Origin of the sequence: Kribbella sp. NPDC004536 (assembly GCF_042873835.1) — a bacterium.
Taxonomy (GTDB): domain Bacteria; phylum Actinomycetota; class Actinomycetes; order Propionibacteriales; family Kribbellaceae; genus Kribbella.
In genome coordinates this window covers 1510679-1567172 of sequence record NZ_JBIALY010000001.1, presented here as the reverse complement: position 1 = coordinate 1567172, position 56494 = coordinate 1510679, and the positions used below count along the sequence as shown (strand labels likewise).

General features: G+C 68.4%; 54 protein-coding genes (1 of these 54 only partly in view). 30 read left to right on the top strand and 24 right to left on the bottom strand.

Translation table 11 applies throughout. From position 1 onward, the window contains the following. Positions 1-262 precede the first annotated feature (262 nt). The gene (locus tag ACFYRU_RS07745; RefSeq protein WP_387654341.1) at positions 263-916 is read right to left on the bottom strand and encodes a DUF5946 family protein; all 654 of its coding nucleotides are present in this window, start codon (positions 914-916) and stop codon (positions 263-265) included. 12 nt (positions 917-928) lie between these two features. Here ACFYRU_RS07745 and ACFYRU_RS07740 point away from each other — a divergent pair, with 12 nt between their 5' ends. Continuing rightward, positions 929-1492: a DNA-binding response regulator gene (locus ACFYRU_RS07740; protein ID WP_387658043.1), complete on the top strand. Its 564-nt coding sequence runs from the start codon at positions 929-931 to the stop codon at positions 1490-1492. Here the strand turns inward: ACFYRU_RS07740 and ACFYRU_RS07735 are convergent. From ACFYRU_RS07735 to ACFYRU_RS07695, 9 genes are all read right to left on the bottom strand, one after another. After that, the gene (locus tag ACFYRU_RS07735; protein WP_387654339.1) at positions 1489-3147 is read right to left on the bottom strand and encodes an ATP-binding cassette domain-containing protein; all 1659 of its coding nucleotides are present in this window, start codon (positions 3145-3147) and stop codon (positions 1489-1491) included. The two genes, ACFYRU_RS07740 and ACFYRU_RS07735, sit on opposite strands and share 4 nt — an antisense overlap. Continuing rightward, positions 3144-4796, bottom strand: coding sequence for an ABC transporter ATP-binding protein (locus ACFYRU_RS07730; RefSeq protein ID WP_387654336.1), 1653 nt, complete (start codon positions 4794-4796; stop codon positions 3144-3146). Before ACFYRU_RS07730 ends, ACFYRU_RS07735 begins: the two co-directional genes overlap by 4 nt. Further along, positions 4793-6586, bottom strand: a complete 1794-nt coding sequence (locus ACFYRU_RS07725) for a prolyl oligopeptidase family serine peptidase (RefSeq protein ID WP_387654333.1) — start codon at positions 6584-6586, stop codon at positions 4793-4795. The genes ACFYRU_RS07730 and ACFYRU_RS07725 overlap by 4 nt, the downstream gene beginning before the upstream one ends. A gap of 137 nt (positions 6587-6723) precedes the next feature. Beyond that, the gene (locus ACFYRU_RS07720; RefSeq protein ID WP_387654330.1) at positions 6724-6861 is read right to left on the bottom strand and encodes a SapB/AmfS family lanthipeptide; all 138 of its coding nucleotides are present in this window, start codon (positions 6859-6861) and stop codon (positions 6724-6726) included. 4 nt (positions 6862-6865) lie between these two features. Beyond that, a complete protein-coding gene (gene lanKC / locus ACFYRU_RS07715) occupies positions 6866-9421 on the bottom strand; it encodes a class III lanthionine synthetase LanKC (RefSeq protein ID WP_387654327.1) in 2556 nt (851 codons plus the stop codon). A gap of 231 nt (positions 9422-9652) precedes the next feature. Next, a complete protein-coding gene (locus ACFYRU_RS07710) occupies positions 9653-10714 on the bottom strand; it encodes an ABC transporter ATP-binding protein (RefSeq protein ID WP_387654324.1) in 1062 nt (353 codons plus the stop codon). Further along, entirely contained in the window at positions 10711-11517 is an 807-nt protein-coding gene (modB, locus tag ACFYRU_RS07705) for a molybdate ABC transporter permease subunit (RefSeq protein WP_387654321.1), read from the bottom strand. The genes ACFYRU_RS07710 and modB overlap by 4 nt, the downstream gene beginning before the upstream one ends. Beyond that, complete coding sequence (modA, locus tag ACFYRU_RS07700) at positions 11514-12311, bottom strand: molybdate ABC transporter substrate-binding protein (RefSeq protein ID WP_387654318.1); 798 nt, start codon at positions 12309-12311, stop codon at positions 11514-11516. Before modA ends, modB begins: the two co-directional genes overlap by 4 nt. After that, positions 12311-12706: a molybdopterin-binding protein gene (locus tag ACFYRU_RS07695; protein ID WP_387654315.1), complete on the bottom strand. Its 396-nt coding sequence runs from the start codon at positions 12704-12706 to the stop codon at positions 12311-12313. Before ACFYRU_RS07695 ends, modA begins: the two co-directional genes overlap by 1 nt. Before the next feature lie 100 nt (positions 12707-12806). Between ACFYRU_RS07695 and ACFYRU_RS07690 the strand changes: the two genes are divergently transcribed. After that, positions 12807-14738: an acyl-CoA dehydrogenase gene (locus ACFYRU_RS07690; protein WP_387654313.1), complete on the top strand. Its 1932-nt coding sequence runs from the start codon at positions 12807-12809 to the stop codon at positions 14736-14738. Next, a complete protein-coding gene (locus ACFYRU_RS07685; protein WP_387654311.1) occupies positions 14735-15361 on the top strand; it encodes a hypothetical protein in 627 nt (208 codons plus the stop codon). Before ACFYRU_RS07690 ends, ACFYRU_RS07685 begins: the two co-directional genes overlap by 4 nt. 434 nt (positions 15362-15795) lie before the next feature. On the opposite strand, the gene ACFYRU_RS07680 is transcribed toward ACFYRU_RS07685, so the two are convergent. Together ACFYRU_RS07680 and ACFYRU_RS07675 are read right to left on the bottom strand one after the other, a co-directional pair. After that, positions 15796-16416, bottom strand: a complete 621-nt coding sequence (locus ACFYRU_RS07680) for a LuxR C-terminal-related transcriptional regulator (protein WP_387654309.1) — start codon at positions 16414-16416, stop codon at positions 15796-15798. Positions 16417-16490: 74 nt separating this feature from the next. Further along, positions 16491-19007, bottom strand: a complete 2517-nt coding sequence (locus tag ACFYRU_RS07675; RefSeq protein ID WP_387654306.1) for a bifunctional FO biosynthesis protein CofGH — start codon at positions 19005-19007, stop codon at positions 16491-16493. 91 nt (positions 19008-19098) lie between these two features. Between ACFYRU_RS07675 and ACFYRU_RS07670 the strand changes: the two genes are divergently transcribed. The 4 genes from ACFYRU_RS07670 to ACFYRU_RS07655 all read left to right on the top strand — a co-directional run bounded on the left by ACFYRU_RS07670 (position 19099) and on the right by ACFYRU_RS07655 (position 24303). Beyond that, positions 19099-19653, top strand: a complete 555-nt coding sequence (locus ACFYRU_RS07670; RefSeq protein WP_387654305.1) for a TetR/AcrR family transcriptional regulator — start codon at positions 19099-19101, stop codon at positions 19651-19653. A 49-nt stretch (positions 19654-19702) separates the two neighbouring features. Beyond that, on the top strand, positions 19703-22009 hold the full coding sequence (locus ACFYRU_RS07665) for a CehA/McbA family metallohydrolase (protein WP_387654302.1): 2307 nt from the start codon (positions 19703-19705) through the stop codon (positions 22007-22009). Then, the gene (locus ACFYRU_RS07660) at positions 22009-22407 is read left to right on the top strand and encodes a hypothetical protein (protein WP_387654300.1); all 399 of its coding nucleotides are present in this window, start codon (positions 22009-22011) and stop codon (positions 22405-22407) included. Before ACFYRU_RS07665 ends, ACFYRU_RS07660 begins: the two co-directional genes overlap by 1 nt. A gap of 69 nt (positions 22408-22476) precedes the next feature. Then, positions 22477-24303 carry an ABC transporter permease gene (locus ACFYRU_RS07655; protein ID WP_387654298.1) on the top strand — a complete coding sequence of 609 codons (1827 nt, stop codon included), beginning with the start codon at positions 22477-22479 and terminating at the stop codon, positions 24301-24303. Here ACFYRU_RS07655 and ACFYRU_RS07650 read toward each other — a convergent pair. The 8 genes from ACFYRU_RS07650 to ACFYRU_RS07615 all read right to left on the bottom strand — a co-directional run bounded on the left by ACFYRU_RS07650 (position 24260) and on the right by ACFYRU_RS07615 (position 30575). Next, entirely contained in the window at positions 24260-24757 is a 498-nt protein-coding gene (locus ACFYRU_RS07650) for a DUF2867 domain-containing protein (protein ID WP_387654295.1), read from the bottom strand. The genes ACFYRU_RS07655 and ACFYRU_RS07650 overlap by 44 nt on opposite strands. Positions 24758-24767: 10 nt before the next feature. Next, the gene (locus ACFYRU_RS07645; RefSeq protein ID WP_387654293.1) at positions 24768-25295 is read right to left on the bottom strand and encodes a TetR/AcrR family transcriptional regulator; all 528 of its coding nucleotides are present in this window, start codon (positions 25293-25295) and stop codon (positions 24768-24770) included. A gap of 89 nt (positions 25296-25384) precedes the next feature. Continuing rightward, on the bottom strand, positions 25385-26599 hold the full coding sequence (locus tag ACFYRU_RS07640) for an MFS transporter (RefSeq protein ID WP_387654290.1): 1215 nt from the start codon (positions 26597-26599) through the stop codon (positions 25385-25387). Beyond that, complete coding sequence (locus ACFYRU_RS07635) at positions 26596-27042, bottom strand: MarR family winged helix-turn-helix transcriptional regulator (protein WP_387654287.1); 447 nt, start codon at positions 27040-27042, stop codon at positions 26596-26598. The genes ACFYRU_RS07640 and ACFYRU_RS07635 overlap by 4 nt, the downstream gene beginning before the upstream one ends. Before the next feature lie 275 nt (positions 27043-27317). Then, positions 27318-28271, bottom strand: a complete 954-nt coding sequence (locus ACFYRU_RS07630) for a sigma-70 family RNA polymerase sigma factor (RefSeq protein WP_387654284.1) — start codon at positions 28269-28271, stop codon at positions 27318-27320. 43 nt (positions 28272-28314) lie between these two features. Then, positions 28315-29016: an NAD(P)-dependent oxidoreductase gene (locus ACFYRU_RS07625; RefSeq protein ID WP_387654282.1), complete on the bottom strand. Its 702-nt coding sequence runs from the start codon at positions 29014-29016 to the stop codon at positions 28315-28317. Positions 29017-29045: 29 nt separating this feature from the next. Beyond that, entirely contained in the window at positions 29046-29753 is a 708-nt protein-coding gene (locus tag ACFYRU_RS07620) for a hypothetical protein (RefSeq protein WP_387654279.1), read from the bottom strand. A 30-nt stretch (positions 29754-29783) separates the two neighbouring features. Beyond that, a complete protein-coding gene (locus tag ACFYRU_RS07615; RefSeq protein ID WP_387654277.1) occupies positions 29784-30575 on the bottom strand; it encodes an SDR family NAD(P)-dependent oxidoreductase in 792 nt (263 codons plus the stop codon). Between the two features lie 118 nt (positions 30576-30693). On the opposite strand from ACFYRU_RS07615, the gene ACFYRU_RS07610 reads away from it, so the two are divergent. The 4 genes from ACFYRU_RS07610 to ACFYRU_RS07595 are packed head-to-tail and all read left to right on the top strand — an operon-like array spanning position 30694 to position 34003. Beyond that, a complete protein-coding gene (locus ACFYRU_RS07610; protein WP_387654275.1) occupies positions 30694-31908 on the top strand; it encodes an MFS transporter in 1215 nt (404 codons plus the stop codon). A gap of 53 nt (positions 31909-31961) precedes the next feature. Next, the gene (locus tag ACFYRU_RS07605) at positions 31962-32636 is read left to right on the top strand and encodes a GntR family transcriptional regulator (protein WP_387654272.1); all 675 of its coding nucleotides are present in this window, start codon (positions 31962-31964) and stop codon (positions 32634-32636) included. A gap of 10 nt (positions 32637-32646) precedes the next feature. Next, positions 32647-33048, top strand: coding sequence for a hypothetical protein (locus ACFYRU_RS07600; protein WP_387654269.1), 402 nt, complete (start codon positions 32647-32649; stop codon positions 33046-33048). A gap of 1 nt (position 33049) precedes the next feature. Beyond that, a complete protein-coding gene (locus ACFYRU_RS07595; protein WP_387654268.1) occupies positions 33050-34003 on the top strand; it encodes a hypothetical protein in 954 nt (317 codons plus the stop codon). Here the strand turns inward: ACFYRU_RS07595 and ACFYRU_RS07590 are convergent. After that, positions 33972-34517: a hypothetical protein gene (locus tag ACFYRU_RS07590; RefSeq protein ID WP_387654265.1), complete on the bottom strand. Its 546-nt coding sequence runs from the start codon at positions 34515-34517 to the stop codon at positions 33972-33974. The two genes, ACFYRU_RS07595 and ACFYRU_RS07590, sit on opposite strands and share 32 nt — an antisense overlap. 54 nt (positions 34518-34571) lie before the next feature. Between ACFYRU_RS07590 and ACFYRU_RS07585 the strand changes: the two genes are divergently transcribed. Next, positions 34572-35042 (top strand): methyltransferase family protein, encoded by a 471-nt coding sequence (locus tag ACFYRU_RS07585; protein WP_387654263.1) that lies wholly within the window; start codon positions 34572-34574, stop codon positions 35040-35042. On the opposite strand, the gene ACFYRU_RS07580 is transcribed toward ACFYRU_RS07585, so the two are convergent. Together ACFYRU_RS07580 and ACFYRU_RS07575 are read right to left on the bottom strand one after the other, a co-directional pair. Continuing rightward, on the bottom strand, positions 35025-35990 hold the full coding sequence (locus tag ACFYRU_RS07580; RefSeq protein WP_387654260.1) for an adenosine deaminase: 966 nt from the start codon (positions 35988-35990) through the stop codon (positions 35025-35027). The two genes, ACFYRU_RS07585 and ACFYRU_RS07580, sit on opposite strands and share 18 nt — an antisense overlap. After that, positions 35987-36934 (bottom strand): nucleoside hydrolase, encoded by a 948-nt coding sequence (locus ACFYRU_RS07575; protein WP_387654258.1) that lies wholly within the window; start codon positions 36932-36934, stop codon positions 35987-35989. The genes ACFYRU_RS07580 and ACFYRU_RS07575 overlap by 4 nt, the downstream gene beginning before the upstream one ends. A gap of 47 nt (positions 36935-36981) precedes the next feature. On the opposite strand from ACFYRU_RS07575, the gene ACFYRU_RS07570 reads away from it, so the two are divergent. The 13 genes from ACFYRU_RS07570 to ACFYRU_RS07510 all read left to right on the top strand — a co-directional run bounded on the left by ACFYRU_RS07570 (position 36982) and on the right by ACFYRU_RS07510 (position 49927). Then, positions 36982-37854 (top strand): carbohydrate kinase family protein, encoded by an 873-nt coding sequence (locus ACFYRU_RS07570; protein ID WP_387654256.1) that lies wholly within the window; start codon positions 36982-36984, stop codon positions 37852-37854. 10 nt (positions 37855-37864) lie between these two features. Next, positions 37865-38758, top strand: a complete 894-nt coding sequence (locus ACFYRU_RS07565; protein WP_387654254.1) for a nucleoside phosphorylase — start codon at positions 37865-37867, stop codon at positions 38756-38758. Between the two features lie 65 nt (positions 38759-38823). Next, positions 38824-40182, top strand: coding sequence for an ABC transporter substrate-binding protein (locus tag ACFYRU_RS07560; RefSeq protein ID WP_387654252.1), 1359 nt, complete (start codon positions 38824-38826; stop codon positions 40180-40182). 26 nt (positions 40183-40208) lie between these two features. Next, positions 40209-41129, top strand: a complete 921-nt coding sequence (locus ACFYRU_RS07555; protein WP_387654249.1) for a carbohydrate ABC transporter permease — start codon at positions 40209-40211, stop codon at positions 41127-41129. Then, the gene (locus ACFYRU_RS07550) at positions 41126-41950 is read left to right on the top strand and encodes a carbohydrate ABC transporter permease (protein WP_387654246.1); all 825 of its coding nucleotides are present in this window, start codon (positions 41126-41128) and stop codon (positions 41948-41950) included. Before ACFYRU_RS07555 ends, ACFYRU_RS07550 begins: the two co-directional genes overlap by 4 nt. Before the next feature lies 1 nt (position 41951). Next, entirely contained in the window at positions 41952-44195 is a 2244-nt protein-coding gene (locus ACFYRU_RS07545; RefSeq protein WP_387654244.1) for an ADP-ribosylglycohydrolase family protein, read from the top strand. Next, positions 44179-44616, top strand: coding sequence for a secondary thiamine-phosphate synthase enzyme YjbQ (locus ACFYRU_RS07540; protein WP_387654242.1), 438 nt, complete (start codon positions 44179-44181; stop codon positions 44614-44616). Before ACFYRU_RS07545 ends, ACFYRU_RS07540 begins: the two co-directional genes overlap by 17 nt. Beyond that, positions 44616-45536, top strand: coding sequence for a PfkB family carbohydrate kinase (locus ACFYRU_RS07535; protein WP_387654239.1), 921 nt, complete (start codon positions 44616-44618; stop codon positions 45534-45536). Before ACFYRU_RS07540 ends, ACFYRU_RS07535 begins: the two co-directional genes overlap by 1 nt. Continuing rightward, entirely contained in the window at positions 45533-46480 is a 948-nt protein-coding gene (locus tag ACFYRU_RS07530; RefSeq protein WP_387654237.1) for an SIS domain-containing protein, read from the top strand. Before ACFYRU_RS07535 ends, ACFYRU_RS07530 begins: the two co-directional genes overlap by 4 nt. Positions 46481-46554: 74 nt before the next feature. After that, positions 46555-47346, top strand: a complete 792-nt coding sequence (locus ACFYRU_RS07525; protein ID WP_387654234.1) for a GntR family transcriptional regulator — start codon at positions 46555-46557, stop codon at positions 47344-47346. A 102-nt stretch (positions 47347-47448) separates the two neighbouring features. After that, positions 47449-48069 (top strand): TetR family transcriptional regulator, encoded by a 621-nt coding sequence (locus tag ACFYRU_RS07520; RefSeq protein ID WP_387654232.1) that lies wholly within the window; start codon positions 47449-47451, stop codon positions 48067-48069. Further along, positions 48066-49631, top strand: coding sequence for an MDR family MFS transporter (locus ACFYRU_RS07515; RefSeq protein ID WP_387654230.1), 1566 nt, complete (start codon positions 48066-48068; stop codon positions 49629-49631). The genes ACFYRU_RS07520 and ACFYRU_RS07515 overlap by 4 nt, the downstream gene beginning before the upstream one ends. After that, positions 49628-49927, top strand: a complete 300-nt coding sequence (locus ACFYRU_RS07510; protein WP_387654228.1) for an MTH1187 family thiamine-binding protein — start codon at positions 49628-49630, stop codon at positions 49925-49927. The genes ACFYRU_RS07515 and ACFYRU_RS07510 overlap by 4 nt, the downstream gene beginning before the upstream one ends. A gap of 115 nt (positions 49928-50042) precedes the next feature. On the opposite strand, the gene ACFYRU_RS07505 is transcribed toward ACFYRU_RS07510, so the two are convergent. After that, on the bottom strand, positions 50043-50774 hold the full coding sequence (locus tag ACFYRU_RS07505; RefSeq protein WP_387654226.1) for an SDR family oxidoreductase: 732 nt from the start codon (positions 50772-50774) through the stop codon (positions 50043-50045). 99 nt (positions 50775-50873) lie between these two features. Between ACFYRU_RS07505 and ACFYRU_RS07500 the strand changes: the two genes are divergently transcribed. From ACFYRU_RS07500 to ACFYRU_RS07480, 5 genes are all read left to right on the top strand, one after another. Further along, positions 50874-51740, top strand: a complete 867-nt coding sequence (locus ACFYRU_RS07500; protein WP_387654223.1) for a helix-turn-helix transcriptional regulator — start codon at positions 50874-50876, stop codon at positions 51738-51740. A 42-nt stretch (positions 51741-51782) separates the two neighbouring features. Next, on the top strand, positions 51783-53063 hold the full coding sequence (locus ACFYRU_RS07495; protein ID WP_387654221.1) for an RICIN domain-containing protein: 1281 nt from the start codon (positions 51783-51785) through the stop codon (positions 53061-53063). A gap of 10 nt (positions 53064-53073) precedes the next feature. Next, positions 53074-54144: a WD40/YVTN/BNR-like repeat-containing protein gene (locus ACFYRU_RS07490; RefSeq protein ID WP_387654218.1), complete on the top strand. Its 1071-nt coding sequence runs from the start codon at positions 53074-53076 to the stop codon at positions 54142-54144. Between the two features lie 87 nt (positions 54145-54231). After that, positions 54232-55044 (top strand): endonuclease/exonuclease/phosphatase family protein, encoded by an 813-nt coding sequence (locus tag ACFYRU_RS07485; RefSeq protein WP_387654215.1) that lies wholly within the window; start codon positions 54232-54234, stop codon positions 55042-55044. Between the two features lie 246 nt (positions 55045-55290). Beyond that, positions 55291-56494 carry the 5' portion of an NlpC/P60 family protein gene (locus ACFYRU_RS07480; protein WP_387654213.1) on the top strand. Its footprint extends 212 nt past the window's final position, so the window shows 1204 of its 1416 coding nt (coding positions 1-1204); it begins with the start codon at positions 55291-55293; its stop codon lies off the right edge, out of view.

Here is a 56494-nt window from a genome sequence, read left to right as displayed (position 1 = left end):
ATGGTGGAGCACACCAGGCCCCCCGTACAGGGGTGGGGGCACTCGGGGCAGGTCTCGTCAGAGGTAACGGGACAGCTTCCGAATGGTCACGCCACGGTAACGGCGCGACCTGAGTCATCCTCGGCGAGGAACCGCGGAAACGCAACCCCAGATCGCGATCTGCCCCGAACTTTTTCCAGGCCCTGACATTCCGAAAGCCCAACAACTGAACGGTTTCCGGGTTCGACACGCCGACGTCCGCCGCCAGGAACCGATCGGTTTTTCAGCGCCGGAAACACCGTTCCGGGACCAGTTCCACGGTCAGCTTCCGGACAGTTTCACGCTCGGCGTCCGGCCACGACTCCCACACCTGGGCGGCCCACCTGAGCAGGGTCGACTCAACCTCGTCGACCCCGCCGGCGATGAGTACGTCGTACGCCGTCAGCTCGCCGACCCGGGCCGGCGGGACGAGCCGCGGCCAGTCGCCGTACGAGTTCGCCATGATGCCGTGCGCCGTACGTACGTCGAGGTTCCCGGAGCCGCGTTCGAGGTACATGTAGAGGCCGTTGAGCGCGAACACCGGGCCGATCCGCGGGGCGTCGGGGTTGACGTGCTGAGCGCCGTACGCGTCGATCCGGAGCTGGTGGAGGTATCCGAGCCGGGCGGCGTGCTCGACCTCGAAGCCGAGCAGTTCGCCGGCCACCTCCGCACACTCGGGTGTGGCGTTGTACTTCGGCGTCTCCGGCCACTCGGATCGGGGCAGTTCGGCGCGGCAACCTGGACAAACTGTTGACGACTGCGTGCCATCCGGCGGGTTCACTCGTTGATCGAAGCACGGGTACCGCCACCCGGCACGTGCTTTTTCATCACTGGGGGCGGATGAGGCAGCGAATTGTGATGGGGGCGGGAAGCGGTGATCCGAGTGGCTCTCGGCCATCGTGGCACGTTGGTGCGTGGTGCACTGGCCGCGGTGCTGGCAAGGGAGAACGACCTGGACGTGGTGGCGGACGTGGACCGCGCCGACGACGTCCTCCAGGTCGCGGGGCGGCGGCCGGACGTGTTCCTGCTGGACCCGCAGCTGCCGGGCCGGATCCGGATCGAGGAGCTGTGCCGCAAGCTGGCCGGCCGCGGCGTCCTCGTACTGATCGACCACGAGGCGATCCCGGCGACGAGCCTCGCGCTGGTGAAGCAGGCGCCGCGGATCGGGTTGATCGCGACCGACGCGACGACCGACCAGCTGGTCCAGGCGGTCCGGGACGTCGCGAAGGGGCTGCCCGTGGTCGACGTGCGACTGGCTGTGGCCGCGCTGAAGGCGGGGGACAATCCGCTGACGGACCGCGAGTGCGAGGTGCTGCGACAGGTCACCACCGGGGCGACGGCGCAGGAGGTCGCTCGTACGTTGAGCCTGAGCGTCGGAACGGTCCGCAACTACCTGTCCCGCATCCTCGCGAAAACCGGCGCCCGCAGCCGCATCGAAGCGATCCGCAAAGCCCAAGACGCCGGGTGGATCTAGGCCCAGTTCCCGTGCAGGTCGCGGTACATGCGTGAGGTGCGCATCAGGCTCGCGTGGGTGCCGAGGGCGGCCTTGTTGCCGTCGAGGACCAGGATGCGTTTGGCCCGCAGGGCCGAGCTGATCCGGTGTGCGATCACGATCAGCGTGCCGGGCCGTCTCGCGAACGCCTCCTCGGCCTGGCGTTCGGCCTCGGCGTCGAGGAAGCAGGTCGCCTCGTCGAGGACGACGAGCGGCGCGGGGGACAGGTACGCGCGGACCAGCGCGAGCAGCTGCTTCTCGCCGGCCGACAGTTCGGCCGGCCTGACCTCGGCACCGAGGCCGCCGAGGCGTTCGACGAGCTGGTCGGCGCCGACCGTCTTAGCGGCGAGTTCGAGCTGGTGATCTGCTGCGTCGGGCAACAAGTACGCGAGGTTGTCGCGGACCGTACCGGTGAAGACGTACGCCTCCTGCGGGATCAGCACCCGGGTCCGTGCGAGCCGTTCGCCGATCACCTCGGTCGGCGCGGTACCGCCGAGCAAGAGCCGGCCCTGGGTCGGCGCCAGCATCCCGCACACCAGTCCGGCCAGTGTCGACTTGCCGATGCCGCTGGGGCCGACGACAGCCAGGTGGTCGCCTTCGCCGATCGTCAGGTCGAGGTTGTTCAGCACCGGCTCGGCCTTCGGCCCGTACGCGAAGGTCAGTCCACGCAGCCGGACCTGGTAACCGTTCGGCTCGCCGGCCGGCCGCGGCTTCGCTGCGGGCGGCGATGTGTCGAGGATCCGGCCGAGCGTGATGACGTACCGCAGACCGCTGTCTCCGAGCGCGTTCATGACTGTGTTCAGCGTGGGCTGCATTCCGATCAGTACGTAGGTCAGCCCGCCGAGCAGCGTGCCCGTACTCACCCCACGCCCGACCAGCCACGGCCCGGTCGCCAGCAGGATCAGCAACGGCAACCAGCCGCCGACCGCGAAGCACAACGTACGCAGCGCCGACACCTTCGCCAGCGCGCGTTCCGCCGCCGCGTGCGCCTGGATCGGCCGATCGGCCAGCCATTCGGCGTACTCCTCCGCACCGGTCGCGGTGATATCACGCACGCCGGCGAACACCATGCCGGCCGTGGCCGCGAGCTCCTCGTCCGCCGTCAGCGACGCCCGGACCCGATCCGCCGCCATCCCGAGCACCGCCAACGACAACCCGAACCCGAGCAGGAACGGCGGTACGACGAACACCGCGACCATCGGGGCCAGCGACAACAATCCGGTGAGTACGCCGAACAACGTGACGGCGAAGCTCCGCAGCACCAGGACGAGGCCCGCGAACGTGTCCCGGACGATCTCGACCTGCCGGTTCAATCGGGCGACCGCGCCGTCGTCGCCGGTCCGGAGCGCGCCGCTGACCACCCGGCGGACCAGATCGTCGCGCAACGGCTCGACCAGCTCGCCGAGCCGCCCGTATACCTGCCGCGCCCCCGCCGCACCGAGCGCCGTGGTCGCGACCAGCCCGCCGAGCCAGGCAATTCCCTGCCACGCATGCCCACCGAGGAAACTGTCGGTCGCCCGCGCCACCGCGATCCCGTACACCGCCGTCGGCAGAATCTCCGGCACCGACCACCCGACCAACTTGAGGGTGGCCTTGCTGCGGAGCGCCGCGGCGCCGTACGAGAGTTCGCGCTTCATCCGAACACGGCTCGGTACGACGTGTTGTGCCAGAGGTCGGCGTGCGGGGCGATGGCTCGGACCTGGCCGTGGTCGAGCCAGATGACCAGGTCGGCGCGGGCCGCGGTCGCGGGGCGGTGGGTGACGATCAGCCGGGTCCGGCGTTGGCGGTCCTCGGTCAGGGTGCGGCTGATCTGGCGTTCGGTCGCGGTGTCCAGGCTCGACGTGGCGTCGTCGAGGACCAGGAGCCGACGGGCCGACCAGGCGCGGGCAAGGCCCAGGCGTTGCCGTTCACCGCCGGACATCGGTGCCTTGCGCAACGACGTGAAGTACCCGTCGGGGAGCCGGCTGACGAAGTCGTGGGCGTGCGTCGCGCGGGCGGCGGCGAGGGTACGTACCGGGCTGACCGCGTGCGGGTCGATCGCTTCGCCGACGGTCCGGCCGACCAGGTGCGGACGCTCGAACGCGCACCCGACAGCGTGCCGGAGCGCCCGGCGGCTGACGGCCTGCAGCGGTACGCCGTCCAGCGAGACCTGCCCGGTCGACGGATCACGCAGCCGCGCCGCGACCGCCGCGAGCACGGACTTGCCCGCGCCGCTCGGGCCGACGACGGCGACCGTCACGCCGCCTGGCAGGTCGAGATTGACGTTGTCCAGCAGGATCTTCTCACCGGCGAACACGCTGACGCCGTCGAACGTCAACTGGCCGGTCCCAGCGGGCAGCGTCAGCGAACCGTGCGCGACGGACTCGATCGCGATCACCTCGGCGGACCGCCGGACGCCGGCCTTGGCGCGGGCGAGCTCGCCGAGGACGCCGGTCAGGTTGCCGAGCCCGGCGCCGAGGACGGCGTACTGCGAGGCGGCGAACAGCTCGCCCGCGCTGACGTTGCCGGCCACGAGTTGGAGTCCCCCGACAGCCAGGACTGCGACGAGTACGAGTGGACCGACCACGGCGGCCTGTGCGCCGGAGCGGGCGAGGATCCGCCAGGTGACGACGCCGTGCCGGTGCAGCTCGGGGAGGAGGCCGAGGATGCGGCGCTCCTCGCGTTCGGCCGTACCGGCGGAGTGGATGGTGCGGATGCCGGTCAGCGACTCGGACAGCAGGGCGGCGATCCGGCCTTGGGTCTCCTGATAGGAGAGGCTGACGTCGGCGGTGCGTTTCGCGAACGTCCAGAGGACCAGGATCACCAGTAGTACGCCGCCGAAGAACGCGGCCGCGAGCCACGGGTCGATGACGGCCAGCAGGACCAGACTGCCGAGCGGCGGAGCGATCGCGGCGATCGCGGTCACCGCGGCCGGTCCGGCCTGGGCGGCGTCGGTCGCGTTCGCCGAGACGCGGGTGACCAGGTCGCCGGTCTCGAAGTCGCGAGTACCGTCCGGGCCGCCGCGGACGACGTGCCGGACCAGCCGGTTCCGCAGCCAGGCGGTGGTCTCGGCGACGCAGGCGGCGCCGGCGAACGCGTCGATGATGCTGGCCGCGATCCCGAGCCCGATCAGCGCGGCCGTGACGATCAGCCAGCGGGTGTACCCGTCACCGGCCACGATCGAGTCGACCGAGCGACCGAGGATCGTCGGCAGCGCGAGCGTGACCCCGCTGCCGATCAGCGCGTTGACCCCGATCAACGGGAGCCAGCCACGCCCGTGCTTGGCCACCTCCTGGAAAGTGGTCATGCGCCGAGGCCCGTCTGGTCGGCCAGGAACGCGAGCATGTCGGCGGCAAGGTTGACGCCTCCGGTGGTGTGCCCGGCGTCCTGTTCGAAGCGCAGCAGTACTGGCCGCGGACCGGCCGTGGCGTGCTGCAGCGCGGCGCAGAACTTCCTTGCGTGCAAGGGATCCACGCGCGTGTCGTTCCCGAACGCGGTGAGCAGCACTGCCGGGTACTTCACGCCGTCGACGACGCGGTGGTACGGCGAGTACGAGAGCAGGTTCTGGAAGTCGTCCGGGTCGTCGACCGATCCGAACTCGGCGGTCCAGCGCTCGCCGAGGCCGGATCGCTCGTAGCGGATCATGTCCGTGAGTGGCGCCGAGCAGACCGCGGCGGCGAACAGCGCGGGGCGCTGGGTCAGCGCGGCGGCGGTGAGCAGGCCACCGTTGGATTCGCCACAGATCGCGAGCTGGTCCGCAGTGGTCCAGCCTTCGTCGATCAGGTACTCGGCGGCGGCGATGAAGTCGTCGAAGACGTGCTGCTTGTCGTGGCCGGTGCCGGCGTCGTGCTGCGCCCCGTCGCCACGGACGGTCGCTGTCACGAAGGCGCCGCCGGCTTCGACCCAGGCCAGCGCGAACGCGGAGTACGTCGGCGTCAACGCCTGCCCGAAACCGCCGTACCCGTAGAGGATGGTCGGACCGGGCTTCCCGATGATCCGCAGCTCAACGCCTTTGGTGTGGTGCGTTTCCACCGGTGTGGACTGTGCTTCTTCGTGAGTGGTGTGTCCCGTGCTCGCGTCGTAGCAGCAGACCATCGGCGGCGTCACGCTGTCGGTGTAGCTGAACCAAGCGCGGTTGCCGTCCGCTGTGAGTGACCCGACGGACCCGTGGCCGGGCAGCTCCACTGTGCTGGTTTGTGCGCCGGTCAGCCGGTCGTGTACGGCGATGGCGGTCGCGGTGGCGACCAGCACGACGTCGTCGAGGATCGCGAGACCGGTCAGCGGCTCAGCCGGTTTGATGTACTCGCGCCGAACAGTCGGTGCGGCTGGATCGCCGACGCTGATCCCGTCGGCAGTGACGACATACAGCCGCTCGTCCGGCCCCACCGACATCAGCGTGGTGCTCGTGGTGGGAATGTGCTCCGGTGGCGCATCGGCGGTCAGATCCGCGAACCACAGGTCGTCCCTGGTGCAGACCGTCAGCCAGCGACCGTCTGCGCTGAGCTCCAGTCCGTACGACGCCTCGTCCGCGAGGATCGTCGTATCCGCCTCGCCCAGCGAATGCCGGCGTACCTGGCGGAAGCGGACGTAATAGAACGTGGTGCTGTCCGGCAACCACGCCACCGGCGAGTACCGGCATCCGTCGAGCGGGCCGTCGATCACCTGCCCAGTGCCGACGTCGAGCACCGAGAGCGCAGCCTGCTCGGTGCCACCGCGAGACAGCTGCACCGCGACCTTCGTACCGTCCGGCGAAGGCTGCCACGCGTCGAGCGTCAGACCATTCTTCAGGTCGAGCAGCGACGTCTCGTCAACGAACAGCACGGGCCGTTGTCCCGGCTCGCGCCGTACGGTGAAACAGCGCCCGCCGCGCCACACGGGCACGGACACGCTGCCGACGTTCGACAGCCGCCGTACGGTGTTCTTCCAGCGGAACCGGGTGCTCAGCGAACCGGCGTACGTCAGCCACAACTCGTCCTGATCCCGCAGCCACGGGGCGGCGGCGGCCGGATCTTCGAGCCAGCGGTACGGGTCCGCAACGGAACAACCGTGCACCTGCTCCACGAGCGTCAGACGCTCGGCGCATGGATAAGCCTGCACGGAATCGATCACCTCACTTTTTCTCGCTCCCACTCACACAACGAGCCCAAGGGCCCGGGGCTACCCGGAGACAGGACGGCCCTGGGTGGGATGTCCCACCCAGGGCCTCACTACCTGGCAAATGCAGGTTTGCCGTATCAGTGGCAGAGCAGCAGGCTCAGGTTGCTCGGGGTCTGCGACGCGCAGCCCAGCACGGTCAGCGTGGAGCCGGCGTGGTGGTGGCCGCCGCCGCAGTAACCCGGGGCCTCGAGGCCCTGAAGGTCGAGAAGTGCCATGTGTTTACACCTCCTTCGGTGCAGATCGTCGGGATGGGTACTCGGACCACTGGGGAGGTCCGAGGAACGGGAGGGCGACCGGCGCGTCGTGGAGCGCCGTGCCCAGGGCCAGCAGGACGCCGGCCGATCCGGTCGCCAGGTCCATCGACAGCCGGAGCAACTGGTTGCCGGGGAACGCGAGACCGCCCTCGAACGGCATCGCGTGCCAGCCGAGGCCATTGATCAGGTCGTCGACCTGATCGTCGAGCGCCGCGGCCGTGAGGAGCAGCCCGGCACGACCCATGAAGAGGCCGGGCTGGACGTAGTAGGAACAGTGCGTGACCCGCTTCAGCTCGTCGAGCATCGCGTTCAGCTCGTCGGACGGGCGGTGACGCAGGTACCGCTCGAGGACGAGCGCGATGCCCGCCGAGCCTTCCTCCAGGTACGGCAGGGTGCGCCAGCCCTGGTTCACCTGGCGCATGCCGTCCTCGGTCAGCACGGTCCGCTTCAGGTCCTGCCGGATCGCGATCTCCGCGAGGTCGAGCAGACCGGTGTCCCCGAGCTGCTCGAACGCGTTGAGGAACAGCAGCGCCGGCCCGGACGAGCCGTACATCAGACCGGCCCGCGGGTACTGCCCGCCGCTGATCTCGGGTACGTCGGCCTCGAGACGGTCCGCCACCAGGTCGAGGACGCGGACGGCTTGCGCGCGGAGCGCCGGCTCGGTGTCGAAGTGCAGGAGGTTCAGGCCGATCCCGGCGAGACCGGAGTGCAGGCCGAGTTCGCGGGTGGTCCAGTCGTCGGCGAGCGTACGGTCCACGAGATCGAGGGCGTCCTGGCGGTGGCCGAGCTCGTCGAGTACGTGCGCAACGCCGTGCAGGCCGTCGTACAGACCTGGGCCGGCGGGCGTCGTCAGCGCGTGCTTGCGGAGCCAGTCCTCGTACTTCGGGAAGCGCCCGGCATCCGTCTTCGCGAGCGCGTAGAGGACACCGGCCGCGCCGGTCGCGAGGTCGATGCCGCCGCCGTCGCGGAACTGCGCGATGTCGCCGGGGAACAGGCGGTCCGTACGTTCCGGCGTCGCGCCGGCGACGATCGCCTTGGTCAGGGCGGCGCGTACGTCGGTCCATTCGGCCTGGCCGGGGAGGGCGACGTCTTCGAGGTCGTTCGCCGTGCTGGTGCCGACGATCGTACGGACCGCGTCGTCGAGGGCTTCGCGCGGGACCGGAAAGGTGCCGGCGATCATGTCTGCGAGCTGGAACGCCTTGCCTGGATGGAGGTTCAGCAGAATCGTTGCCTGCGGCGCGTAAACGCCCAGCGCGATGCAGGCGAGCGCGTACCGGTCGACGTCGACTCCCTGCCGGTCCTGCGGGGCCGCGTAGCCCGGGTGGGCGAGCGTCGACCGCGCCTGGTCCTCAGCCCTGGTGGCGACCTCGAAGTCGATCAGCGTGAGCTTGCCGTTCACGTCGAGGAGCAGGTTGTCCGGGTGCAGGTCGCAGAACACCACGCCGCGCTCGTGCAGCTGGCCGACGGCCTCGCCGACCTTCGCGATCATTGCGGTCGCCCAGTCGGCGTACTCGGCCTTCTCCGCTGCGGTCGCGTCCGGGTGGGTCAGCGGGTAGCGGCGTACCAACTCGCGCTGCAGCGAGACCGAGTCGATGTGCTCCTGGACGAGGAAGTGGTGCTCGCCGAGCTGCAGGTAGTCGTGGGTCCGCGGTACGGCGTCGAGGCCGTCGAGTTGCTCGAGGATGTCGCGCTCGTGGGCGATCCGCGCCACCGCGTCCCGGCCGGCCATGTCGAGACCGGCGTACGGACGGCCTTCCTTGAGCACGACGCGGGCGCCGGACTCGTTGTGGTGGCCGAGGTACACGCCGCCGCCGTTGGAGAACTGGATGACGCCGTCGACCGTGTACGCGAGGTCGTTGGTGGTGACCGCGTTGCGGGCGTCGAGGTGCGCTTGCAGGAAGTCGGGGAGCTGAACCCAGGGCGGTACGACGAAGGTCGGGCCGCGGTGGTCCGGCACAAGGTTGCCGTGGGCATCCTCGATCGCGAGCACGCGTTCGCCGGTGGGCGAGAGACAGTACCGGCTGACGAAGGCGCCGTACCGGACGAAAAGCGGACCTTCGGCGTAGCGCAGATCGCTCAGGATATAAGGGCCTTCGACGCCGCGCAGTACTTCGTCGAGGTCCTTGAGGACAAGCTCGAGCTGCGCGTCGTCGACCGGGTAGATCGTCACCAGCTTGCCGCTCGACCCGCGGGGAGCAGCCTTCGAGTTCGTCATCAGCAGGACGGCTTCGTTGCGCAGGAACTTGAACGCGATGCCGCGGGGGACGCAGTAGTCCCACACCGCGACGAGCGTCCGCTCGACGTCCTGCAGCCGGGCCGAGACGTGGATCTTCCAGCCCTGGTCGGGTAGCTGGAGCCCGTCGGGCGCGTAATGCATCCATTGCTCGCCCGGCACGTGCCGCCACCCGTGCGGGACGTCCCGCCGCGTGATCGCGAAGTCCGGATGCTGTGCACCACGGTTGGCCGGCGTCTCGTAGAACCGCCGATCCGCAAGGCAGTAGAACTCGTAACTCTCATGCATGACTGTCCGACCCCCTTTCGTGGTGCCCCGCCACATCTTGGGCGCCCCGTCAGGTATCGGCGTAGTGCACGATGTCATCACTCTCGTATGAAGAACCCACACACTACGAGTGAGTAACTAAACACTCTTCGTTACCGTACCGCACAATCCCAGCGCAAAAGCCGCCGTAACAACATGTCAATCCACGACAGCCCCATCACAACCCGTAACTTCCTGATCCGTTCGTCGTGCTCACACCGGGTAGGTGTGGACCTCGGTTGCTTTGAGGGTGGCTTGTAGGGGTTGGCCGGGGGTCAGGCGGAGGTCGGCTACTGCGGCGGGGGTTATGTCGGCCAGGACTTCGGTCGGGCCGGTGGGGGAGGCGTTGAGGCGGACTCGCACGGTGTGGGCGTGTTGTTCTACGCCGGTTACTACTGCGGGCCACGTGTTGCGCGGGCTGCCGGTGGGGGCTTCTGTGTAGAGGCTTACGGCGGTGGGTGGGAAGGCTACGTGGACTCCGCCGGTGGCTGGCTCGGCGAGGGTGATGGAGCCGCCGTCGGTGAGGGTCACCGTGGTGCCGGTGGCCGTGCCCCGGTAGAGGTTGAGTCCCACTAATTGGGCGACATAGTCGGTGCGGGGCCGGTGGGCCACCTCAGTGGGCTTACCTTCCTGTACCACCTGGCCGTTCTCAATGATCACCAGGCGATCAGCCAGGACCATGGCGTCCAGCGGGTCGTGTGTGACGAGCAGGGTGCGACCTTCGAAGCGGGAGAGGTGTTGGCCTAGTTCCGCGCGGACATGCAGCGTCGTACTGGCATCCAGAGCGGCAAGCGGTTCGTCAAGCAATAGCAGCTCCGGGTCAGTCGCCAGAGCCCTCGCCAGCGCCACCCGCTGCGCCTGACCACCTGACAGTGCACGAGGACGGGTACGCGCGTACTCCGACAACCCCACCACCTCCAGCCACCGCGCAGCCTCCCGCCGGGCCGTCTGCTTCTCCATGCCGCGGGCACGCAAGCCGAACGCCACGTTCTCCAAGGAGCTCAGGTGGTTGAAGAGCAAGTAGTCCTGGAACACCACCCCGATCGGCCGGCGATCCGGCGTACGGAACGTGTGCGGCGGCTCGTCCCACACGGAGGAGTCCAGTGCGATCCGTCCACCGTCAAGGGCGAGCAGTCCGGCGATGGCGCGTAACGCAGTGGTCTTCCCAGCGCCGTTCGGCCCAAGCAGTGCGACAACTTCGCCTGGCTCCACAGTCAGCTCCAGCGCGAGGCTGAAGGCACCACGGCTCACCCGCAGGTCAGCAGATAGCGTCATCGAAGCCCACTGATCCAGCGCTCGCGCAGCGACGCCAGTACGACGACAGACACGAGCAGAAGCACCAGACTGAGTACGACGGCCACGTCCGGATCGGTCTCCAACGCCAGGTAGACGGCCAGCGGCATCGTCGTCGTACGTCCCGGGAAGTTGCCCGCGAACGTGATCGTCGCACCGAACTCGCCCAGTGCCCGCGCCCAGCACAACACCATGCCGGCAACGACCCCCGGCGCGATCGACGGCAACGTCACGCGCCGGAACGTCATCCAGCGCCCCGCACCGAGCGTCGCGGCCGCCTCCTCGTACCGCGGGTCAGCCGCCCGCAGCGCGCCTTCGACAGAGATCACCAGGAACGGCATGGCCACAAAAGCCTCGGCCACGACCACACCAGCGGTTGTGAACGGCAACGACACCCCGAACCAGGAGTCCAGGTACTGACCGACCAGCCCGCGCCGCCCCAGCACCAGTAGCAACGCCACGCCACCTACTACCGGCGGCAGTACCAGCGGCACCGTCACGAACGCCCTGATCACGCTGCGCCCCGGCAAACCGCCGCGAGCCAGCAACCAAGCCAACGGAATCCCCAACACCACACACAATGCGGTGGCGGCCGTGGCGCACACCAGGGACAGCTTGAGGGCCTGCCAGACGTCTGCACTGTGCAGCTTGGCCGGCAGCGTCGACCAAGGCGCTTTGACGAGCAGCCCAAGCAGTGGGACGAGCAGAAAGGCCAGGCCGATCAAAGCAGGCAGCAGGAGTACCAGGGGCAGGCGCCCGCTGGTACTCCTGCCACGACGACTCACGGTGCGGAGAACCCTGCCGCGGTCAGGACTGCCTTGCCCTTGTCGGACAGCACATAGTCCACGAACGCCTTGGCGCCGTCAGGATTCGGCGCCTTGGTCAGCGTGGCGATCGGGTATTCGTTGACCGCCTTGCTCGCCTCCGGGAACTCGATCCCGTCGACCTTGTCCTTCGCGGCGAGCACATCGGTCTTGTAGACCAGCGCGGCGTCGACCTCACCGAGACCGACCTTCGTCAGCGCGGCCTTCACGTCCTGCTCGAGGCTGTCCGGTTGCGCGGTGATCCCGCTGGCCTTGAACACCTTCTCGGCCGCCGCGCCGCACGGCACCTGCGGGGCGCACAGCGCGATCTTCTTGCTCTTGTCGGCGAAGTCCTTCAGGCCGGTGATCTTGCCCGGATTGCCCTTCGGTACGGCGATCTCGAGGGTGTTGCTGACGAAGTTCGTCGCCATGCCCTTGTCCTTCACGTCGTCCATGTTCTTCGGCGCCGCGGAGGCGAACACGTCGGCCGGTGCGCCCTCGTTGATCTGCTTGGCGAGGGCGGAGCTGCCGGCGAAGTTGAACGTCACCTTCACGCCGGGGTGGGCGGCCTCGAAGTCCTTGCCCAGCTGGGTGAACGTCCCGGTCAGCGACGCGGCCGCGAACACGGTGATCTGCCCGGAGACCGACGGCGTCGAGCTCGACGACGTGGACGTTGCCGACGGCGACGAGGAGGACGCCGGGGTGTCACCCCCGCAGCCGGCCAGGGCCAACGTGGCGACAGCGGCCAGGGCGGTGACGGCGGTACGACGGAACATCAGGCCTCCGGGATCTCTACGACGACATGGGTGGACTTGATCGAGGCGACGGCCACCACGCCGGGCTCCAGCCCGAGCTCGTCGGCGGCCTCCCGGCTCATCAGCGACACGACGCGGAACGGGCCGGCCTGCATCTCGACCTGGGCCATCACGCCGTCCTTGAGCACTCGGGTGACGATCCCGCGCATCCGGTTCCGCGCCGACGCGGCGGCGGTGTGACCCGGCTCCGGTGTGTCCGCGAGCTCCTGCGCGAACTTGGCGAGCGCTTGCCCGTCGATCGCCATCCGCCCGTTCTCCTGCTTGGACGGCAGCCGTCCCTGATCGATCCAGCGGCGCACGGTGTCGTCGCTGACGCCCAGGAGCGCGGCCGCCTCACTAACCCGCAAACTCGGCACGGTACACAGCATACTTCCGCACTTGCGGGTGTGTGCCAGGTTTTCCACAGTCACGGATCGGTGACGGAAAGTGGGGGCGAATCCTCGTAAGTTAAAGGGCATGAGGACAACGGCGATGCGGGACTACTTGGACGGGCCGCACAAGGCGGCGCGGGACGTCGTGCGGGCGGAGCTGTCCGCGCACGCCGACCTGGCGGAGCTGGCGGTGCGACTGCCGCGCGACGAGTACCGGGACAGGGTGCTCGAGCTGCTGCTGCGCTCGGCCGCGAGCGGGCTGCCCGCGCGCGGCTACCCGAAGGAGTACGGCGGGGCCGCTGACCTCGGCGGTTTCATCGCGGGCTTCGAGACGCTGGCGTTCGGCGACCTGTCGCTGATGGTCAAGGCCGGTGTGCAGTTCGGGCTGTTCGCGGGCGCGATCCTGCACCTGGGGACCGAGCGGCACCACGAGCAGTACCTGGCGGACGCGATCAGCGGGCGGTTGCTCGGCTGCTTCGCGATGACCGAGACCGGTCACGGGTCGAACGTCCAAGCCCTCGGCACGACCGCGACGTACGACGAGGCAACGGGCGAGTTCGTCGTGCACACGCCGACCGCGGCGGCGCGCAAGGACTACATCGGGAACGCGGCCCGGCACGGACGGATGGCCGCCGTGTTCGCGCAGCTCGTGGTCGGCGGGGAGAGCCACGGTGTGCACTGTCTGCTGGTGCCGATCCGTGGCGAGGACGGCGCCGCCCTGCCGGGCGTCACGCTGTCGGACTGCGGGCCGAAGCTCGGGCTGAACGGTGTCGACAACGGGCGGATCGTCTTCGACCAGGTCCGGGTGCCCCGCGCGGCTCTGCTCGACAGGTACGCCCAGGTCGATGCCAACGGCAACTACACGAGTCCGATCGAGAACCCGGACCGCCGGTTCTTCACGATGCTCGGGACGCTCGTCCAGGGTCGCGTGTCGGTCGGCGGCGCGGCGATCAACGCGAGCAAGGTCGCACTCACGATCGCGATTCGGTACGCCGCCCAGCGCCGCCAGTTCGGCGCGCCGGGGAGCAGCGAGGAGACGATCCTGCTCGACTACCGGATGCACCAGCGCCGGCTGCTGCCGCTGCTCGCCCGGACGTATGCGCTGCACTTCGCGCAGGCCGAGCTGGTCGAGGAGTTCGCGCGGGTGTTCGACAACGACAGAAACGGCGAGCGGGACGAGCACGACCGGCGTGCGCTCGAGGCACAGGCGGCCGGGACGAAGGCGCTCGGGACGTGGCACGCGACCGAGGCGATCCAGGTCTGCCGCGAGGCGTGCGGCGGTGCCGGTTACCTGGCGGAGAACCGGCTCGCCACCCTCAAGGCGGACACCGATGTCTTCACGACGTTCGAGGGTGACAACACGGTCCTGCTGCAGCTGGTCGCGAAGGGACTGCTGACCGACTACCGCAGGTCGTTCGGCGAGCTGGACCCGTTGGGTACGGCACGGTTCGTCGCGGCGCAGGCCGTGGAGATCGCGGTCGAGAAGGCGGCGCTGCGCCCGTTGATCGAGCGGCTCCGCGACGCCGTACCGAATCGTTCCGACGCCTCCGACCCGGATGCCGGGCTGCGGGACGACGCGTACCACTCCGGCCTGCTCAGGTATCGCGAGGAGCACATGCTGTCCGGGGTGGCGCGGCGGCTGAAGGCCGGGATCGACGCCGGGGACGATGCGTTCGACGTGTTCAACCGGTGCCAGGACCACGTGATCGCGGCCGGCCGGGCGCATGTGGACCGGGTCGTCCTGGAGGCTTTCCAGTCCGCGGTACGAGACGCCCCGGAGGAGGTCCAGCCGCTGCTGCACGACGTGTACGACCTGCACGCGCTGTTCACGATCGAGGCGGAGCGCGCCTGGTATCTCGAGCACGGCCGCTTGTCACCGGGCCGTTCGAAGGCGATCACCGCCCTGGTCAACGATCTCTGCGCCGCCGTCCGCCCGGCGGCCCTGGACCTGGTCGACGCATTCGGCGTACCAGGCTCGGCAACGGAGGTGCCCATGGTTGTAACGTCTCAGGCATGAGTGAGTCGATCGAACCTGCGTCGGCCGCGGAGGCCGCTCGTGAACTCGCCCGGGTGCTGTTGGAGCAGGCTGACGCCCTGGACCTGCACGACCTGCGGGCCACCGGCGCGATCGAGAACGTCCGGGTCCAGGCCCGGGCGCTCGCGGACGCCGTCCACGAACGCGGCTGGGGCGACATCTTCCTCGGGATCGACTCGTACGACCCCGACGAGCTGGACGACCTGCCGCTCGGCCCGGACGACTTCGACGACCCGGCGGACTACCGGGAGATCGTCGAGGGTGGTGCGCTGGACGACCTCGAGGAGCTGGAGGAGCCGCCGCTGCCGGAGAACGGGCTGCGGCTCAGCTACCAGGCGCGGTACGACTACGTCGTGACCGACCCGGACGCCTTCGTGCGGTACGTGCGCAGCCGGGCGCACGAGGCGCAGAACGAGGACGTCATCGACGACATCGAGGACGCGCAGTCCGCGTTCGAGCTGCTCTGCTACCTGGACGGGGTCGGCTCGAAGGAGTACGAGTCGTTCGGCCTGATCCCGGGCGGCGGCGAGGAGTCGCACAAGGTCGTCAAGTTCTCGCTCTGGGACCTGGACCCGACCCGGCGCGACGACACCTATCCCTACTGATCCCTACTGACAGAGAACCGCCCCGGCGTACTGGTCCCCAGCAGCACCAGTACGCCAGCGGCGGTCTTCAGTAAGAAGCGCCGGCCGTGCCGGGCGTTGGTCGCCACCTCACTGGCGACCAACGCCCGACCGAACACGGCCGGCGCCCTGCTGTTGCCCCGAGAGGGCAGTGGCCCGAAGGAGGGCGGACCCGAGACCCATTCCGCGGCCGGCAGGGGAGGTACAGTCCGGTCGCGGACGGGAGTGCTTCGGGAACCACCTGGACCCAGTGCCGGCGACCCGTCCGTCGCCGACAACAGAAACCTGTCATGCGGCCCGGCGTACCGGGAATCCTCCGGTTCAAACATTTGCATTGCCTTTGAAGTAAGCAACGCTCAGTAGAGGTTCCTTCACTTTCCGTACTGATGTTGCCTTCTGCAACAACTAACCAGTCGTCAAGATCTCAACTGGGTAAGGACAGCGAGCACTCGGCGGTGGGTATCCGGGGCGTCGTCGATGCGGAGCTTCTGGAAGATGCTGCGCATGTGACTCTCGACGGTCCGCTCCGCGAGCACCAGCCGGGCGGCGATCGCGCTGTTCGAGCGGCCCTCCGCGACCAGCGCCAGTACCTCGCGTTCCCGCGCCGACAACGCCCACAGCGGATCGCCGGCCCGGGTCGGCGTCACCAGCGCGGCGACGATCTCCGGGTCGAGCGCCGACCCGCCGTCCAGCACCCGCCGCATCGCGTCGAGGAAGACCCGCCGCATCGCGTCGAGGAAGTCGCCGACCCGCAGCACCCGGACCTTGAGCAGGTACCCGAACCCGCCGGTGCCGACGAGGCCGACCACGTGCCGGGTCTCGATGTGCTGCGACAGCATCAGGATCGGCCGATCGGGTCGTTCCGCACGCAGCGTGACCGCGGCCCGCGCGCCGTCGTCGGTCATCTCCACCGGGATCTCAACGGTGATCGAGGTACCGGCGCCGGGCGGGCTGTCCACGGTGAACGCCCGCCGACCGACGCCACCCGGTCCGGCGGCATCTACCTGGTCGGCAACCTGCTCGTCGCGCTCGGCCACCGGGCCGGCAGCAAGCGACGTGACCGGGCCGTCGACCTCGACCCGGTCAAGTAGCCGGTCAAGCAGCCAGGCTGTCAGGCGAGTTCGAGTTCGGTCGCCGGGCGGGCCGGGACCTCGCCGTACGTGGTGGTGCGCTGCCGGGCCGGGCGGCCGGCGGCGTCCGCCATCGCGGTCAGCTCGGCGATCGACTTGCGGCTGCCGTGCTTGGAACCGGCCATCCGGCTGATGGTCTCCTCCATCAACGTGCCGCCGATGTCGTTCACGCCACCGTTCAGTACCGCGACGCAGCCGTCGACACCGAGCTTCACCCACGAGCACTGGATGTTGTCGATCCGCCCGTGCAGCATGATCCGCGCCATCGCGTGTACGGCGCGGTTCTCGTCGTACGTCGGACCCGGCCGGGCGACGCCCGCGAGGTAGATCGGCGAGTTCTGGTGGATGAACGGCAACAGCACGAACTCGGTGAAGCCGCCGGTCTCGTCCTGCACCGCGGCGATCGTGCGCAGGTGCTGCACCCAGTGGTGCGGGGCGTCCACGTGGCCGTACATCATCGTCGAGCTGGACGGCAGGCCGACCTTGTGCGCGGTGCTGATCACCTCGATCCAGCTTGCCGTCGGCAACTTTCCCTTGGTGAGGATCCAGCGGACGTCGTCGTCGAGAATCTCGGCCGCGGTGCCGGGGATGCTGTCCAGGCCGGCTTCCTTCACCGAGATCAGGAACTCCTCGATCGACAGGCCGGTGCGGACCGAGCCGTTCACGATCTCCATCGGGGAGTACGCGTGCACGTGCATGTCCGGGACGCGGTCCTTCACGGCGCGGACCAGGTCGGCGTACGCCGTACCGGGGAGGTCGGGGTGGATGCCGCCCTGCATGCAGACCTCGGTCGCGCCGATCACCCAGGCCTCTTCGGCACGCTGCCCGACCTCGTCCATCGAGAGCGAGTAGGCGTCGGCATCGGTACGGCGCTGGGCGAACGCGCAGAACCGGCAGCCGGTGTAGCAGACGTTGGTGAAGTTGATGTTCCGGTTCACCACGTACGTGACGTCGTCGCCGACCGTTGCCTTGCGCAACTCGTCGGCAATCCGCGCCAACTGGTCGAGCGCCGGCCCGGTGGCGGTCATCAGGGTCAGAGCCTGCTCGTCCGAAAGTCCCGCAGGGTCACGCTCGGCGGCGGCGAGAGCTTCCTTCACATCACCTTCAAGACGTTCCGGAGCAGCTCGGCCTGCCACGTCCTCGCGGAGGACGTCCCAGTCGCCGTAGGCGGCGTCGAAGTCGGAGCGGGTTTCGGTGCGGCGGCCTTCGGTGTCGATCGCGGTGTGCAGGTCGGTACGGCCGACGCTGTCCCACCCGCCGTCCGGCTCCTGCCACGGCAGACCGGTCGGCAGCGCCGACTCGTTCGCCAGACCGGTCGCCGGGTCGACGAGCGCCTCGACGTGGGAGATCAGCCGCGGGTCCAGCCACGGTTCGCGCAGGTACTCGGGGTGCGCCGTCAGCCGTTCGCGCAGTACGAACCCGGCGTCCGCGGTCACCTTCGCCAGGTCGTCGATCTGCGGCCAAGGACGCTCCGGGTTCACGTGATCCGGCGTCAGCGGCGACACCCCGCCGAAGTCGTCCACCCCGGCGTCCAGCAACGCGCGGCACTCGGCCAGGTCGACCAGGTTCGGCGGCGCCTGCACCCGGACCCGCGGCCCGAGCACGATCCGGCTCACCGCGATCGCGGCCAGCCACTCGTCCAGCGGAACGTCGGCATCGTTGCGCATCGCGGTGTCCGGCTTGACGCGGAAACCCTGGATGATGACTTCCTGGATCCCGTTGTACTGCCGGGCAATGCGGCGCAGCGCGAAGATCGAGTCCGAACGCTCCGCAAGCGTCTCCCCGATCCCGATCAGCAGCCCGGTCGTGAACGGTACGTTCGACCGCCCGGCGTCCTCGAGTACGCGCAACCGGACCGCGGGGTCCTTGTCCGGCGACCCGAAGTGCGGCTGGCCCTTCTCCTCGAACAGCCGCCGGGAGGTGGTCTCGAGCATCATCCCCATGCTCGGCGCGACCGGCTTCAACCGCTGCAGGTCCTGCCACGACATCACGCCCGGGTTCAGGTGCGGCAGCAACCCGGTCTCCTCGAGGACCCGGATCGCCATCGCCCGTACGTAGTCGAGCGTGCTGTCGTACCCGGCCTCCTCGAGCCACGTACGCGCCGCGTCCCAGCGCTGCTCGGGAGCGTCGCCCAACGTGAACAGCGCTTCCTTACAACCGAGCGCGGCACCCTGGCGCGCGATCTCCAGTACCTCGTCGGGCGACAGGTACGGCGCGTGCACCCGGCCGGGCGTGGTCGCGAACGTGCAGTAGTGGCACCGGTCCCGGCACAGCCGCGTCAGCGGGATGAAGACCTTCTTCGAGTACGTGATCACGCCTGCCCGGCCGGCGTCGGCCAGGCCCTGGTCGCGGACCCGGGCCGCGGTCTCCATCAGCGCCGTCAGCGCGTCGCCACTCGCCGCGAGCAGCACCTCCGCTTCGGCCGGGTCGAGGGTCTTGCCGTCGGCCGCGCGCTTCAGGGCGCGGCGCATCGCGGTGCTGAGTTCTGAGGTCGCCACGGGATCCGAGCCTAAGTCGCGGAAAACGGTTGATCCCGTGTTTCCGGGGACCAAAATCAATCCGTACAGACGTCCTGATAGTTTGCTGTTCGTGCAGGTCAGGCGGGCTGTCGACGGGCGGCGGATGCGCGGTGAGCAGCGCCGCGGCGAGCTGCTCCGGGCGACGCTGTCGGTGATCGAACGCGACGGAGTCGCAGGTGTGAGCCACCGGGTGGTGGCCGCCGAGGCCGATGTCTCGGTGGCGTCGATCACCTACCACTTCCCGACCCTGGACGATCTCCTCACTGCCGCCCTCCGGTCGGCCGCCGAGGACCTGGCGGTCGAGCTGCACGGTCGCGGCAGCGAGCTCGGACCGCGCCCGGCCGACGAGTTGGCCCGGTTGATCGAGCACAGCGTCGTACGCCGTCGTGGGCGAACGCTCGCGCTGTACGAGCTGTACCTGTACGCCGCGCGCCGGCCCGAGCTCCGCGAGACCGCCGCCGCCTGGCTGGAGCCGCTGACCGAGGTCGCCCGTACGTTCACCGCCGATCCGCAGAAGGCCCACCTGCTCGTCGCCGCCCTCGACGGGCTGCTGATGCAGACGCTGATCGGCGCCCGCGACCTGGACCGCGCCGACGTCGCCGCGTTAATCGAGGTGCTGAGGTAGAACGCGCCGGGTAGGGTCGCGAAGGAACTCGCCATCAGGGAGGTCCCCGGTGTCAGAGACTCCGACGCAGCCGCTGTTCGCTTCCGTCCTACGCGCCGCGCGGAAGCTGCGCGAGCTCGGCGATCCACTACCCGACGATCTCGTCGCCCAGCTGTCGAAGCTGGAGACCAGCGAGCTGAGCGAGACGGATCGCCGCAACCAGCTCGAGGCCCTGGTAGGGCCGTACGTTCTGGTCGACGTGACGATCCACAAGGAGGGCTTCGCTACCTCCGCACCCGGCGCCGCGCCGCCTCGCCTGGTGCAACACGGCTGGCGCAGCTTCCTGGTCCGGGTCGCCAACCCGCACCGGCTCGAGGCGAACCTGTCCAGCTGGGACGGCGGCGTGTACGGCGTGATCGATCACCAGAGCCACTCCGCGCGGATCGCGCTGGCGGACACGTTGACCATTGTCCCGCGGATCAAGAACGCCTGGCTGGACGCGAAACTCGCCGGTCCGGATGCGCTGTCCGGCCTCGAGACCGAGTACCGGGTGATCAGCCTGTACGCCCGCGACAGCGGTGTCCGTTCCGGCGGGGTGATGCTGTTCGCAACGGACGAGCACAACCATCACAGCCTGAGCCGGTCGCCGCTCGGTCTCGCCGGGATGCGGACGAGCTTCGAGCTGCGCGAGTACGCCGCCAAGTTCGACTTCGACTGTGCGCCGGCCCGCGAGATAGAGCTCGACATCCGCGAACCCGACGGCCGCAGCTGCATGGCCGCGATCACGGTCGCGGATCCGCAAGGACGCGCGTACCCCTCCAAGGCGATGCGGCTGGCGCCGGACATGTTCTTCCAGGAACACGTGTACCGCGCGACCGGCGAGGTGATCGCGCTGCCTGCCGGGCAGTATCAGGTCACCGCGATCCGAGGGCCGGAGTACCGGCCGGTGCGGTTCGACACCTCGGTCGATCCGGAGACGCAGCGGATTCCGGTCACGCTCGACCGCTGGGTCGATCCGGCGAGCCGCGGGTACTACTCCGGCGACCCGCACATCCACGCCGGCGGTTGCTCGCACTACAACATTCCGAGCGAGGGCGTCACGCCGGAAACGATGATCCGGCACGTCCGCGGCGAAGGACTCTGGCTGGGCAGCGTGCTGACGTGGGCGCCGTGCTACTACCACCAGAAACAGTTCTTCAGCGGTGAGTCGATCAGCCCGCCGGCCGAGCTCGAGGACCCGCCGATGCAGGCCGCGCAGGGCATGACGTGGACCCCGCGACCGACCGACCGCGACGCAGAGAGCGCTTTGCGGTACGACATCGAGGTGTCCGGTTTTCCGTCCAGCCATTCCGGTCACCTGATCCTGCTCGGTCTGACCGACCAGGACTACCCGGGGACCAGCATCATCGAGGACTGGCCCTCGTGGAACCTTCCGGTACTGCGCTGGGCCAAGGAGCAGAACGCGCTCGTCGGCTACGCGCACTGCGGGATCGGGCTCGGCGTCGGCACCGAGGAACTGCCGAACTACGTCGTCCCGTCGTTCCAGGGCATCGGCTCGAACGAGATCATCGTCGACGTACCGCTCGGTGCCGCCGACTTCCAGTGCGGTGGCGAGTTCGCGCCCGCGGCCGAGCTGAACATCTGGTACCACCTGCTCAGCGTGGGTTATCGCACGCTGATGCTCGGCGAGACCGACTATCCGTGTATCTACGACGAAGGCCCGGGCGTCGGGCGTACGTACGTACGACTGTCCGAACCGCCGACCGGCCCGCAGGCGATCGAGGCCTGGATCGCCGGGCTGCGGGAGAACGCCTCGTACTTCGGTGACGGCCGGAGCCACGTGTTCGACCTGGCCGTCGACGGTGACGTCAGCCGGGAGCATCCGTTGGACGCCGCCGGTCCGGTCCGGGTCAGCGCGACCGTCGCCGCGTGGCTGCCGGAGGATCCGCCGGCGCCGCCACCGACCCGTCCGGTCTACAGCGCGCCCGTCGGCTGGCATCTCGAACGGTCCCGGATCGGTACGTCGCGGACCGTCGAGGTGGAGGTCGTACTGAACGGGCTTGTCGTCGCGACCCAGGAGATCGTTGCTGACGGCACCGATCAGGAGCTGAGCTTCGACGTCACGGTGGAGCGTTCGTCCTGGCTCGCGGTGCGGATCCTGCGCAGCGTACATACGCAGCCGATCTTCCTGGAGGTCGCTGGCCGGCCGATCCGGGCGTCGCGGCGCAGCGCGCAATGGTTGTACGACTCGGTCGACCAGCTCTGGGAAGCGAAGTCAGGATTCATCCGGGAGGGTGAGCGCGAGGCCGCACGGCAGGCGTACGACGCAGCGCAGGCCGCGTACGCGTCGAGACGAGCAGAATGTGAGGTCGACTGATGACGCACCAGGCGCCGGCCATCGGTTGTTGCGGTCCGGTCGAGACGGATGCGCCGATCGCGGTCACGATCAACCCGGAGGCGCGGGTGAACGTCGCCCGCAGCGGCGCGCCGGTCGGAACGTTGACGCCGGGTGCGTGGCACACGATCTCCGTGACGGTTGTGAACGACGGCTTCGTCACGGGACCGTTGGCTGTCGAGGCCGAGCCGGTTCGCGGCCTCGAACTCGACCTCACGGTGGCTGACCTGACCGGTGCGCCTCGGCAGGACGCCGGTTTCCGGGTGCGGCTCGACGAGCCGACGGTGGTCGACGTGACACTGACGTTCCGTGCGCTCGGAGCGCTTGGCGGGCTCGCGAACCACAGTACGGTCAACTTGCTGCTGTCCTCCCTGAGGTAGCGCGCGGGCTACCTGAGGCCGGTTGTTCAGGCCAGCGCGCCACGAACCTGGGCGCGGTTGGCTGGACGGATGTTGAGGTTGTCGGTCGGGGCGCTGCGGACCAGATGGCAGTTGTTCGCGGGCGCGGTGGTCGCTGTCGCGCTCGGGGTCGGCCTGGTGCAGTCCGGCCTGCAGTTGCTCGCGGCCACCGATCGCCCGGTGGTGCCGTCCGGGTTGTCGGCGTACCAGCGGGCGCAGGTACGGGAGGGGTACGTCGGCGCCGCGACGCTGCTCGGAATGTCGGTGATGCTCGCCGCTTTTCTGAGCGTCTTCATCGTGAGTACGACGTTCGGGTTCATCACCGTGCAGCGGCGGCGGGAGTTCGGGCTGCTCCGCCTGGTCGGGGCGCAGCGCTGGTACCTGTGCCTGATGGTGGTGACGGAAGCCGGTCTGCTCGGGGTGATCGGAAGCGTGCTCGGCGTACTCGTCGGATTGCTTGCGACGGTCGCGCAATCACGGCTGCTGGTGCAGCTGAAGATGTTGCCACCCTGGTTCGACGCGCCCTGGGACCAGGGAGCGATGTGGGCCGCGATGATCATCGGGGTCGGTACGGCGCTGGCCGGCGCACTGACGGCGGCCTGGCGGGCGTCGCGGGTGAACGCGCTCGAGGCGATCGTCGAGGGTCGCGCGGCGCGGCGGGCGATGACGCCGTGGCGGTGGTTCTGGGGCTTGTCCGCCGCCGCGGGCACGCTGTTGCTGGTGATCGTGGCGCAGGCTGCGCGGGATCTCGTTGCCGGGTTGATGATCGGGCTCGTCGTGATGATCAGCGGATCGGTGGCCTTGAGCCAGCTGAGCCCGGTCGTCGTACCGTTCGTCGGCCGGATCCCGGCGGTCGTTGTCCGCGGCAACTTGATCGCGGACCTGGCGCGGGCGGGGGTGCTGCACGCGGTACGGCGAAGTGCGGCGACCGCGGCGCCGTTGATCGTACTGGTCGGACTGGTGGTCGGGATGTGGGGCACGTTCGGGTCGCTGGCGAAGGCGGTCGGCGTCGAACAGGAGCGGCTGGTCACCGCCGACGTCGTGGTCGACCACGCGGTCGGAAACGGTCCGGGAATCGCGGTTTCCTCAGTACAGACCGTCGTACCGATCGCGGTGACGCGCGGCCGGAAGACGGTGTACTCCGAGGCGGTCGGGATCGATCCCGTGGCGTACCAGCAGACGCACAAGCTGCGGCCACGGAAGGGATCGCTCGATCGTCTGACCGGGAACACGATTGCGATCGGGCCGGGGATGGCGGCCGAAGGGTACAAGCTCGGATCGACGCTGAAAGTTGCTCTTGGCAACAGAAAGGTCGAGGTGCGAGTCGTCGCGATCATGCCGGAGACGCTTGACGTCAGCGAGAACTTCTTCGTTCCCAGGGCATTGTTGCCGGCCGGTGGGCGGACCGAGTCGCTGGTGAAGCTGGCGCCAGGCGGGTCTCTGGAGGGGCAGTCGGTGAAGCAGTGGGCGGCGGCGCGAGGTGAGGCGCAGCAGCGCAGCAACGCGGACCTCTTCGCCGCACTGATGGGACTGGCCGGGATCTTCACCGCGGTCGCGGTCGTCAACGCGGTGGTGATGTCGACCGCCGACCGGCGGCAGGAGTTCACGTTGTCGCGGCTGGCCGGGCTGACGCGGGCGCAGGTCGTGACGGTCGCGGTCGTCGAATCCGGGACCGTCGTCGTGGTCGGCGTACTGCTCGGAGCTCTCGTCGCCGGTGCTGCGCTCGCGGGGGTCGCGGCCGGGCCTTACGGCCTTGCTGCGGTGGCGATTCCGTGGCGGTTGCTGGGGTTGATCTTCGGGGCCGCGTTGATCGTGGTCGGCGGTGCGGCCGCGATCACTGCGGCGCGCGCGACTTCTCGCCGGCTCGGCACATACTGAGCAGGATGACGTGGTGGAACGGGCGGATCAGGTTGTAGTAGAACCGCCCGGCCGGCCGCAGGAACTTGATCAGCGTGACGACCTGGAACGTCGAGGGCTTCTCGTTGTCGGTGATGATCGCGAGGTAGCCGATCAGGTGGTTGTCGGTCACCTTGAGCAGCAGGTAGTGGTCTTCCTCGCCGCGCATGACGGTGAAGAACGCGTCCTTCTCGCCCGGCGTGAAACTCACCGTTTCCGGCCGCATTCCCCGCGAGTCCGGTACGCCGGTGGTTTCGAGCCTAAGTACGGCAGCCAGGGCCATCCGCACCGCGAACAATCCCTTCACCCAGAACGGCGTGTGGCTCAGGGCGTTCGCGGTGAACTCCCGCAGCGTCACGTCGCCGCGGGCCGTCTTCACGTCGATCTCGTCGACGACCGGGATCAGGTCGTCGAGTTCGTGCAGCGTGCTGGGCATGGCTACTCCTCTAGTCGATGAGGCGGAGGACGAGGTCGTAGATCTTCCGCACGTCCCGCGTGCCGATCGGCGGCACGACCTGTTCGGCGCCGATCAGGATCAGGTACAGCAACTGCGCGAACCGGTCCGGATCCACGTCCGCGTCCAGCCCGCGGCACAGCTTCTTCAGGTACGCCGTCCGCGCCTTGTCCACCCGCTCCTGCGCAGCCCGCACCTCCACATCCTGCAACGCCCAAGCCCGCACCGCGATCTCGAGCCCCGCACTGTCCGAGTCCGCCAACACCAGCCGCAACAGGTGCAGCAGCTTGTCCTTCGCGTCACCGGACTTCTCGACCGCGTCGATCAACCGAGTCGTGTACCGCAGCTCGAAGTACTCCAGCAAAGCAGCCTTGTATCCCGCGGCCCCCTTGAAGTGGTGGTAGTACGACCCTTTGGTGACCCCGAGCACCCCCGTCAACCGCTCGATCGTCACCGCCGGCGCCCCCTCCTCCGCCAGCAACCCCAACCCAGCATCCAGCCACTCACCCCGGCTCACCATGAACCCGACCATACCATACCGTTTGGTATGGTCGGGAGGCGAACGAAAACCCGCCGGAGAGTTCGTGCTCCGGCGGGTCGGTTGGGCGGTCAGGCGTCGGCGACGGTGAGGGCTTCGGCCTCGACCTCGGAGTGGTTGGCGGGGGCTCGTAGGTGGGACAGGGGTTTCCAGCCGGTGGCCAGGACGCCTACGGCGAGGAGTACGGCGATCGCGCCGACGTAGAAGGGGAGCTGGATGTTGAACTCCTCGCCGAGTTTGCCGGCCAGCCACGGGGCGACGGCGCCGCCGGAGAAGCGGACGAACGAGTAGGCCGCGGACGCCGTACCGCGCTCGACCGGAGCTGCACCCATCACGGCTTCGGTGATCAGCGTGTTGTTGATGCCGAGGAACAGGCCGGCCACGATCACGCCGACCGCGAGCACCGGCTTGTGGTGTGCGTACACACCCATCACCGCGAGGTCGACGGCGAACAGGAACAGTACGGTCATTGCCACCGGCAACGTCCCGAACCGGGCCTGCAGTCGCGGCGCCACGAACACCGACGTGAAGGCGAGGCAGAGGCCCCAGCCGAAGAAGATCAGCCCGATCTGCCGTGCGGACATCGCCAGCGGGAACGGGGTGAACGCCAGCAGCGTGAAGAACCCGAAGTTGTAGAGCAGTGCGGTGACCGCGACAGTCGCGAGCGAACGGTGCCGCAGCGCCTTCAGCGGCTCGATGACCGACGTACGGCGTGCTTGCGGCGGGGAGGCCGGCAACAGGAACGCGGTTGCGGCGAGCGCGATCGTCATCAGTACGGCGACGCCGAAGAACGGGCCGCGCCAGGAGATCGTGCCCAGCTCGCCACCGACGAGCGGGCCGGCCGCGATACCGACACCGAGCGCGGCCTCGTACAGGATGATCGCCTCGGCGACCGAGCCGGACGCCGAGTTCACGATCGTGGCGAGGGCGGTCGCGATGAACAACGCGTTGCCCAGACCCCAGCCGGCGCGGAAGGCGACGATCATGCCGATCGAGTTCGACAGACCCGCCAAGGCGCTGAACACGACGATCACGGCCAGGCCGATCAGCAGGGTGCGCTTGGCGCCGATCCGGCTGGAGACCGCGCCGGTGATCAGCATCGCCACCCCGATGACGGCCATGTAGCTGGTGAACAGCAGCGAGACCTGGGACGGGCTCGCGTGCAGCTGCTCGGCGATCGGCTTGAGGATCGGGTCCACCAGGCCGATGCCCATGAAGGCGATCACGCAGGCGAACGCGACCGCCCAGACGGATTTGGGTTGCTTCAGGAACGACGAGTTGCTCACCGGGGCGTGTCCTCCAACGGTTCGAGGGTGAGGAGTTCGTGGATGACGGCGACTGCGGCCTCCAGGGTGGCGAGGTCGGTCGCGGGCAGTTGACCCAGGTGCGCGGCGAGCGCCTCGCCGGCCTGATGCCGGGCGCTGCGCAGTTCGGCGCGACCTGCGTCGGTGAGGCTGATCAGGCTGGCCCGCGAGTCGGCCGGGTCCGGCGTCCGCAGTACCGAACCCTGCTCCTCGAGCCGCTGCACGAGGTTCGACATGGTCGGCTGCGACGTCCGGTCGGCCTTCGCCAGGTCACTGATCCGGGCCTGCCCGAGCTCGTCCAGCCGCCCCAGCACGCGCATGGCGGCATGCGGCAGCGTGTTCACGTTCCGGGTGGCCAGCCGCGACAACCGCGTCGAAGCCACCACCAACTCTTCACCGAGCCGAGTCAGGTCTGTAGCGATCACACCCACAAATATACATAGCTTTACTATGCATCTCCACAGAAGTGAACCAGATCACCCGCATGGACCTCCTCCCGGTTGGAGGAGGGCTGGCGTGGCGTTGCAGAGGGAGGCTGCTATTCGGAACAGTTGTCGGCGGTCGGGTGGTTGGGACTGCTGGAGTGCGCGGGCGTAGGTCTGTAGGAGTACGTGGTCGGCGGCTTCCGGGGAACCGAGCATCAGTTCGCAGAACAGGCGCAGGTGTGCGTCGAGCGCGGCGTCGCATTCCTGATCGGACATCAGAGTCCGAACAGTGGGAACAGCGCGCCTCCGTGGAACGCGACGATTCTGCTGACGCCCTGCGGGGTGAGGGTCAGTACGTGGATCGCGTGTGGCCGGTACTCGCCGTTGTGGTCGCGGGCGTACACCGCGAAGGCAGGCTGTCCGTTGGCCGAGGTGGGGACCAGGTCGGTCGGGCCGATCGTCCGCATCTGTTTGGCCAGGAACGCGACGATCGTGTCGCGGCCCTCGAACCAGGTGGCGACTGGAGGCATCTCCCAGCGCGCGTCCTCGGTCAGGACCGCGACGAGTTGATCGACGTCCGCGGTCTCGAAGGCCTTGGTGTACCGGTCGAGAAGTGCCCGCTGCTGTGGCTCGACAGGTTCGGCGAGGCTGTCTTCCCGGAGCGGAACCTGCGCGCGGGCCCGCTGCAACGCGCTGTTGACGGCCGCGGTCGTCATCTCCAGCAGCTCAGCGACCTCGGCGCTTCGCCACTGCAGTACGTCGCGCAGGATCAGCACGGCCCGCTGCCGCGGCGGCAGCTGTTGGAGCGCCCCGACCAGGGCGAGCCGCATCGATTGCCGTTCCAGCACGGCGGCTTCCGGATCGACCGGCGTGGTGGCGAAGAGGAAGTCCGGCATCGGCTGCAGCCACGGTATCTCTGGGGTGCGCTCGACCAGCCTGGCGTCCGGGTTCGCCTCGGGGGCGCCGAGATCCGCCGGTAGCGGTCTGCGCCGGCCCTTCTCGAGCGCCTTGAGACAAGCCCGAGCCGCGATGCGGTACAGCCAAGTACGCAAGGAAGACCGGCCCTCGAACCTGTCGTAGGCGCGCCAGGCGTCGAGAAGCACGTCCTGCACCACTTCTTCGGCCTCGTGGACCGAGCCGAGCATGCGGTAGCAGTAGGCCAGCAACTCGCGCCGGAACGGTTCGCTCAGCGTTCCGAAGTCCTCGCTGCTGACGTTCGATTCGACCACGGTGTGCATGATCCGCCTTCCCGAGTTCACAGTGAAGTCGCGCTCAATAGCCGATCGTGAAGCGGCGCTGTACGAAGCGCGGCAGCTCGGCCTCGTCGAGAACGGCGACGGCGGCGTCCTCGACGGAGATCCGGCTCCGCCCGTCCGCGTCGACGACGGGCTGGTCGGTACCGATCCGGAACCGGCCGGTGCGTTCGCCCGGGGCGATCTCGATGGCCGGGCTGAGATAAGTCCAGAGCCGGTTGGACGTACGGAACAGGTTCAGCGCATCGCCGTGGCCCCGCATCGCCGCCGCGTACTCGCGCGGCAACCCGAAGCCGTCGGTCGCGGCCCGGAGGAGCTCGTCGGAGTCCGCGAACACCTGTCCTGGCTCGAGTTCGAGGCTCGCGGCGCCGCCGACCACGATCAGCCGGACCCGGGGACGGCTCGCCAACGCGGTCAGCAATGCGGTGGCTGCCCGGGCATAGATGCCGGGGTCGGCGACGGCCTGTGCCACCGCGTCACCAGAGTCCTTGGCGGCGTTGCCGGCTCCGAATGCGCTGATCAGGACGTCGAGGCCGGGCAGTACGGCGGCGATACTGCCGGCGTCGGTGGCGTCGATCTGTTTCCACCGGATGTTCCCGCGGTCCTCCTGAAGGCCGGCGACGTCGCGACTGAACGCCGTGACCTGATGCCCGCGGTCGAGCGCCTCGGTGACGATCCGGCTGCCGATGGTTCCGGTCGCCCCGATGATCCCGATGTGCATGATTCTCCTGTACTGGAAGGGATTCCGGATCAGGAGACGGCGATGTCGAGCATGTCGATGGCGACCAGGACGAGCTGGTCGGCGCCGGCAGTGACGTACGCGCGGCGCATGGCCGGGATGACGATGCCGTCGACCGTGCGGTAGTCGGTGGCGTACAGCTGCGACTCGGTCTCGGGATCGACGATGTCGATGGTGAAGTCGTGGCGACGCAGCAGCCCGTCCGGGCCGAAGCAGAAGACCTGCTCGCGGGTATGGCTCTTGATGTGCTCGGGGAACGTCACGTGCAGCCGCCGCCAGGTTTCACCGTCGACCTCGATCGGCGTGAGCTCCGCGCAGACGAAGCCGGCCGACGTGAACACGAACGGCGCGTTCAGGTACGTCCACAGCGCTTCCCCGGTGAAGTACGCCAGATGCAGGTCGTCCCACGGCGTCTCGAACTGATGGCCCTCGAAGGAGCGCTCCGGGTCGTCGCGAGCGTCGATCACCGTGCCGTCGAGCCGCTCGAGGACGACCCGGCCGGGTTCGAAGACCGACCGCCGATCCTGGCCCGGGAACTCCATCGTCAGCCGTTCCTGTGTCGTGTCGACCTCGAAGCGGACCGCCTTCATCGCGTCGCTCTTTCCCTTGAGCTGCCAGAAGGCCCCGGTGACGGTGGCGTCGACGCGGATCGAGCGGATCCGGTTCCACCGGTCCATTCCGCCGTGCGCGGCGACGGCGGTGGCGAGTAGATCGTTCATTGCTTCACACCTCCCACGAACCGGCCGGCGTCAGTCGACGATCAGGCCGCCGGTCAGGTTGGCGACGGTTCCGGTCATGGCCGCTGCCTCGTCCGAGGCGAGGAAGACCGCGACCGAAGCGAGTTCGGCCAGCGTCGTGGGGCGCTTGCGGTGGGTCATCGCGCTCTCGGCGGCGACCAACTGGTCCTTGGGGATACCCAGCGTCTCGGCGTGCAGTCCCCACACGGTGTCGATGATCGGGGTATCGGCCAATCCGGTGGTACGCAGGCAGATGGAGCGGACGCCGTACTGCGCCCACTCGGCGGACAACGCCCGGTTGAGCGCCTCCATGGCTGCCCAGCCGACGCTCATGCCGCCGACCAGCGGCAGGCTGATCCGGGCCGGTTCGGGTGTGTGCATCATGATCACGCCCGAACCGCGCGGGATCATGTGCCGTGCGGCGGACTTCGCGGTCACGAAGTGGGCCTGGGCGTACGTCGTGACCGGCCGGAGGAAGTTGTCGACCGGCAGGTCGGCGAACGGGATGCCCTGCAGCCCGCGCGGCGAGAGTCCGATCGCGTTGAACGACACGTCGATGCTGCCGGCCGCGGCGACCACGGCGTCGAGGTGCTCGGTCACCGACTTCTCGTCCGTGGCGTCGACCACCGCGGTTTCGGCCGCTCCACCCGCGGCGGAGATTTCCTTGCCGACGGCATTCACGTTGTCGGGATGGAGCCCGGTCAGGAAGACCTTGGCGCCCGCGCGGGCGAATCCGTGCGCCACCGCGCTGCCGACCGCGCCACCCGCGCCGTACACGACCACGTTCTTGTTCTCCAGCAACATTGTTCTTCTCTTTCTCGTTGTCCACGCCACCCTGGCGACCTTCTACTCGTACTGAGGAGACCCCCGGCCGAAACTCATCGGAGTTGCCCGAGATCCGGCCAATCCCGACACTTGGGCAGTGCCCTCCCCGCTCCGCCGCCCCGCGTTCCGGTTGTTCAGTGCCGGGCGGTTGGTGTCGTTGCTCGGTAGTTCGATGGCGCCGGTGGCATTGGCGTTCGCGGTGCTGGATGCGTCCGGGGATCCTTCGCAGCTGGGGATCGTGCTCACGGTGCGGATGGTTCCGATGCTGTGCTTCGTGCTGCTGGGTGGAGCGGTTGCGGATCGGTTTCCTCGGCGGACGGTGCTGGTTGCGGCGCATGCGGGCGGGGCCGTTTCGCAGGGTGCGGTCGCTGTACTGCTGATCACGCACAACTACAGCCTTGTGCTGGTCGGTGTGTTGAGTGCGGTCAACGGCGTCCTGGATGCGTTCACTTCGCCGGCGTTGCGCGGATTGGTGCCGGAGCTGGTGGAGCAGGACCAGCTGCGGAAGGCGAACTCGTTGCTCAGTTCGATCCGGAACGCGACCAAGATCGTCGGTCCCGCACTGGCCGGGGTGCTCGTGGCGACCGTCGGCAGTGGGCCGACGATCGCCGTGGACGCCGTCAGCTATCTGCTGGCGGCGGTTCTGCTGGGGCAGGTCCGGGTCGGCACGCCGGTCGCGGCGCGGAGGGCGCCGGTGTTGAGCGACGTACGCCAAGGTTTGAAGGAGTTCCTGGGTATCCGCTGGGTCTGGGCGGTGACGTTGTCGTCCGCGGTGATGAACTTCGCGCAGACCGGCGTCTGGCAGGTGCTCGGTCCGCCGTTGACCGGCGAGAAGCTCTGGGGCTTCGCGCTCAGTGCACGCGGCATCGGGCTGCTCGTGATGAGTGCCCTGATGTATCGCCTGATCCTCCGGCACCTGTTGCGGACCGGTCAGCTGTTCAGCGCCCTCGGGGCGCTGCCGCTCGTCGCGCTCGGCGTCGGTGCCGGGCCGGTCTGGGTGCTGGTCGCCGCGTTCGCGGCCGGGAGCGGGTTCTCGATCTCCGGGATCAGCTGGGACACCTCGCTGCAGGAACACGTCGACCGCGGTGTCCTGTCCCGGCTCGCCTCGATCGACGACCTGTTGTCGTTCGTCGCGATTCCGGCCGGGACGCTGGCCGCCGGGCCGCTCGCCGACCGGTTCGGAGCACGGCACGTCACGCTCGTCGCGGCGATCGTCTACGCGGCCGCGGCGTGGATCTCGCTGCTGTTCAAGGAAGTTCGCGATCTGCCGCACGGCGCCGGGCGGGAGCCGGTCCCGGCAGCCGGCAGGTGAGTGCGCAGTACGATGCCCGGACACGGAGGACCGTTCGGGAGGAGGCTGTCCGGATGAGGACGTCTGCCTCTGACGGCGAGGAGTTGTCGCTCGCGGACCGCGCCTACCTGGCGCTCCGCGAGGGCATCATCGGCGGTCGGTACCCGATCGGCAGCCGGCTGCGGGAGCGGGAGTTGTCGGCCGAGTTACAGGTCTCGCGGGTTCCGGTCCGGGAGGCGATCGCGCAGCTCGAGGCCGAGGGGCTCGTGGTGACGCAGCCGCGGCGTGGCGCGGTGGTGCGGCAGTTGACGCTGGAGGACGTCGACGAGCTGTTCGACGTACGGCTGAGCCTGGAGGTGCTGGCGGCCCGGCTCGCGGCGGAGCAGGTACGGGCCGGTACGTCGACGGACCGGCTCCGCGAGCTGATGGCGACCGCGGACCGGGTCACCCGCGCCGGCGACGAACAGGCGATCCGCGAAGCGAACACGGCATTGCACCTGGAGATCGTCACGCTGTCCGGCAACCGTCTCCTCGGCGAGACGATGGCACCGCTGGTCGGCAGGATCCGCTGGCTGTTCGCCCTCACCGCGGACCGCGACCCGGCCGCCCAGTGCCGCGAGCACCACGAACTCTGCGCCGCGATCGAAGCCGGCAAGCCCGAGCTGGCCGAGGCCTTGGCTTACTCGCACATCGAACTGGGCCGGGTGCCGTCCCTCACCGCGCTCGCCGAGCGCCTGCCCCGGAACTAGAGTGCCGTCCGTGCGGTACGACGAATTCCTCGAGCGCTACAAGGCGGCGCAGCGTGAGTGGCGGCTCGGTGCCGTCGACGCACGCGAAGCGCTCGCCGGTTTACGTGCCGTCGTACCGGAGATCGACGACGAGCGGCTGCGGCAGACCGCGGTCTTCCTGATCGAGCGGTGGGCGGCGCACACGTCGCCCGCTGCCCGGGAGCGGTTGGAGCGCGCCCAGCGGATCGCCGCGCTTGCGGAGCGGGACGAGGGTGACGCCCGTGAGCGGGTCGCCCGGCTGGAGCACGGGATGCGCGACATCACGGCGGTCGCACGCGAGACGGACGACGAGTTCGAGCAGTACGCCGTCCTCGCGGTGAACGAACCGCTCGCCCGGCTCGCGGACAGCTGGCGAGCGGAACTCGGGGACTGAGATGCCGCTTCCGCAACCTGCCACGTTCGACGAGTTCATGCGGCTGCAGCACGTGGCCGCGATCAACGTCAGCGGCGCCGACCATTCCAGCTGGAACGGGACGTACGAGGTCCAGCCGTACGCGCTGACCGACGACGGCAAGCTGGTACTCGGCTCCGCGGGCTGGGACCACACGATCCGGTACGAAGAGGCGCGGGTGCTGACGCCGCTCCGGAACATGTTCCGCGACGCCGGTCAGGATGTGGGTGACGCGACGCTGCTGCAGTACCGCGAGGCCCTCGCCGTCGTGTACCACGAGAACCTGCACATGCTCGCCGGACCTGGCACCGAGCACTCGGACGCGAAGCAGGACTTCCGGATCGACGCGGTGCGGGCGCTCGAGGAAGGCGTGACCGAGAGCTTCGGTCACGAGACGCTGGACGACTACATCGACGAGCTCCAGCTCGACCGCGTCGCCCCCGGGATCAAGAACGTGGTCGGGCTGATGGCGTACGAGCGGTTCACGCCGGCGGCCGACACGCTGGCCTACGAACTCGCCACCCTCGACCGGTGCGACCGCTTCGAGATGCTCCGCCGACTGGCCGTCGTCAACGCGAGCGGCAAGTGGGCGGTCGCCGCCGGCGTCATCGCCGACCGCTACGGTCTCGGCGCCCCGCACTTCGCGAAGGAGCGCCAGTTCACCGAGCGCAAGATCACGAACGCGATGTGGAACCAGTTCGGGAAGCTCCCCGGGCTGTCGGCCGTCGGGTCGCACCAGCTCTTCGGCCGGTCGGCCGCGATCGGGCGCCGGGCGTTCGAGGAGGGCAGCGCGATCGCCGGGCAGCACTTCGCCCGGCGCGTGTCGTTCGGCGGCGTGGCGTCGCCGGGACGCAGTACGTCCGGGTGGGGCGCCTACGGAGCCCGCGGCGGTCCGCCGCCGTCGGTCAACCGTCGGCCCGGGTCTCCTGAGCGCTGACCTTGAACCAGCGCGCCGGGATGGGGCCGCGATGCAGGATGTGGGGGATGTCGGCCCAGGGGTAGAGCGGTTCGGTGGCGTCGAGGTTGCGGAGGCGGTGCAGGGCGCGTTCGCTCGGCTCGGCGAGGGCGGCGGCCGCTTCGGGGGTGTACGGGACGAAGTCCTCGGGCGGTTGCGGGCGGAGTTCCGGGTCGTACCGTTTCAGCAGGATGCACGTGTTCGCGGGGTCCAGGAGTCCGGCGTCGAGCGTCCAGTAGTCGAGCGTCGGCGAGCCGATCCGGCCCGATTCGTGCAGTGCCTGGAAGATCGGGGCCGGGTGGACCGGCGACAGGAACACGACGTCGCCCCAGGTGCAGTTCAGCGGATACACCGGGATGTCCACGCCGTGCGGCCGGCCGGCGTACTTCTGGAAATGCCGCTCGTGCAGATCCGGGTAGCGGTCGCGCAACTGGTTCAGCGGAAGGATCTCGTCGCCACGGACTTTCGTGGCGCCTTTGTACAGCAGAATGGTCATAAAAAAAGTCTCCGGCCCGGTTTCCCCGGTCGGAGACTGCCTTTAAATTATATCATGATCAAAGCCGTTCTCGGCAGTACGGCGTTCTTCTTCGCGGCACCTTGCGTGGTCGGTGGCGTCCTTCCGTGGTGGATCAGCGGCTGGGCGGCGCCGCGCTTCTGGCCCGGCGCCGTGATCGTCGCGGCCGGCGCTTTCGTCGTGCTGCGAACCTTCGTCCGCTTCGTCCGCGAAGGCCACGGCACCCCGGCCCCGATCGCCCCGACCGAAGCCCTCGTCGTCGGCGGCGACTACCGCTTCGTCCGCAATCCGATGTACGTCGGCGTCGTCGCGGCCGCCCTCGGCCAGACCCTGCTCTTCCTCGACTGGCGAGTCCTCGTCTACAGCGTCATCGCCTGGTCCGTGATGGCATCCTTCGTCCACTGGTACGAGGAACCGGTACTACACGCACGCTACGGCCCCCAGTACGAGGAGTACTGCCGCGCCGTACCGGCGTGGATCCCGCGGATTTCACGTCGCCAACTCTGACAGGAGTTCCGCTTTCCGGAAGTCGTCGAGGAACGACGCGCGGATCGAATTGGCTGCCAGTTGGCGCAATGTTTCCGGCGGCAGGGAAAGCGCCGCGTAGTTGTCGTCGACGTACCCGCCGAAGTACGCCGGGTCGTCGGAGTTGACCGTGACGAGCACGTTGCGCGCGAGCAGCTCCGGTAGCGGATGCAGGCTGAGGTCGGGGACCACTTGCAGCCGTACGTTCGACAGCGGGCAGACCGTCAGCGGGACCTGTTCGGCGGCCAGGCGGTGCACCAACGCGTCGTCCTCCAGACAGCGCACGCCGTGGTCGATGCGTTCGACCTGCAGCAGGTCGAGCGCTTCCCAGATATAGCCCGGCGGGCCTTCCTCGCCCGCGTGTGCCACCGCGCGTAGACCGTTGGCGCGGGCCTTCGCGAAGACGTCGACGAACTTCGACGGCGGGTGGCCGACCTCGGCCGAGTCGAGCCCGATCCCCAGTACCTCCACGTCACTGGCGAGTACGGCGTTCAGCGTGGCCATCGCAGATTCGGCGCTCTCGTCGCGCAGCATCGCTACGATCAGGCCGGTACTGATCCCGTGCCGCTGTTCGGCCGTGCCGAGTGCCGAGGTGACGCCTTCGAGGACCGCTGCGAGCGGGATGCCGCGCGCCGTGTGGGCCTGCGGATCGACGAAGACCTCGGCGTGCCGGACGCCGGCGACCGCAGCGCGAACGAGGTACGCCTCGGTCAGCTCGGCGAAGTCCTCGCCGGTCCGCAGGGTCGCCATGTTCGCGTAGTACAGGTCGAGGAACGACTGCAGGTCGGCGAACTCGTAGCACGCGGCCAGCTCGTCCACATCGGCGTACGGCAATCGGATATGGTTCCGTTCCGCGAACCGGAAGATCATCTCGGGCTCGAGCGTGCCCTCCAGGTGCAGATGCAGCTCGGCCTTCGGCAGCGCGTTCATCTGGCCAGTTCCGTGGTGACGAGGTCCAGGAAGCGCGGGAAGTCGAGGTTGCGGGCGACCGTGATGAGCGGCAGGTCCGTCCACCTGTGGTGTGCGCGGCGGTCCACGACGGTCATGCCGCGGGTCAGCGGATCGCTGGTCGCGACATCGCAGTACAAAGAGGTCTCATCGACGAGCGTGCGGTCGACAGCGGCGGCGACGGCAACGCTGTCGATCAACGAGCAGTACGACTGGTACCCGCGGCCGTTGACGAACTCGACCACCCGCAGGGCGAGTGCTGCCTCCGCAGTGCCGGATGTACGCAGCGCGTCGAGGTCCTGGTCGCGGAAGTTGATGCTCGGGTGGGTCGCGACGTCCAGGCCGACCGCGAGCAGGTTGAAGCCGGCCCGGAAAACAGTGCGCGCCGCCTCGGGGTCGACGAAGACGTTCCATTCGCTGACTGGGTTCGCTCCGGTCGCCTGGCTCCAGGCATACGGCGTCTCGCCGAACGAGCCGCCGATGACGATCAGCTCGCCGAGCTTCGCCGGCAGGTCCGGGTCGAGTTCGAGCGCGGCGGCGACGTTGGTCAGCGGGCCGAGTGCGCACAGCGTCAGGTCGCCCGCGTACTCGGCCGCGACGTCCACGATCAGCTGTGCCGCGCTCCGGTCGTCGAGCTTTCGGTCCGACTCCGGGAGCCGGGATTCGGCCAGGCCGTCGCTGCCGTGCGAGAACGGGTCCGACGGGTAGTCGCCCGCACTGGGCAGCAGGGGTCCCCGGGCGACCGGGAGGTCCGGCGCACCCAGCAGGTCGAGGATCTTGAGGGCGTTGGCGGCCGTCCGGTCTGCGGGCAGGTTGCCGGTGACCGCTGTGATCGCCTTGAGGTCGAGGGCTCCGGACTTGTGTGCGAGGGCGATCGCGAGCGCGTCGTCCATCCCCGGATCGGTGTCGAGCAGCACGTTCTTCATAGAATGGGTATTATAGGCATAACAACATAACCAAGGGGAGTGGTCGGGTGGTCCGGAAGATTGCCGTGCTCTCGCACGCGGTCCTCGACGAGGTGTACGAGCCGTCGGGCCGGCGGATGCACGCCGAGGTCGGCGGGGCCGGTGCGTACGCGGCGGTCGGTGCCAGTCTCGTGTCGTTGCCGATGGCAAGCTTGCTGGTCAGTGGTACCGGGTCGGCCGACCTGGCATCGCTCCAGGGCTGGTGCCGGGAACGGGCGATCGACCCGAGTGGACTGTTCGTCGTCGGCGAGCGCGGGCCGCGGACCCGGATCCAGTACTTCGCCGACGGTGAGCGTACGGAGACGCCGGTCTACGGCCTCGCCCACTTCGACGCGCACACGCCGCTGCCCGAACACATTCCGCCTGATGTGGACCTCGGGGCGATGTATCTGTTCCACGCGGCCGAGGAGCCGTACTGGGAAAGTGTCGCCGCTTTCCGAAGACGTGTTCCGATCCTGTGGGAGGTATCGGCCACCGCGACCGAGCTCGACCTCGTGCGCAGGCGGGCCAGCCTGGTCGACGTGGTCTCGCTGAACCGGACCGAGGCCTTCGCACTCTTCGGGACCGGCGACGTCGGCGCGGCCGCCCGGGCTGCGAGCAGTCTCGCGCCGATCGTCCTGCTGCGACTCGGCGCGGACGGCTCGGTGCTGCTCCAGGCGGGCCGTCAGGTGCACATACCGGCCGCGCCGACGGTGGTCGTCGACCCGACCGGTGGCGGCAACAGCTACTCGGGCGCCTTCATCGCCGCATACCTCGAAACCGGCGATCCGCTCCGCGCGGCCCGTCTCGCGGCAGCGGCCGCGGCGGTGGTGGTGGCGACTCGCGGAGGGCCCTTGGTCGACGAGGCCGTACGAGCTGCCGTCCTGAAGGCGGCCGACTGAAAGGAACTGCATGAACTGGGATTCCAGCGCGCTCTACGACACCTATAAGTACGCGCACAACGTGCCGAAACGCGGACTGCTCGTCGACGGGCGGCCCGCGCTCTCGCGCATCGACCCGGACAAGGTCGCGCGGTACGTGCTGTTGATGGTGCGCGACCCGCTCTGTGCGTACGACGACGACCCGGCCACGCAACTCGCCGCCGAACTGGACGATGCCGAACGTATCGGTGAGTCCGGCATGTTCACGACCTGGAGTGGTACGCATCAGGGCGTCCCGGTCACGGTCGTGTCCGGCGGGAGCGGCTCGCCCGAGGCGGAGTTGATCCTGCACGAGCTGCTCGAGTTCACCACCGCGGACACGTTCGTCCGGGTCGGTGGTTCCGGCGGCATCCATCCGTCGGTCGATCCGGGTGATGTCGTCATCTCGTCGGGAGTGGTGCGCGACGAGGGGATGACGCAGGCGTACATCCCGGCCTCTTATCCGGGGGTGGCGTCGTACGAGGTCGTGGTGGCGATGGCGCGCGCCGCGGCCACGTTGGGGTTGCCGCATCACGTGGGCGTCACACGTTCGAGCGACAGCGATTTCTGCGGCGTCGGCCGGCCGTCGGTCGGCGGGTACTTCCAGCCGTGGCATCTGGACGTACTCGAGACGTGGGCGCGGGCCGGCGTGCTGAACGGCGACCGGGAGTCGGCCGCGATCGTGACACTGCCAGCGCTGTTCGGAAAGCGCGGCGGATCGGTGTGTTCGGTCGCCGACAACGTGATCGCCGACCGGCCGTTCGTGGCGGGGGCGGGGCATCGATCCGCGACGGACATCGCGCTCGCCGGACTCGTCGTGCTCGCGGAACACGATGCCGCCGTCACGGCAAGTGGCGGACAACGGTGGATTCCCGGATTACGTTGACACTCCAGGATCAAAGGTTCTACGGTCAATACAACATAACCACCAGATGACTGTAGGAGCTCGGCATGAGACGAATGAGGCTCGTGACTGCCGCGATCGGTGTCGCGTCCGCCGTAGCACTGGCCCTCGCGGGATGCTCCTCCGGTGATGCGGGCGGTGGCGGCCGGCAGACCCTGCAGCTGTGGTTCTGGGGTGCGCCGCCGCAGCAACAGCAGACGATGAAGCAGGTGCTGGTCGACGGCTTCAACAAGTCGCAGAGCAAGTACACGCTGCAGGTGACCTTCAACAACGCGGTCGACAAGAACGTGCAGGTCGCGCTGAGCGCCAACAAGGGCCCGGACGTCGTCTACGGTTCCGGGCCGGCCTTCTCGGCGGCGTACGCGACGCAGGGGAAGCTCGCCGACATGACGCCGTACGCGCAGAAGTACGGTTGGCAGGATCGGCTGCTGCCGGCGATGTACCAGTCCGGCACCGTCGACGGGAAGCTCTACTCGCTGCCGAACTCGATCGAGGACATCGGCGTCTTCTACAACAAGAAGGTGCTGGCCAAGCTCGGCGCGCAGCCGCCGAAGACTTACGCCGAGCTGGTCTCGACGATGGACAAGGCAGTTGCCGCAGGCATGTATGCGTCGGTGACGGGCAACCAGGGCTGGAAGCCGGTCAACCAGAACTACATCTCGTTGTTCCTGACCCAGGTTGCCGGTGGCAAGAAGGTGTACGACGCCTTGCAGGGCACGATTCCGTGGACGGACCCGTCGATCGAGAAGGCCGTCCAGGCGTCCGCTGACTTCTACCAGAAGGGCTACCTGGGAGGTAAGGACTACGCCACGCTGAACTTCGACCAGTCGGTCCAGTTGCTCAGCCAGGGCAAGTCGCCGTTCATGCTCGGCCCGAGCCTGATCTTCCAGTTCGCGTCGAACTACTTCAACGACAAGAACGGGACGACCCACGACCTCGGCTGGCTGCCGTTCCCGAGCATCGACGCGGGACGGCCGTACCCGTACCCGACGCTGGGTACGACGGCGTCGCTGTCGATCAACGCCGCCTCGAAGAACAAGGACGGCGCGGCCGCGGTGATCGACTACATGATGACCGACAGCTTCACCAAGGACATGAACAAGTCCTGGCCGGGCTACTGGGCCGTGCCGCTGAAGAACTTCGACCTCGACGCTGCGAGCTACAGCGGTCTGTCGAAGCCGTTCGTGACCGCGATGAAGGACACGATCGCGACAGTGAACCAAGGCAACTACGGGTTCTTCGCGGGTACGTTCTTCCCGCCGGCGACCGCGACCGCGTTCACCGACATCGACTCGGTCTGGCTGGGCAAGGAAAGCGCCGCGGACTTCCTGAAGAAGGTCCAGACGACGTTCGCCGCCGAGAAGGCGAAGGGCCTGGTCCCCCCGCTGCCGCAACCGGGCGCGTGACGGGGAACCCCGGAGAAGACATGGTCATGACGACAGCCGCACCGGCGCGGGAGTCCGCACCAGCGAACCTCCCGGCCGGGCGGCGGCGCTCGCACCTGCGCCGCCGGACCGCGATCAACTACGCGCTGGTCGCGCCCGCACTCGTCCTCTCGATCGTGATCGTCGTCGTCCCCGGCATCCTGACGCTGCTGTTCGCGTTCACCGACTGGAGCGGTGTCGGGTTCGACGTGCACTTCGTCGGCGGCAAGAACTTCGCCTCGATCCTGTCCGACCCGGTGTTCGCGACTGCGCTGACCAACAACATCAAGTGGCTGGTGATGTTCCTGACGCTACCGGCCGTGATCGGGCTGCTGACCGCGATGCTGCTGTTGCGGCGCAAGCGGATGCGCACGTTCTACCAGGTGATCTACCTGATGCCGTACGTGCTGGCGCCGGTCGTCAACGCGCTGGTCTGGCAGACGATCATCTACAACCCGCATGGCGGTGTCGCCGGTCTGCTCGGGATCCAGCCGCCGACCGGCTCCACGTCGACCGCGCTGTACGCCGCCGCGGCCGTCGACATGTGGCACTACTGGGGCTTCCTCACCGTCGTCTATCTCGGCGCGATCCGGCAGACGCCGGTCGACCAGGTCGAGGCCGCGATCGTCGACGGCGCCGGCGGGTGGGGCGTTTTCCGCAACGTGTACCTGCCGAGCATCCGGCCGACGCTGCTGCTGATGGGCGTGATGACGGTGATCTTCTCGTTCCTCGCCTTCGACTACGTCTACCTGCTGACGCAGGGCGGCCCGGCCCACGCCAGCGAGGTGATGGGGACGTACGCGTACGCGTTCGCGTTCTCGTCGTTCGAGTTCGGGAAAGCGGCCGCGGTCGGGATCGTGATGAGCTTCTTCGGGTTGCTCGCGTCCGTGCTCTACACCTGGATCAGCCGGCGGGAGGTTGTCCGATGACCCGCTACCTGAAGGGCATCGCGGCGCAGCTGGTGCTGGCGCTGTTCGCCGTACTCGCCCTGGTGCCCCTGCTGCTCGTACTGCTCAACAGCTTCAAGGACAACGACCAGGTACTGGCGAATCCGTTCGGGCTGCCGTCGTCGCTGAGTTTCGCGAACTTCGTCACCTCGTGGCAGTACGGGCAGTTCGGCCGGGGGATCGTCAACAGCGTCCTGCTCACCGGTACGACGGTCGTCGTCGTACTCGTCTGCGCGAGCTTGGCCGGGTACGTACTCGCCGGGCAGAAGGTGAAGCAGTGGCCCGCGATCATGGTCTACCTGACGATGGCGATGACGATCCCGATCCAGCTGTTCGTGTTCCCGCTGTACGCCGCGGTCGCCGCGCTGAACCTGCTGGACAACGTTTTCGTGGTCGGCGTGATCCTTGCCGCGATCAACCTGCCGTTCGCGACGTTCCTGATGCGGACGTTCTTCCTGAACATCCCCGCGGAGATCGAGGAAGCGGCGCTGATGGACGGCGTCAACACCTTCCAGCTGATCGGGCGGGTGATGCTGCCGATGGTGCGGCCCGGCCTGATCACCGTCGGCGTGATCGTCGGGCTGAACGCGTGGAACGAGTTCCTGATCTCGTCGACGTTCCTGCAGAACCCGGACGACCAGACGCTGACGCTGGGCTTCCTCACCATGAACGGGACCTTCAGTACCCAGATCGGCACGATGATGGCCGGCGCGCTGATCCTGATCGTGCCGATCCTGGCCGTCTTCATCGCGCTCCAGCGGTACGTCGTCGACGGACTCGCGAGCGGTTCGGTGAAGGGTTGAGATGACTGAGCTGACGGGCTACGAGGAACGCGTGTACGCCGGGGTCCTCGGCAAGCTGATCGGGGTGTACCTCGGGCGGCCCGTCGAGGGGTGGGCGTACGACGACATCGACGCGCGGTTCGGGCTGGTCGACCGGTTCGTGAACGGCGAGCTCGGGCTTCCGTTGATCGTCGCCGACGACGACATTTCCGGGACGTTCGCGTTCGCCCGGGTGGTCGAGGACAACGGGTTCTTCCGGGCGGCCGATGCTGGTGACACCTGGCTCAACTACATCGTCGAGGACCGGACGATTCTGTGGTGGGGTGGGTACGGGCGTTCGACCGAGCACACGGCGTACCTGAATCTGAAGCGCGGCGTGCGGGCGCCGGAGAGCGGTTCGATCGCGCTGAACGGGAGCACGCTGGCGGAGCAGATCGGGGCGCAGATCTTCTCGGACGCGTTCGCGCTGATGACGCCTGGGGATCCGGAGCGGGCCGTCGAGCTGACCCGGGCTGCGGCGAGTGTCAGTCACGACGGTGTCGCGCTTGATGCGGCTGCGTTGTTTGCGGCAATGCGTGCGTCGGCGTTTGTGGAGTCCGACCTTGCGGTGTTGATCGAACGGTCGCTGCCGTTCGTCGCGGATCGCCGGTTGGCCGAACTGGTCGTCGACGTGACGTCGAACGTGTCGGAGGGCGACGACTGGCGGATCGTGCGCGAGTGGGTCGACCGGAACTACGGGTACGCGCGGTATCCCGGACCTTGTCATTCGCTGTCGAACACCGCGATGGCGCTCGCCGCGCTTGTTGTCGGGGGCAATGATTTCCGCCGGGTGGTCGCGATCGCCTCGTCTGTAGGCTTCGATACCGACAGCAACGCCGGCACCGTCGGCTGCATCACCGGCGTACGCCTGGGTCTCGCAGCCTTCGCCGACGCCGCAGACCTCCGCTCCGCGGTAGCCGACCGCGCCCTGGTCGTCACCGCTGACGGCGGCGAATCCATAACAGACGCCGTCCTCGAAACCCGCCGAATCCTCCACGCAGCCCAAACCCTGAACCCCACCCCGAGCGACCTGCCTGCCCCGCCCCACCCCTCCACCCCGAGCGGCGTGCCCGCCCCGCCCCACCCCTCCACCCCGAGCGGCGTGTCCGCCCCGCGCCACCCCTCCACCCCGAGCGGCGTGTCCGCCCCGCGCCACCCCTCCACCCCGAGCGGCGTGGTCGGGGCGTGGGGGCGTGCGGATCGGGGGCGTTTGCCTCGGTTCGGGTTCGACTTTCCTGAAGCTGTGCAGGGGTTTGAGCCGTGTCCGTACCGCACGTCTGGTGGTGTTCGCCATCGTGTGTTCGAGGACGGTAGTACTGCGTTGGTGGTTGACGGCGCTGCTTCTACGCCGGTGTTTCTGGATCCTCGGGAAAGCGTGTCGAACTTCTCGACGCTTGCCAGTCCGACGCTCTACCCGGGAAACACCGTGCGGGCGCTGGTCAGCTCGCCCGACGGCGCGTCGGTCCGGCTGTACGCGATCTACAACGAGACGACGACAGCGGAAAGCCCGGCGCTCGACGCTGGCGCGGAAACCGTTCTCGAATGGACCGTGCCGGACCGCGGAATCCCTTTCCGGATCGGCCTTTCCGTTTCCGGAACGGCGTACCTGCACTGGCTCGACTGGGACGGCGCACCCGCGGAGTACACACAGTCAGGCATCCTGCTGTCGTCGATCTGGGACACCCAGCCGCCGGGACTCGCGCCCTGGGTGAGCTCGGCGAAGAACTTCGAGGCTGACTTCGCGACCACGTTCTCCGTCTCCCACCCGGACCCTCTCGGCGTCGTCACCACCGGTACCCGCGACTGGGTCGACTACGAGATCTCGTCCCGGCTGTCGTTCTCGCTCAGCCGTTCCGCCGGTCTCGTCGTCCGGGCCCGGGGGCACCGCAACTTCACCGCGGCCGTGTTCGACGGACACCTGCTCTCGATCGTCGAACAGCACGACGCCGAACGGGCCGTACTCGCGTCCACGCCGTTCGCCCTCCGCCGCGACGCGCCGTACGACGTCACCGTCGAGTGCGTCGCGGACGTCGTGCAGGTCCGGGTCGACGGCATCTCGATGCTTTCGGCAACGACTACCCGAGTGGCCGGCGGTGGTGCCGGCTTCTTCGTCGACACCGGAACCATGAGCGCCGACGGATTCACCGTCCGCTCGCATCCCCGGGGCGGGCCGATCGCTGCGCCCCGCGAACAGAAAGGCACCATCCGATATGTCGCTCACCGGTAAGTGGAACAGCATCTCGGTCAACACCAGACCGGCCGAGGGTTATGCGAGCCCGGTGCACTACGTTGACCTGACCAACGAGCTGCGCGAGGTCGCTCGCAGTGCGGACGGTGACGGGATCCTGCACGCGTTCCTTCCGCACACCACGTGCACGCTGATCTTCAACTCCGGCGTGGACGGTACGACGCTGCAGGACATCCGGCTGTTCATCGAGGAGCAGATCCCGGTCGACCGGCCGTTCGTCCATCTGCACGACGGACCGCAGGACGCTGCCGCGCACGTGCGGTGCGTGTTCGGCGTGCAGTCGCTGCAGCTTCCGGTCGTGAACGGTGAGCTCGGGATCGGGCACAGCCAGGGGGTGTACCTGCTCGAGCTCGACGGGCCGCGGGACCGCACGCTGCAGTACGCGGTGCAGACGTTCTGATGGCCGTCGTCGGAGTTCGCGGAGGCCTGTCCGTCGATCATCTGGTGAACGCCGGACAGGGGGCGCGCTTCGACGAGCTCGGCGGTCCGGGGCTGTTCGCGACCCTCGGTGCGCGGCTCGTCGCCGGGACTCACGTGCGGCTGTTCGCACGGATCCCGGACGACGAGCCACGCTTCGGCAAGCTCTTCGACGAGGTCGGGGTCGATACCTCGTCCTGCGTCCACGTCCCACAGGCGATCCGGCTGTGGATCCTGAACTCGCCGCAGGGCAGGCGGATCGTCGCGACATCGAACGGTCCGGTGGAACTCGAGGGCCCCGAAAGCGCCACACCTGAAGAAGAAGCGCCGATTCCTCTGATCGGAGAAATCGACGGACTCCTCGACAGCGCGCCCACCGGCGGAGCGGGCGGCGGGCGCGGCGACTCTGCGTTGGGTGGGTTCTCGGCGGCCGGTGGGGTGGCGCGGGTTGCTGTTGATCCGCATCAGCTGTGGTTGCAGGCCGAGGGGATGGCGTACCTCGGTCGAGTCACTCCGCGGGGCGGGCTTGTGTTGCCCAGCCGCGTGCAGTTGGGGTTGATCGATTCGGATCCGGTGGTCGCCGCTCGGAGTATTCATGAGCGGTTCGGGCTGGACGTGGTCGCCCGGCTGGATCGGGACGGGCTCGTCGTCATCTGCGAAGACGGCGAGTGGAGCGTCCGCGATCCCGACGTACGGGTACTCGAAACCACCGGCGCCGGCGACTCCTCGGCCGGGGCGATCCTCGCCGCGTGGGCTGCGGGTGCCGACCTTCCCGTTGCGGCGGCGTACGGGGCAAGCGTCGCCCGGCTCGTGTTGTCGGACTGGGGTCATGCCGGCCTGCTGACCGATCCGCTCACCGAACCGTTCCCGACCATCACCATCACCAGGAAGCAGCGACCGTGACCATTCCCGAACAGCTTTCCGTCGTCGTGTCGGCGCTCCGTGCCGTCCCCGACGTACAGCCGACTGTCCAGCCCCCGCTCGATCGCGCCGTCTTCGTCGGCTCCGGCGACTCGCTGTCGTCGGCGCTGCTCGCGACGGCGTACGGCCATCGCGCCTTGTCATCCGGGGACCTGACGTGGACCGGACGCCTTCCGCACGGCACCGACACCGTCGTCGGCATCTCGCACTCCGGCACCTCCGGCGCGACGGTCCGCGCACTCCGCCTGGCCGCCGACGAGGGCAAGCGAACCATAGCGATCACGTCGAACGCCGACTCCCCGCTCGCTGCGGCCGCCGCCGAGACGCAACTCGTTCCATCGCTCGACATCCGCGAAGTCGTACCGTGCGCAGGCCATCTGATGCTCGGCCTCGGCGTCGCCGCAGTAGTAGGCGAGGACGTGGCCGCAGCCGCGAGCAACGTCGCGCAACTGCTCGAGGCCCAGGCGCCGGAGCTGCTGCGAGCGGTCGAGGTGCTGCCGGCCGACGCGCCGCACGCCATCTCGGTGCTCACCCTTCCGGACCTGCGTGGCGCGGGCGACTTCTGGATGCTCAAGCTCATCGAGGCCACCGGGCTGACCGTTCGTACGGTGCCGTTGGAGGAGAGCGGGCACGTCGACTACTTCATCGGCCCCCAGCCACACCTCGTACTCCAACTGATCGGCTCGGTCGGCCGCGCCCGGTTCGACCGGCTGGCCGTCGCTCTGGAAAGCACGGGCCAGACGGTGCAGCAGATCGCCTTGGAGACGGGCCGTACGCCGCTCATCGGCGAACTGGCAGGAGCCGCGGCCGGTGCGGTCTTCGCGCACCAGGCTGCGACCAGGTGGGGCCGCCCGCCGTTCCGCGGTGGTGCGGTGAACATGGACGCCCGGCACATCAAGCTCGACGAGGAGCCGATCACGACCTGACCGGTGCCGAACGGCCGATAGGTACTGATGTTATGATCATGCTATCCATGCATAACCTCAGGGGAGTGGGCCGTATGACCGTCGAGGACACCCGTCATCCGCTGGCGGTGAAGGTCACCCAGGTGGACCGGCGGTCACCGATGCCGGCCTGGGCCCAGGTCGAGCGTGACCTGCGCTCGGTGCTGGACCAGGGCGTCGAGGCCGGGCTGCAGCTCCCGACCGAGAAGGACCTCGCGGCAATGTACGGCGTCAGCCGGATCACCGTCCGGCAGGCGCTGGCGGCGCTGTCGGACCGCGGCTACGTCGAACGCCGCCAGGGCATGGGTACGTTCGTCGCCGACCGCCCGCGGCTCGTACAGCACGACATCGGCCTGATGACACCCTGGCGGGACCGTTTCCGTGCGGCCGGCGAGGACGCGGCGTCGGTACATCTCGTCGATGCGGCGCCCGAGGAGGAGCCGTACGACCTGGTCCGCGAGTTGACGCCGGCCGAACGCAGCGGGACCAGGCTCCACCTCAAACGGCTGCATCTGGTCAACGGCCGCCCGATCGGGATCACCGACTCGTGGCTGGCCGGCCGCGCCGCGGAGACGATGCGGGGCCGCGAACTGGTCGAGGCCTCCGTCTCGAAGACGTTGCAGCAGGAGGCGATCGCGGCCGACCAGGTGGAGCACCTGCTCGAGGTTCGATCGGTGAACGCAGCCGAGACCGTACTGCTCGACACCGGGATCGACTCGCAGGTGTTCGTCGACTGGTCGATCGGCCGCTCGGGCGGCGAACTGGTCGAAACCTCCAGGACCGTCTGGCTCGGCTCGCGGGTCCGCTTCCACTACTCCACAGATCTCGACGGCCTACATCGCCCCTGAGGCATCACGGGGGCTACGACAACCTGCTGGCAGCTGCACGACTGCAAGATTTCAGGGTCTAATAGTTTGCAGTGAGTGCAAGAATCCGCCTAGCCTGTTCTCGTGGGGGCTGAGGGTGGGTTGCGGGAACGCAAGAAACTGCAGACGCGGGCGGCGCTGGCCGATGCCGCGTTGCGGCTGGCGTTGGCGAAGGGGCCGGACCAGGTCACGGTCGAGGAGATCGCCGAGGCGGCCGACGTGTCGGTGCGGACGTTCTTCAACTACTTCCCGCACAAGGAGCACGCGATCCTCGCGCGCAACCCGGAGCATCTCGACCGGGCGCTGGAGCGGATGCGGACCGCGCCCGCCGGCGAGTCGCCGCTGACCACGATGTGGCTCATCGTGCACGACGTACTGCGCGACCTCGAGAGCGACGGGCAACTGTCCCAGCGCGGCGAGCTGATCATGAGCTCCCCGACCCTGCTGTACCAGCTGATGCTGTCGAGCATCGACGACGAACGGCAGCTGACCGCGGCACTCACCGAGCGGATGGGCGAACCGGCCGGGTCGATCCGGCCCGCGCTGATCGTGAGCGCCGCGGGCACCGCCTGCCGGGTGGTGATGGAGCTGCACAAGAACGCTCCGGACCGGCCGATCCCCGAACTGCTCGACGAAGCGTTCCAACTACTTGCCCAGGGCATCGATACCGCCTTCGGGCCGGACAACCAGAAAGGCAACTCATGACGACGACCTCGTCATCCACCCCGGAACCGGTGGGTGAGGTCACCGCCACACTCACCCCGCGACAGACGATCCAGGCCATGTCCGGCCTGATGATGGGCCTGTTCGTGGCGATCCTGGCCGGCACCGTGGTGTCGACCGCGCTGCCGCGGATCATCCACGACCTGGGCGCGAGCCAGTCGTCGTACACCTGGGTCGTCACGCTCGAGCTGCTGACGATGACGGCGACCGTGCCGTTGTGGGGCAAGCTCGCCGACCTCTACAACAACAAGCTGCTGATCCAGCTGTCGCTGAGCTTCTTCGTGGTCGGTTCGCTGGTGGCCGGCTTCGCGCCGAACATCGAGGTACTGCTCGGCAGCCGGGTCCTGCAGGGCCTCGGCGGTGGCGGTCTGACCGCGCTCGTGCAGATCGTGATGGCGGCGATCATCCCGCCGCGCGAGCTCGGCCGGTACTCCGGTGTGTTCGGCGCGATCTTCGCGTCCGCGACCGTCGGCGGACCGCTGCTCGGCGGCTTCCTGGTCGACTCGCCGCTCGGCTGGCGGGCCTGCTTCCTGATCGGCGTGCCGTTCGTGATCGCGGCGATGATCCTGCTGCAGCGCAGGCTGAACCTGCCGACCGTGAAGCGGGACGTGAAGATCGACTGGTGGGGCGCGGTCCTGATCATGGGCGGCGTCAGTACGTTGCTCGTCTGGTCCTCGTTCGCCGGCAACAAGTTCGACTGGGTCTCCGGCTGGAGCTTCGTACTGGTCGCGGCCGCCGCGGTGCTGCTGCTGGCCGCCGTACTGGTCGAGCGCAGGCACCCGGAGCCGATCATCCCGATGGACCTGTTCCGCAACCGCACGGTGACGCTGGCCATCGTCGCCAGCGCGCTGGTCGGTGTCGCGATGTTCGCCGGTTCGGTGTTCCTCGCGCAGTACTTCCAGATCGCGCAGGGGTACACGCCGACCAAGGCCGGCCTGATGAGCCTGCCGATGATCCTCGGCATGATGACCGCGTCCACGATCGCCGGTGCGCTGATCACGAAGTACGGCCGCTGGAAGATCTACCTGGTCGTCGGCAGCGTGCTGCTGCCGATCGGGCTGGGGCTGTTCGGCACGATCGACGCGCAGACGTCGAAGTGGATGCTGTGGGGCTTCATGCTGGTGCTCGGCGTCGGCATCGGTCTGGTCATGCAGAACCTGGTCCTCGCGGCGCAGAACGACGTACCGGCCCGTGAGTTGGGTGCGGCGACGTCGGCGGTCAGCTTCTTCCGGAGCATGGGCGGCACCATCGGCGTCAGCGTCCTCGGCGCGATCCTGGCCAACAAGGTCACCGAGACCCTGAACCCCGGCGGCGCCTCCGCCGGCGGCGGCAGCGCCGTACCGAACATCAAGGACCTCCCCGAGCAGCTACGCACCGTCGTCGAGAACGCATACGGCGACGCCACCGCCGACCTGTTCATGATGTCGGTCCCATTCGCCGTACTAGCCCTGATCGCAGTCCTCTTCATCAAAGAAAAGCCCCTCCTCACCACCTCCGGAGCCGAACGCCGCGCTACTGAGGAGACTGACATCCTGGACGCATGATCGTTGCATTCAGTATCAGTCCGGCAGCAGGCGACGAGACCGGAGGCGTGAGCGAGGCGGTGGCCGAGGCCATTCGCGTCGTCCGCGCCTCCGGTCTTCCCAACGAGACCAACGCGATGTTCACCAACATCGAAGGCGAGTGGGACGAGGTGATGGCGGTCGTGAAGCAGGCCGTCGATGCCGTCGCGGCGGCGTCGCCACGGGTGAGTCTCGTGCTGAAGGCGGACGTCCGGCCGGGGTATACGGGGCAGCTGGCCGCTAAGGTCGAGCGGATCGAGGAGGCGTTGGCCGACTGAGGCGGACCTGCACCACTCAGCATCCACTCACCAACCGGGCGCCACCGGGCTGACTCCCGCCTGGCGGCCGGACCGAGGCGACCTCAGGCCACGGTTGGTGAGTGTTGGCGGTCCGCTAGTGCGGGGCGTTGAGGGCTGCGACGACGGTCTCGTAGCGGTTCTCCTTTTCGGCGTTGCGGAGGAAGTGGACTCGGGTGACGAGGATTTCCTCGGCGGTGGGGTTTTCCTTCAGGAGCTGGATGGTTTCGTCGGCGTACTCGGCCAGGGGCATGGCGTGGGGGTCGTTCTCCTGGTTGAGCATCGTGGTCCGGACCGCCGGCGGGACGAGCTCGATCACCTGCAGGTCGAGTTGGTGGCGGAGGCTCTGGGTGTAGCTGTGGATCGCTGCCTTCGTCGCGTTGTACGTCGGGGTCATCACGAGCGGGACGAATGCGAGACCCGAGGAGACCGTCATGATCACCCCGTCGGGTTGCCGAAGGAGGTGCGGGGTGAAGGTTGCCACCGTGCGGATGGTGCCCAGCAGGTTGATCGTGATGATCTGCTCGGCCAGCGCGAGGTCGTGGTTGCTGAGGTCCTCGGGCTGCATGATGCCGGCCATCGTGATCAGGACGTTCAGCGCCGGGTATTTGGCGGTGACTGCTTCGTAGGCGGCGGTGATCGAGGCGGGGTCGGCCACGTCGAGGTGGACGCCGTCGATGCCGTCCTCGGCGGCGATCCGGTCGAGGAGGTCCTTGCGGCGGCCGCTGATGATCACGGTGTTGCCGAGGTCGCGGAAGCGGCGGGCCAGTTCGAGGCCGATACCCGACGTACCGCCGGTGAGGAAGATCGTGTTTCCGGTCGTTTTCATGTGTCCAGGCTGCGACTGGATGCCGACGGCAACCAGGCTGCGCTCAGCCACTGCTCGGCAAGCAGTGGATAACCGCCGGGGCGCGTGGACACTGGACGTATGGAGTACCCCGACCTGTCCGACTTCCTGCGCAAACGCCGCGAGGCCCTGCAACCCGAGGACGTCGGCATGCCGCGCGGGCGCAGACGCCGTACGCCGGGCCTGCGCCGCGAGGAGGTCGCCGCGCTGGCATCGATGTCGGCCGACTACTACAGCCGGCTCGAAGGCGGTCGCGGCCCGCAGCCGTCGGTGGAGATGCTCGGCGCGATCGCGCGGGCGCTGCGCCTGACGCTCGAGGAACGTGACCACCTGTTCCTGCTGGCCGGTCACGGTACGCCGCCACGCACGACGCGGGCGTGCCACGTCGACCCGGGCATGCTGCGGATCCTGGACCGGCTGCACGACACCCCCGCGATGTTGTTGAACCGGTGCGGCGAGGTCGTCGCGCAGACGCCGACCCACGTGGCGTTCGCCGGCGAGCTGACGAACTTCCAGGGCATGGAGCGCAGCGAGGCGTACCGCTGGTTCGTCCACCCGGAGACCCGGTCCCTGTACGCCGAACCCGAACTGTCCACGCACAGCCGCCTGCTGGTGTCGAACCTTCGCACGGTCGCCACCGTCGACGGCCCGAAGTCGTACGCCGCCTCGATCGTGCGTGCACTGCAGAAGGCCAGCCCGGAGTTCGCCGCGATCTGGGACGCGCACGACGTGGTGGTCGCGCACAGCCGGACCAAGCGGTTCCGGCATCCGTCGGTCGGCGAGCTGGAGCTGTACTGCGAGCTGATCGACAACCGGGACCAGCAGCAGACGCTGATCGTCTTCACTGCCGAGCCGGGCAGCGAGAGCGCCGCGAAGTTGCGGTTGCTGAGCGTTCTCGGCAGTCAGGTGATGGGATCTGGACAGGGCTTTGATCGGGAGTTAATTTAAGAGCTGAAATTTCATAAGGTTCTGACGGAAAGGTCCGCCCCCATGCTTTCCGATCGCTTTCGCCCGCCCACCTTCCTGCTCGCCCTGGTCCTGGTGATCAGCGGCCTGACCTCGCCCGCGGTCGCTGCTCGAACGACGGTTCAAGCGACCTTCAAGGTGCTCGCGTTCTACAGCGGCACCTGGGACGCCGCGCACATCGACTTCGAGAAGGAAGCCAACCAGCGCTTCCCGCAGTTCGGTGCCGAGAACGGCTTCTCGTACACGGCGACGAACAACTGGGACCAGCTCGACAACCTGAGCGCGTCGCAGTACCAGGTGGTGATGTTCCTCGACGACTCGCCGCACACCGACGCGCAACGCAACGGCTTCAAGAACTACATGGACAACGGCGGCGCGTTCTTCGGCTTCCACGTGTCGGCGTACAACGACGCGAGCAGCAGCTGGCCGTGGTTCAACAACACGTTCCTCGGCACCGGGCATTTCTTCTCGAACACCTGGGGGCCGACGGCGGTGACGTTGCGGACCGAGAACCGTTCGCATCCGGCGCTGGTGAACACCGGCGCGACGTTCCGGTCGTCGGTGAGCGAGTGGTACAGCTGGCAGTACGACCTGCGGAACAACCCCGACATCCAGATCCTCGCGTCGATCGACCCGTCCAGCTTCCCGGTCGGCACCGACCCGAACCAGACCTGGTACTCGGGCTACTACCCGATCATCTGGACCAACAAGAACTACAAGATGATCTACGCGAACTTCGGCCACAACGCGATGAACTACGACACCAACACCCGGCTCTCGTCGACGTTCGACAGCCCGGCGCAGAACCAGTTCATGATGGACGCGCTGAAGTGGCTCGGCGGCGCCGGTACGACGCCGCCGGCGGACCAGCCGTCTCCCACCGCGTGGTACCGGATCGCCAACAAGGGCAACGGAAAGTGCGTCGACGCCCGCGCCGCCGGGACCGCGAACGGGACTGTGATCCAGCAGTACACCTGCAACGGGACGCAGGCGCAGCAGTTCCAGTTCCAGCCGACCTCGGGCGGGTTCACCCGCGTGAACAACCGCAACGACGCGACCAAGGTGATCGACGTGACCGGGGTGTCGGCGGCGGACAACGCCGGCCTGCAGTTGTGGACGTACAGCAATGGCAACAACCAGCAGTGGCAGGCGGTTTCCGAAGGTTCCGGAAACTTCCACTTCCTCAGCCGGTTCAGCAACAAGTGCCTGGCCGTCCCGAACGGCGCGGTCGCCGACAGCACGCAACTCGTCCAACTCACCTGCGACGGGAGCGCGGCGCAGTCTTTTCAGCTGACGGCGGGTTAGATTGCCGCGCATGAGAATCCTGCGTGTGGCCGCTCTCGCGGCAGGAGGTCTGTTGTTGATGGCGAACGTCGTACCCGCCCAGGCGCACGGCGGATCGTCGTACCGGTGGGAACTGACGCCCACCGGTACGACGGCCCAGTTCCGGGGACTGGCGGCGGTCAGTAAGGACGTCGCCTGGGTGGCCGGTACGTCGGGCACCGTGTTGCGGACGGTCGACGGCGGGAAGCACTGGCTGAACGTCAGTCCGGCCGGCGCGGAAAGCCTGCAGTTCCGCGACGTCGAGGCATTCGACGCGCGGCGGGCCGTCGCGCTGACGATCGGCGAGGGCGAGGACTCCCGGGTCTACCGCACCGCCGACGGCGGGAAGACCTGGTCGGAGACGTTCCGCAATACCGATCCGAAGGCGTTCTACGACTGCATCGCCTTCAACGACGACAAGCACGGGCTGGCGATGAGCGACCCGGTCGACGGGAAGTTCCGGATCGCGGCGACGGCGGACGGCGGGAAGTCGTGGACGGTGCAGCCGACCGGTGGGATGCCGGCCGCGCTGACCGGTGAGTTCGGCTTCGCCGCGAGCGGGACCTGCCTGGTCGCCGGTCCCGGCCGGACCGCCTGGTTCGCGACCGGCGGTGGCGACCGACCGCGGGTGTTCCGTACCGACGACGGCGGCCGTCGCTGGACGGTCGCGGACTCCCCGATGGCCAGTGGGGACGCGGCCGGAATCTTCAGCCTGGCGTTCCGGAACACGTTGTTCGGCGTCGCTGTCGGCGGTGACTTCACCAAGCCGACGGAGGCGGTGAACGCGGCGTCGGTGACGTACGACGGTGGTCGTACGTGGCAACTGGTGCCGGCCGACCAGGCGCCGAAGGGCTACCGGAGCGGCTCGCACTTCGTGCCGTGGTCGCCGTTCACGGTGATCGCGGTCGGTCCGTCCGGGAGCGACGTGAGCATCGACGGCGGGCGTAGCTGGAAGCAGTTCTACGACGGCAGCTTCGACAGCGTCGAGTGCGCCGGCCACGGCATCAACGCCGGCTGCTGGGCCTCCGGAGCGAAGGGCGCCGTCGGCCGCCTGGTGCACTGAGCGATCGGTCGCCTGGTGCGCTGACGTTCAGGCCGGCGACACCCGCTGGTAGCGCGGGTGTCGCCGGTTTTCCGGAAAGATGAGCGCATGCGTAAATTGCTGACCGTCCTCGTGGGGTTCCTGATGGTGGTACCTACAACTGCCGCGGCTCAGCCCGACGCGGGCCGTCCGGGCCGGCCGCTGACCGTGATGACGTACAACATCCACCACGGCGCCGGGATCGACGGCGTCCTCGACCTGGAGCGGATCGCTGTACTGATCGAGCAGTCCAAGGCCGACGTGATCGGGCTGCAGGAGGTCGACCGGCACTGGGCCGCACGGAGCAACTGGGTCGACCAGCCGGCCTGGTTCGCGCAGCGGCTGAAGATGCATTTCGCGTACGCCGCCAACCTCGACCTGCCGCCGGTGAGCCCGGGGGAGCCGCGCCGCCAGTACGGGACCGCGATCTTGTCGAAGTACCCGATCCAGGACTTCGAGAACACCCTGCTGCCGCTCTACCCGACCGGTGAACAGCGCGGGCTCGCGGTGGCGAACCTCACAGTGCGCGGCGCGAAACTGCGCTTCGCGAACACCCATCTGACCAGCAACAACAACGCCGAACGGCTCGAGCAGGCGCACAAGGTGGTCGAACTGCTGAGCGGTTCGAAGACGCCGACGCTGCTCGTCGGCGACCTCAACGCGATACCGACGGCGCCCGAGATCAAGACCCTGACGGCCGTGTACGACGACACCTGGGCGGAGGTCGGCAGCGGTCCGGGCTACACGATCGAGGCGGACAACCCCACCAAGCGGATCGATTTCCAGCTGCACAGCGCGGGTCTGCGCCCGACGGAGGCCGCCGTGCCGGTGACGCCGGCTTCGGACCACCTGCCGGTGGTCGCCTCGTTTGTCCTCAGCTGAATCCCGCGGCCCACCAACGCCCCTCCGGTTCCGGCCGGCGGGGCGTTTTCGTGCGCCCACCTGCGGCTTCGTCGAATTACAAGCTTGTAGTTTGTCAAGTCGACACGCAGGTGAAACAAAGATACTTGTGTGAAAACTGTTCCCAATGGGGCTGTAGGCAACTAGTGTCGCGTATGTGGTCCAGGAGGACCAAAAGTTCACGAACCCTGGGGAAGGGGTTCGTGACCGGCGGAAGGAACGATCCCGATGCGGACGCCCCCACGGGCCACGTCCGGCGAACGGGTCGCGAGTGCTGGGAAGACCGGACGGGCAGGCAAGGTGCTGCTCTCCGGGGTGCTCGCGATCTGCTTGGCCGGCTCGATGGCTTTGCCCACGCTCCCGGCCGAGGCGACCAAGCCGAAGCCACCGGTGATCCCGTCCAAGGCCGCGGTCGAGCGGGCCAAGCAGGCCGCCAACTCGAAGGCCGCCCAGGTCGCGAAGATCGAGCGCGAGCTCGCCGCGGCGAACGCCCGGCTCGAGCGGTTGGGCATCCAGTCCGGTATCGCCGACGAGGCGTACAACGGCGCCGTCTACCGGCTGCAGCTGGCCCAGGCCGCCGCGACCGCTGCCGCGGCCCGCGCCAAGGAGGCCGAGCAGACGCTGGCCGTCCAGCGGCAGCAGATCGGCCGCTTCGCCGCCGCGTCGTACCAAGGTGGTGGCGACGTCGCGAAGCTCGCGCCGCTGTTCACCGCGGACGGTCCGCAGGAGCTGTTGGACTCCGCCGGTGCCGCGCACTCGGTGTCGGCCGCGATGCAGGGGTCGTACCTGCGGTTCTCGGCCACGCAGGTGATGGCGAACCTGTTCAAGGTGCAGGCCGACCAGGCGCTCGCGAAGGTGAAGAAGGCCACCGACGAGGCGGCCGCGGCGAAGAAGGCGGCCGAGGCCGCGGAGGCCGCGCAGTCGGCGGCCGTGACCGCGATCGGCGTCCAGCGGACGAACTCGATCAACCAGCTCGCCGTACTGCAGAACATCTCGGTCAAGGTCGCCGCCCAGCGCCAGCGTGGGCTCGAGGAGCTCGCCCGGATCAAGGCCGCCGAGGAGGCCGCCCGCAAGGCCGCCGAACTCAAGCGCCGGATCGCCGCCCGTGAGGCCGCCGAACGCCGCGCAGCGGCCGCCGAGCGGGCCCGCGAGGAGCAGGAAGCCCGCGAAGAGGCGAAGAAGAACCACGGCAAGAAGCCGAAGCACCACAAGCCGTCCGGTGACAACGGGAATGGCAACGACGGTGGTGGCGACAATGGTGGTGGCAGCTCGTCTGGGCATGGTGCGTCGGCTGCGATCAAGTTCGCGATGCGGCAGCTCGGCGACATGTACCTGTGGGGCGCGACCGGGCCGAACCGCTGGGACTGCTCCGGCTTGACGCAGGGCGCGTGGGAGCAGGCCGGCGTCCAGCTGCCGCACTACAGCGTCGCGC

Coding starts and splice junctions, on each gene's coding strand:
- ACFYRU_RS07495 (WP_387654221.1), top strand. CDS start 51,783: ATGCTTTCCGATCGCTTTCGCCCGCCCACCTTCCTGCTCGCCCTGGTC.
- ACFYRU_RS07525 (WP_387654234.1), top strand. CDS start 46,555: ATGACCGTCGAGGACACCCGTCATCCGCTGGCGGTGAAGGTCACCCAG.
- ACFYRU_RS07655 (WP_387654298.1), top strand. CDS start 22,477: ATGTTGAGGTTGTCGGTCGGGGCGCTGCGGACCAGATGGCAGTTGTTC.
- ACFYRU_RS07550 (WP_387654246.1), top strand. CDS start 41,126: ATGACCCGCTACCTGAAGGGCATCGCGGCGCAGCTGGTGCTGGCGCTG.
- ACFYRU_RS07535 (WP_387654239.1), top strand. CDS start 44,616: ATGGCCGTCGTCGGAGTTCGCGGAGGCCTGTCCGTCGATCATCTGGTG.
- ACFYRU_RS07650 (WP_387654295.1), bottom strand. CDS start 24,757: ATGCCCAGCACGCTGCACGAACTCGACGACCTGATCCCGGTCGTCGAC.
- ACFYRU_RS07485 (WP_387654215.1), top strand. CDS start 54,232: ATGCGTAAATTGCTGACCGTCCTCGTGGGGTTCCTGATGGTGGTACCT.
- ACFYRU_RS07555 (WP_387654249.1), top strand. CDS start 40,209: ATGACGACAGCCGCACCGGCGCGGGAGTCCGCACCAGCGAACCTCCCG.
- ACFYRU_RS07575 (WP_387654258.1), bottom strand. CDS start 36,934: ATGAAGAACGTGCTGCTCGACACCGATCCGGGGATGGACGACGCGCTC.
- ACFYRU_RS07660 (WP_387654300.1), top strand. CDS start 22,009: ATGACGCACCAGGCGCCGGCCATCGGTTGTTGCGGTCCGGTCGAGACG.
- ACFYRU_RS07565 (WP_387654254.1), top strand. CDS start 37,865: ATGAACTGGGATTCCAGCGCGCTCTACGACACCTATAAGTACGCGCAC.
- ACFYRU_RS07505 (WP_387654226.1), bottom strand. CDS start 50,774: ATGAAAACGACCGGAAACACGATCTTCCTCACCGGCGGTACGTCGGGT.
- ACFYRU_RS07500 (WP_387654223.1), top strand. CDS start 50,874: ATGGAGTACCCCGACCTGTCCGACTTCCTGCGCAAACGCCGCGAGGCC.
- ACFYRU_RS07510 (WP_387654228.1), top strand. CDS start 49,628: ATGATCGTTGCATTCAGTATCAGTCCGGCAGCAGGCGACGAGACCGGA.
- ACFYRU_RS07540 (WP_387654242.1), top strand. CDS start 44,179: ATGTCGCTCACCGGTAAGTGGAACAGCATCTCGGTCAACACCAGACCG.
- ACFYRU_RS07615 (WP_387654277.1), bottom strand. CDS start 30,575: ATGTTGCTGGAGAACAAGAACGTGGTCGTGTACGGCGCGGGTGGCGCG.
- ACFYRU_RS07560 (WP_387654252.1), top strand. CDS start 38,824: ATGAGACGAATGAGGCTCGTGACTGCCGCGATCGGTGTCGCGTCCGCC.
- ACFYRU_RS07515 (WP_387654230.1), top strand. CDS start 48,066: ATGACGACGACCTCGTCATCCACCCCGGAACCGGTGGGTGAGGTCACC.
- ACFYRU_RS07595 (WP_387654268.1), top strand. CDS start 33,050: ATGCCGCTTCCGCAACCTGCCACGTTCGACGAGTTCATGCGGCTGCAG.
- ACFYRU_RS07730 (WP_387654336.1), bottom strand. CDS start 4,796: ATGACCACTTTCCAGGAGGTGGCCAAGCACGGGCGTGGCTGGCTCCCG.
- ACFYRU_RS07590 (WP_387654265.1), bottom strand. CDS start 34,517: ATGACCATTCTGCTGTACAAAGGCGCCACGAAAGTCCGTGGCGACGAG.
- ACFYRU_RS07545 (WP_387654244.1), top strand. CDS start 41,952: ATGACTGAGCTGACGGGCTACGAGGAACGCGTGTACGCCGGGGTCCTC.
- ACFYRU_RS07580 (WP_387654260.1), bottom strand. CDS start 35,990: ATGAACGCGCTGCCGAAGGCCGAGCTGCATCTGCACCTGGAGGGCACG.
- ACFYRU_RS07720 (WP_387654330.1), bottom strand. CDS start 6,861: ATGGCACTTCTCGACCTTCAGGGCCTCGAGGCCCCGGGTTACTGCGGC.
- ACFYRU_RS07690 (WP_387654313.1), top strand. CDS start 12,807: ATGAGGACAACGGCGATGCGGGACTACTTGGACGGGCCGCACAAGGCG.
- ACFYRU_RS07645 (WP_387654293.1), bottom strand. CDS start 25,295: ATGGTGAGCCGGGGTGAGTGGCTGGATGCTGGGTTGGGGTTGCTGGCG.
- ACFYRU_RS07585 (WP_387654263.1), top strand. CDS start 34,572: ATGATCAAAGCCGTTCTCGGCAGTACGGCGTTCTTCTTCGCGGCACCT.
- modA (WP_387654318.1), bottom strand. CDS start 12,311: ATGTTCCGTCGTACCGCCGTCACCGCCCTGGCCGCTGTCGCCACGTTG.
- lanKC (WP_387654327.1), bottom strand. CDS start 9,421: ATGCATGAGAGTTACGAGTTCTACTGCCTTGCGGATCGGCGGTTCTAC.
- ACFYRU_RS07710 (WP_387654324.1), bottom strand. CDS start 10,714: ATGACGCTATCTGCTGACCTGCGGGTGAGCCGTGGTGCCTTCAGCCTC.
- ACFYRU_RS07605 (WP_387654272.1), top strand. CDS start 31,962: ATGAGGACGTCTGCCTCTGACGGCGAGGAGTTGTCGCTCGCGGACCGC.
- ACFYRU_RS07745 (WP_387654341.1), bottom strand. CDS start 916: ATGGCCGAGAGCCACTCGGATCACCGCTTCCCGCCCCCATCACAATTC.
- ACFYRU_RS07625 (WP_387654282.1), bottom strand. CDS start 29,016: ATGCACATCGGGATCATCGGGGCGACCGGAACCATCGGCAGCCGGATC.
- ACFYRU_RS07685 (WP_387654311.1), top strand. CDS start 14,735: ATGAGTGAGTCGATCGAACCTGCGTCGGCCGCGGAGGCCGCTCGTGAA.
- ACFYRU_RS07620 (WP_387654279.1), bottom strand. CDS start 29,753: ATGAACGATCTACTCGCCACCGCCGTCGCCGCGCACGGCGGAATGGAC.
- ACFYRU_RS07735 (WP_387654339.1), bottom strand. CDS start 3,147: ATGAAGCGCGAACTCTCGTACGGCGCCGCGGCGCTCCGCAGCAAGGCC.
- ACFYRU_RS07490 (WP_387654218.1), top strand. CDS start 53,074: ATGAGAATCCTGCGTGTGGCCGCTCTCGCGGCAGGAGGTCTGTTGTTG.